The sequence below is a fragment of the Streptomyces sp. NPDC056486 genome, assembly GCF_042795295.1.
Taxonomy (GTDB): domain Bacteria; phylum Actinomycetota; class Actinomycetes; order Streptomycetales; family Streptomycetaceae; genus Streptomyces.
This window is the reverse complement of record NZ_JBHTSF010000003.1, coordinates 61107-116729: the sequence shown is the minus strand read 5'-3', so window position 1 is coordinate 116729 and position 55623 is coordinate 61107. Positions and strand designations below refer to the sequence as shown.

Here is a 55623-nt window from a genome sequence, read left to right as displayed (position 1 = left end):
CCATCTGCTCCGGGTCGGTGGAGACGAGCAGGTCGTGGGCGCCCAGACGGCGTGCGTCGTCGGCCTTGTCCGGCGACCGGCTGATGACCGAGGTGTCGGCGCCGAGCGCCACGGCGATCTTGACGGCGAGGTGCCCCAGACCGCCAAGGCCTGCCACGGCGACACGGGTGCCCGGGCCCACGCCGAGGGCGTGCAGCGGTTCCCAGACGGTGATCCCGGCGCAGAGCAGGGGAGCGGCGGCGGCCGGGTCCAGACCGGGGGGAAGGGGGTAGGCGAACCGCGATCGGACGACGTACTCGCGGGAGTAGCCGCCCTGGGTGGTCGACCCGTCGTGGCGGTCGACGCCGCCATAGGTCAGCGTCGGGAACGCGTGGCAGAAGTTTTCCTGACCGGCCCGGCACATGGCGCACGTTCCGCACGAATCGACGATGTTGCCCACCGCCACCGCGTCGCCGACGGAGAAGCCGGCCACCTCGGACCCCGTCTCGGTCACCACGCCCGTGAACTCGTGCCCAGGCACGAGGGGCTGGCCTTCGTCGTGGGCCTGGACGGCGTGCAGATCCGTGTGGCAGACGCCGCAGAAGTCCACACGGACCGCCACGTCGTCGGGGCGCAGGTCGCGCCGCTTCAGCGGCGTCCGCCGCAGCGTCGCCGACGGGCCGTCGGCCTGCCAGCTCACAGTGGTCCTCATGGCGTTCTCCTCAGACAGACTGTTCGGTCTATTTGAAGCGTAGGGGGCTGCGGCCCGCCAGGCAAACCAACTGTTCTGTTTGGTAGCCTGACGGACATGGCCGACCAGCCCCTGACCGCACGCGGCGCCGCGACCTATCAGCGCATCCTCGATGTGGCGACCCAGGAATTCGCCGAGCACGGGATCGCCGGAGCGCGCGTCGAGCGGATCGTCGCCGCCGCGCGCACCAACAAGGCGCAGCTCTACTCCTATTTCGGGAACAAGGAAGGGCTCTTCGACGCCATCTTCTTCGGTTCGCTGGAGCGGATCGTGAACGTCGTCCCGATCGACGCCACGGACCTCGCGGACTGGGCGGTCCGTCTCTACGACGAGTACCTCCGCCGCCCCGACCTCATCCGCCTCGCCACCTGGGCGCGCCTGGAGCGACGCCCGACGGGCCACCTGGTCGACGACCCCGACCGCCTCGACGACCGCAAGCTGCACGCCATCGCCGAGGCGCAGGCCGCGGGCCTGGTGCGCCAGGGGGACCCGTTCGACGTGATGGCCATGGTCATCGCCATGTCCATGGCATGGTCACCGGTCAGCAATGTCTACGCCGCGACCGCACAAGAGCCCGCGGAGCTGCACGAGCAGCGTCGCGCCCTGCTCCACGAGAGCGTCCGGCGCGTTGTGGCGAGCGACTAGGCGAGTACCAGGTGTGCTGAGTCCCTCGGTGCCGAGTCCTACCGCCTCGCTCACACCAAGGCCCTGGATGTGTGCAGGGCGCGGGGTGTCGTATCGTGGCCGAGTTCCTGCGCCGGAGGCTTCGGCGGCAGTGTGCAGACTTCTTGTTCCTTCTGCGGCAATCTCGAGGTGACTTCGCATCCCCCAGGCCCTGTAGCCGTCCGCATTCCCCCACGTTCTGAGTCGTCGAACGTGCCCGGGGGCGGACGTCGCACTGGCCTGAGTTGCGTCACCCACCCCCGCACTTCCCTGTCATTTCCCGGGTGCAGCTCTGCCGACTGCCCCGGGTTTCGTGTTTTCCGGCCCCGGCGCGGCTGACGGCGAGCTCCCCGATTCCTGAACCAGGAGTCCCACCGTGGCTTCCCCCGCGCTCGACAACGAGCCGAAGCACACCGCCGAATCCCCGGCGCCCGCCGCCTCCGGCACGTCGGCAAAGATGACCCGGGCTTCCAGGATCGCCCTCCTGGTTGTCCTGGTCGCCGAGCTCATGGACGTCCTCGACCAGTCGGTCGTCCTCACCGCCATCCCCACCCTCCAGGAGTCACTCGGTGCCGGACCGGCCGCAGTGCAGTGGCTGACCGCCGGCTACGCGCTGACCCTTGCCCTCGGCCTGATCACCGGCGGCAGGCTCGGCGACACCTACGGGCGGCGCAAGGTCTTCCTCATCGGCACCGCCGTCTTCACCCTCGCCTCGCTGCTGTGCGGCATCGCGACCGGACCGGGCATGCTGATCGCCGCCCGCGTCCTCCAGGGCGGCGGAGCCGCCGTGATGATCCCGCAGGTCTTGGCGACCCTCCACGTCACCTTCGAGGGCAAGCACCGCAGCAGGGCCTTCGGCCTGTACGGGGCCGTCCTGTCGATCGGCTCCGTACTGGGCCCGGTCCTGGGCGGTGTACTCACCGAGGCCGACCTGTTCGGCCTCGGCTGGCGGCCGATCTTCCTGATCAACGTGCCCGTCGGCCTCGCCGTGATCGTTCTCGGCCGGAGATTCATCACCGAGTCGACTGCTCAGAAGGCCGACCGCCTCGACGTCACCGGCATGCTGCTGTCCGCGTCGGCCGTGGTGCTGATCGTGTTCCCGCTCACCGAGGGCCACGCCCATCGCTGGCCGCTGTGGTGCTGCGCCATGCTCGCCGCCGGCCTCCTGGTGCTCGCCGTCTTCCTGCGCCATCAGCAGCGCAGGAAGGACGACTCCCCGCTCGTGGTGCTGTCCCTCCTCAAGGGCAAGGCGTTCTCCGGCGGCCTGTCCGCGCAGCTGATGCTTGGCCTGCTGTCCGGCATGTTCTTCATGACCTGGACGCTCTACCTCCAGCGCGGCCTGGGCATGAGCCCGCTCCAGGCGGCCGTGGCCTTCGTGCTGATCGCTCTGGGGGAGACGGCCGGAGCGTTGATCGCAATGAAGACCGCCGGGCGCTTCGGGCGCCGCGTGCCACAGGCCGGGGCCCTGTTCGCCGTCGCCTCGATGGCGGTGTACGGGTTCCAGGTCAGCAGCCGGCAGGCCGATCTGACACTCCTGGCGATGACGGTCCCCCTGCTGCTGCTCGGTGTCGGCTTCGGCACGATCGGCGGGCCGCTCGCCGACATGTCGCTCGCCAAGGTTCCGCACGAGAACGCCGGTTCGGCCTCGGGCCTGTTCAACACCTCGGTCCATCTGGGCATCGCCTTCGGCACCGCGCTGACCGCTCTGGTGTTCTTCTCCACCACCGGCGGCTCACCCGATGGCGCGGTCAACCGTGACGCGTTCACCGGCGTGCTCTGGTGGGTCGGCGGCGCCTTCGCCGTGATGTGGGCCCTGATGTTCTTCCTGCCCAAGCGCACGAACAGCCTCGCCGACTGAGCCGGCCCCGGCTCGCCGGGCACGCTCAGGGTTCCCGCACCAGATGCACTGCCGCGCTGGCCCAGTCACCCGGCGGCAGCTCGGGCCGGAAGCCGTACTCGCAGAGCACCGTCGCGGAATGCACCACGCCCGTGCGGGCGTCACGGTAGCGGGCGGAAGGGTCGAGGCCGGCCAGGCGCAGCGGCGGGCGCGCGGTGCCATGGCGCGGGGTTCGCTGCCAGACGAGGAGCAGGGCCTCGCTGCCGTCCGCCGCCGCGTACTGCACCGCGGCGGGGCCGTCGTCGACCGGGCCGCGCGGCCGGTGCATCGTCCCGTGCTGCACGAGATGGCGCACGCGCTTGTACTCGGCCACCAGGGCGCCCCCTTCGGCCAGTTCCTCGTCGGTCCAGCGGGTGAGATCGCCGCCGAGCCCGAGCACCCCGGCCATCGCGACATGGAAGCGGAAGCGCAGCGGCACCGACCTGGCCGTGAGCTGATTGGGGACGTCGGTCACCCACGCGGCCATGGTCCGGGACGGATAGACCTGGCCGTAGCCGTGCTGGATGAGGACGCGGTCCGCCGCGTCGGTGTTGTCCGACGTCCATGCCTGGTCGGTGCGGGACAGCATGCCCAGGTCGACCCGGCCGCCACCGCCGCTGCACGCCTCGATCCGCAGACCGGGATGGTCGGCGCGCAGCCGGTCGATGACGTCGTAGAGGTGATGCACGTACGCCGTCCCCACGCGGTTGGCGCCGTCCGCGTGATCCGGCCACCCGGCCTCGCTGAGCGCGCGGTTCATGTCCCACTTGAGGAAGTCGATGCCATGGTCGCCCACCAGGCGGGTCAGCCAGTCGTACGCCCAGTCCGCGACGTCACGGCGGGCGAAGTTGAGTACCAGCTGATTGCGCAGCTCGGTGCGGTCACGGTGCGGGAAGTGCAGGACCCAGTCGGGGTGTTGGCGGTAGAGATCGCTGTCGGGGTTGACCATCTCGGGCTCCACCCACAGCCCGAAGCGCATCCCGAGCCGATGCACCTCGCGCACCAGCGGGGTGAGCCCTTTGGGGAAGCGGTCCGGGGACGGAATCCAGTCGCCGAGCCCCGCGTTCTCGCCGCGGCGCGCGCCGAACCAGCCGTCGTCCATGACGTAGAGCTCGGCGCCGAGCGTCGCCGCCCGCGCCGCCAGGTCCATCTGACCGGCCTCGTCGACGTCGAACCCGGTGGCCTCCCACGAGTTGTAGAGCACCGGTCGTGTCTCGTCGGGGTGGGGCAGCACATGGGCCAGGACGTACGCGTGCCAGGCGCGGCTCGTCGCGCCGAATCCGCCGTCCGCGTAGAGACCGGCGTGCTGTGGAGTGGTGAACTCCGCTCCGGGGTCCAGGGGTTGTGCCATGCCGTCGTAGCCCGCGCCGCCGGTGAATCCCGCACGGCCGTCGGGGGCGCGCTGCACGGTGACGCGCCAGCTGCCGCTCCAGGCCAGGGCCGCGCTCCACACCTGGCCGTGGTCCTCGGTCGCACCACCCGCGTCGAGCATGACCCAGGGGTTCGCGTGATGGCTGGTGATGCCCCTGCGGCTGGTGAACACCGTCTCGCCGAACGGCACGCGGTCGCGCTGCAGTTGGGTCTCGGCGGACCACTGGCCCGTGACATGGCTGAGCCGGTAGTCGTCCCTGGCCGGAAGCGTCCACGCGGCGGAGTCGGCGCGCAGCAGCGTCACGGGCTCCTCGCCCGTGTTGCGCAGCACGGACCAGCGTTCGATGACGTCGCTGTCGTCGTGGACGCGGTAGTGGAGGGTGATCTCCAGGGGGTAGTGGCGGTCGCGGAACTCCAGGGCCAGTTCGGTGGATCCCGGCGCCGGCTCATGGACGCGGTGGCCTGACGCCTCCCATTCGAAGGCGCGCGTGCCGTCGGCGAAGCGCACCTGGAGGGAGGGGGTTCCGTACCGTGCCCCGCCGTCGACGGGCAGTTCCTCGCCGACCGGTGGTCGCCCCTCGAAACTGCTGGGGGGCGGCGCCGGGGGAGTGGCGAGCTCCTGTGCCTGAGCCAGGGTCAGTCGTGGTCCCCACGCGAGATGGCAGGGCGCTCCTGTCTCGTCGATCCGGAGCGCGTACGACGTCTGTGGGGTGCAGAGCAGCCAGACCCCGGTCTCAGGGGCGAAGGAGATCACAGGCATGGATCCTCACGTTCAGGTAGCGCCTCGAGAACATGCGGCAGCCAACACCTCCTTCGATCAGCTGTCAACACCCCGCTGCTTGCACCTATTTGAAAGACGTAGGTCCTCTGCAGGGAACTCTTGAAAGGTGCTTGCTTCTTTCATTGACAGAGGAAAAGAACCCCCCTACGTTTCGGCCATGCGATCGACGACCCCTCGGATCGACGTGGTTCCGGCACCCACTCCTGCCGCTTCCCTGGTCTTCACCACTGTTCTGTCCCACGGCCCGCTCACGCGGATCGAGATCTCCCGGCGGACCGCGCTCTCCTCGGCGGCGGTCACCAAAGCGGTGAGGCCGTTGATGGCGGCCGGCTATCTCGTCGAGGGAGTGGACGAGGAGGCGCGCCCCTCTCTCGGGCGGCCCGCCACCCTCGTGCGGGTCGACGGTGGCCGGGCGCTTTTCATCGGCGTCAAGGTGACCGGCGACGAGATCATCGCGGTCCTGGCCGACCTGTGCTGCCGCATCCGCGTCGCCCGCCACCTCCCGGTCGCCGACCGCGACCCCGGCGCCGTGCTCGCCTCGATCTCCGGTCTCGTGCAGGAACTCCTCACGGAGGCTGAGGGGTTCGGCGTGGAGGTGCGCGGGCTCGGGATCGCCGTCTCCGGTGACGTGGACCGCGCCGCCGGGGTGGTCCGCTACTCGCCCTTCCTGGACTGGCGGGACGTGCCCCTCGCCGAACTGGCCTCCACCGTCACCGGGTTGCCCGTCACCGTCGACAACGACGTCCGCGCGCTGACCGTCGCCGAGCAGTGGTTCGGTGCCGGGGCGGGAATCTCCGACTTCGCCCTGGTGACCGTCGGCGCGGGCATCGGCTGCGGGCTCGTGGTGCACGGCAAGGTGGTCTCCGGCGCGCACGGCGTCGCCGGTGAGATCGGACATCTGCCGATCGATCCGCTGGGCCCGCCCTGCCACTGCGGCAACACCGGCTGTGTCGAGGCGATCGCCGGTGACGCCGCCATCATCCGCCGCGTCCGCGAGGTGACCGGCACCTCGGTCACCGACTCCGCCGGAGCCCTGGACCTGGCGCACCGGGGCGACCCCGGCGCGCGTGAGGCCTACGCACGGGCAGGGGAGGCGATCGGCCGCGCCATCGGTGCCGTCGTCAACCTCCTCGGGCCGCAGCGAGTGATCATCTCCGGCGAAGGGCTCGCGGCGTACGACCTGTTCGCCGAGCAGATCCGCGACGCGTTCACCGCGTCCGCCTTCGGTACCGCCGCGCAGTGCGACGTGATGACACGTCCCCTGCCCTTCGATGAGTGGGCGCGCGGGGCCGCGGCCACCGCGATCCAGTCCTTCATCGGCATAGACACGTACTAGGAGTAGTCGCGATGACGCAGCAGAGCCGCAGACCTTTCCCTTCCCGTGAGCCGAGCCGCCGCACCGTGGTCCGCGGGTCACTCGGGGTCGGCGCCGCCGCACTGGCCGCGCCGCTCCTGACCGCCTGCGGCGGCGGACCGGCCGCCGACCCGAAGACGGTGACCTTCGGATCCAACGGGGCCGACGCCACGCCCAAGAAGGCCTACGCGGCCCTGACCGGCGCCTTCACCGAGGACAGTGGCCTCAAGGTCAAGACGAACACCGTCGACCACGACACGTTCCAGAAGAGTATCTCCACCTACCTCCAGGGCACGCCGGACGACGTCTTCACCTGGTTCGCGGGCTATCGCATGCAGTACTTCGCCAAGAAGAAGCTGGCCCGTCCCATCGACGACGTGTGGGAGAAAATAGGCTCCGGATTCAGCGACGCGGCCAAGCAGCTGTCCAAGGGCGAGGACGGCAAGTACTACTTCGTCCCGCTGTACAACTACCCGTGGGCCGTCTTCTACCGCAAAAGCGTTTTCAAGGAAAAGGGATACGAAGTCCCGCGCACCTGGAGCGAGTTCACCGCGCTCGCCAAGCGGATGAAGAAGGACGGGCTCTCGCCGATCGCGTCCGGTTACGGCGGCGGCGACAGCTGGTCCATCCTCGGAGCCTTCGACTATCTGAACCTGCGTGCCAACGGCTACGACTTCCACATGGATCTGATGCGGGGCGAGGTCGCCTGGACCGACCGCCGCACCACCAAGACCCTCGACCTGTGGCGCGAGCTGAGCGGCTACTACCAGCAGGGTGCGGGCGGCCGGTCCTGGCAGGACGCCGCCCAGTCGCTGCTCGACAAGAAGTCGGGCATGGCGGTCATCGGGCTCTTCCTCGGCCAGCAGATCACCGACGAGAAACTCCGCGCCGACATCGACTTCTTCGCCTTCCCGGAGATCGACCCGTCCCACGGCCAGGAGACCGTCGAGGCCCCCACCGACGGCTTCATGCTCAGCCGCAAGCCGAAGAACCAGAAGGGCGCCACCAAGCTGCTCGAGTACCTCGGCAGCGCCGACGCCGAGAACCTCTACATGGGCGTCGACCCGAGCAACGTAGCCGTCAACTCGGGTGCGGACACCGGTAAGTACAACGCCCTGCAGAAGAAGTCCGCCGACCTCATCGCATCGGCCAAGCACATCACCCAGTTCGGCGACCGCGACAGCGACCCGGGCTTCATCTCCACCGTCGTACTGCCCGGATTCACCGAATGGCTCGGCCACCCGGACGACGGTGCGGCCCTCCTGAAGAAGATCGAGTCCCAGCGTTCGCGCTTCTTCACGGCCTGATACGGCCCGCCGCATACGGCCCGCCACGTCCTGATACGGCCTGATCAGGTCCGGGAAGGTTCACCATGTCATCCGTGCGCTCCGCGCCCCCGGCGTCCCAGGCGCCCCCGTCCAAGCGTGCCCGGCCCCGGCGGCTCGGCCCCGGTGACCGCATCTTCCTCACCGTCATCGTCGGCATCCCGCTGCTCGCCCTGCTGGTCTTCGTCTGGCTCCCGGCGCTCGCCTCCGTAGGCCTGTCCTTCACCAGCTGGGACGGCATCGCACTGTCCGACATCCGCTGGATCGGGCTCGACAACTACCAGGAGATCTTCACCAACTACCCGCCGTTCTGGCCGGCCGTCCAGCACAACGTCGTCTGGCTGCTGTTCACGGCGCTGCTTCCCACCCCGTTCGGCATCTTCCTCGCCTACCAGCTCGACCGGAAGATCCGTTTCACGCGGATCTACCAGACCGCGATCTTCCTGCCGATGGTGCTCTCGCTCGCTGTCGTCGGCTTCATCTGGGAGATCATCTACAACCCCGACAACGGACTGCTCAACGGCATCCTGAGCGGCGCGGGCTCCGGTCAGCCCATCGACTGGCTCGGCGACCCCGACCTCAACCTCTGGGCCGTGCTCGTCGCATCGGCCTGGCGGCACACCGGCTACATCATGATCCTCTACCTGGCCGGGCTGAAAGGCTTCGATCCCGCGCTGAAGGAAGCCGCCGCACTCGACGGGGCCAACGGACGCCAGACGTTCCTGCGCGTTGTCTTTCCCGCACTCAAGCCGGTCAACATCATCATCCTCGTCGTGACCGTCATGGAGTCCCTGCGGGCCTTCGACATCGTGTACGTCCTCGGCGGCGGCACCGGCAGCAAACCCGGCATGGAGCTCCTCTCGCTCCTGATCACGGACAACATCATCGGCGAGTCCAGCCACATCGGATACGGCTCCGCGCTCGCGGTCGTCCTCCTCGTCGTCTCACTGCTCGCCATCTGCGCCTTCCTCGTACAGACCTTCCGCAAGGAGGACAAGTGACCGCGACCGTCACCCCGCCGGCCGCCGGCTCACGCACCCGTCGCGCGCTGCCGTCGGGCGACGGCCCGCCGCGCCCCAAGCGGCAGACCGGCAGGCACCTCCTCCTCGGCGGGATCGCCCTCCTGTGGCTCGTCCCGCTGCTGTGGGCGGTGTACACATCCCTGCGGCCGTACGAGGACACCGCGAAGCACGGCTATCTTTCCTGGCCGCACGGCATCAGCCTGGAGAACTTCTCCAACGCCTGGAGCCAGTCCGGGATGCCGCACTTCTTCTGGAACTCCGTCCTCATCACCATCCCGGCGGTGCTGGGCACCCTGCTCTTCTCGGCCGCCGTCGCCTTCTTCGTCTCGCGCTTCGACTTCCGCTGGAACATCGCGCTGCTGATGTTCTTCACCGCGGGCAATCTGCTGCCCGCGCAGGTGCTCATCACTCCGCTGTACCGGCTCTACCTCCAGGTCGGTCTTCCCGGCTGGATGAGTGACTCGTTCCTGCTCTACGACTCCGTCTGGGGCATCATCGCGATCCACATCGCCTACCAGTGCGGTTTCTGCACCTTCGTCCTCAGCAACTACATGAAGACGATCCCCAAGGAGATCACCGAGGCGTCCTTGGTGGACGGCGCGCCCGTGTGGCGGCAGTTCTTCCAGATCGTGCTTCCGCTGTGCAGGCCCGCGTTCGCGGCGCTCGCCACCCTCGAATCGATCTGGATCTACAACGACTTCTTCTGGTCGCTCGCCCTGATCGACACCGGCGACAAGCGGCCGATCACCTCCGCCCTCGCCAACCTCCAGGGCCAGTACTTCACCAACCCCAACCTCATCGCGGCCGGTGCACTGCTGACCGCGATCCCCACGCTGCTCGTGTACTTCGCGCTCCAGCGCCAGTTCATCAGCGGATTGACCATCGGTTCCGGCAAGGGCTGACCCTTCGCCCCCGACTTCCCAGGAGGTGCGGCCCATGCGGTCGTCCCTGTACTCCTCCGTGCTCGTCCTGGCCCTCGCCGCCGGTCTGACGACGGCCGTCCCCGCCGCTGCCACCCCCGTGGCCGTGACCGGGGCGACGCCCGCCGCGGACCTGGCCCAGAAGCCCTACATGGGCTGGACCAGCTGGAGCATGCAGTCCTCGAAGTACCCCGGGCTCAACCCCGACGGCGACTACAGCTACCTGACCGAGAAGAACGTCCTCAAGCAGACCGACGCCATGGCGTCCAAGCTCAAGAAGTTCGGCTACGAGTACGTCAACATCGACGCGGGCTGGTGGCGTGACATGGCGTGGAAGCCGGAGTTCGACGCCTACGCCCGCCAGGCACCGGACGCGGGCCGCTTCCCGCGCGGGATGAAGCCGGTCGCCGACGACATTCACGCCAAGGGCCTCAAGGCGGGCATCTATCTGCCGGTGGGCCTGGAGAAGGAGGCCTACGGCGAGGGCAAGGTGCCCATCTGGAACGCGGAGGGCTGCACCACCGCCGACATCGTGTACGAGGACCTGCGCACCACCAACGGCTGGGACAGCGCCTACAAACTCGACTTCTCACGCCCCTGCGCGCAGAAGTACATCGACTCGCAGGCCCAGCTCTTCGCCGACTGGGGCTATGACTTCCTCAAGCTGGACGGCGTCGGCCCCGGATCCTCCAAGAGCGGCGACAACTACAACAACGTCGCGGACGTGGCCGCCTGGAAGAAGGCGATCGCCAGGGCCGGGCGCCCGATCCACCTCGAAATCTCCTGGTCGCTCGACATCAACCACGTGGCCGACTGGAAGAGGTACTCCAACGGCTGGCGCATCGACACGGACGTCGAGTGCTACTGCAACACCCTGGTGTCGTGGGAGAACTCCGTCGACGACCGCTGGGACGACGCACCCGGCTGGACCCGGCACGCCGGTCCCGGCGGCTGGAACGACCTCGACTCCCTGAACGTGGGCAACGGCGAGATGGACGGCCTGACCAAGGCCGAACGGCAGAGCTACGCGACCCTGTGGGCCATCGCCAAGTCGCCCCTCTACACCGGCGACGACCTCACCCGCCTCGACGACTACGGCGTATCCCTCCTGACCAACCGCGAGGTCATCGCCCTCAACCAGGGCAGCGCCCCTCCCGCGAGGCCCGTCACGGCCTCCGGCGACCGGCAGGTCTGGAGCGCGAAGAACGCCGACGGCAGCCACACCGTCGCCCTGTTCAACCTCGGTGACTCGCCCGCCGCCGTCACCGCCGACTTCTCCACTCTGGGTTTCTCGGGCCGGGGCAAGGTCCGTGACCTGTGGAACCACGAGGACCTCGGTACCTACAAGGACAAGGTGACGCAGACGCTCCCCGCGCACGGCTCACGCCTGTTCACCGTCACCCCGCGCGGCCCCGAGCAGCAGACGACGGCGTACGAGGCCGAATCCAAGGCCAACACCCTCAGCGGCAACGCGGCGGTCGGCGACTGCGCCGCGTGCTCGGGCGGAAGCAAGGTCGGCAATCTCTACCAGGGCGGAAAGCTCCGGTTCAACGACATCGTGGTGCGCAAATCCGGCCGTTACGTCATCGACGTCGCGTACGTCAGCGGCGACCCGCGCACGGTCCAGGTATCCGCCAACGGCAACGGCTCCACCGCCCTGAAGTTCCCCTCCACCGGGGACTGGGGGACCGCCGAGACGATCGGCGTGCCGGTGACCCTCAAGGCAGGCACCAACACGGTCACCTTCGACAGCGGCGAGGGGTACGCCCCGGACGTCGACCGGATCGACGTACCGAAGCGGTCCTGACGACACCCGGCCCCACTCACCCCGCACGCACCGTCCCTCCGGAATGGAGTGCCTCGTGGACGACGACCAGCACACCGAATCGCCCCGCCACAGACCGAGCCGCCGCGACATCCTGTCCGTGGCCGCCGCCGCGGGAGCCTTCACCGCACTCGGCGGCCTGCCCGCCTTCGCTGCCTCCGCACCCGTGACCCGGCAGGCGGAATCGCCCCTGCTCGCCGGGTCGGAGACGACCCGATTCTGGTACCGGGCACCCGCGTCCGACCGGGCGATGATCGAGCAGGGCCTGCCCGTGGGCAACGGGCGCCTGGGCGCGCTCACCGGCAACGACCCCGCCCGCGAACTGCTCCTCATCACCGACGCCACCATGTGGACCGGCGGCCGCAACGCCACCCTCGACGCGGACGGCCAATTCCCTTACGCCCGGGACAACTTCGGCTCCTTCACTCTCCTGGGGCGACTGGCCGTCGACATCCCCGACCACGACCTCTCGGCGGTCTCCGACTACCGCCGTGACCTCGACATCAGCCAGGGGCTCGTCACCTCCTCGTACGTCCGCTCAGGAGTGACGTACCAGCGCCGGATCTTCGCAAGCCACCCCGACGACGCCATCGTCCTGCACTTCTCCCAGAAGGGTGGCGGCCGCTACACGGGAACGGTGACCCTCGCGGGCACCCACGACGAGACCACCACCGCGCACGGCCCACGTGCCGCCTCGTTCGGTGCCGCCTTCCCGGACGGCGGGCTGCGCTACGGCGCGGCGGTGACGGCGTACAGCACCACCGGCACCGTGGCTGCCGACGGCTCGCGGATCTCCTTCGCCGGATGCAAGGAGCTCACGGTCGTGGTCAGCGGCGGCACGAACTACGTGCCCGACGCGGCCGCCGGCTATCGCGACCCCACGCTCGACCCACAGCGTCTTGCGAGGACCAAGGTCCTCGCGGCGGCCCGTCATCCCGCCACGACACTCCTGCACTCCCATGTCGCCGACCACCGGCGCCTGTTCGAGCGGATGGACGTCTCGCTCGGCACCTCGTCCCGCGAACAGCGCGGCCTCGACACCTGGGAACGCGTACAGGCGCGCGCCCGGGACACCGAGGCTGACCCCGAACTGGAGGCGTCCTACCTCCAGTTCGGCCGGTACCTCATGATCGCCGGATCCCGCGACAGTCTGCCGCTCAACCTCCAGGGTCTGTGGCTGGACGGTAACGACCCGGACTGGATGGGGGATTACCACACGGACATCAACATCCAGATGAACTACTGGATGGCCGACCGCGCCGCGCTCTCCACCTGTTTCGACGCGTACGCCGACTACTGCCTGGCGCAGCTTCCCTCCTGGTCCGAACTCACCCGGACCCTGTTCAACGACCCGCGCAACCGATACCGCAACTCCAGCGGGAAGATCGCGGGCTGGGCCGTGGCCTTCTCCACCAACATCCACGGCGGGAACGGCTGGTGGTGGCACCCCGCCGGCAACGCCTGGCTGGCCAACTCCCTCTTCGAGCACTACGAATTCACCCAGGACGAGGCTTACCTCGCCAGGATCCACCCGCTGCTCAAGGGGGCCTGCGAGTTCTGGGAGGCGCGGCTGATCACCGTTACCGTCACCGACGAGGTGACCGGGAAGTCCCGCGAGGTCCTTGTCGACGACAGCGACTGGTCTCCCGAGCACGGCCCTCAGGACGCCAAGGGCATCACGTACGCACAGGAAGTGGTCTGGGCGCTCTTCGAGAACTACCGCACCGCCTGTTCCGTCCTCGGCAGGGACACCGCCCACAGCAAGACCGTCGGCTCGCTCCAGTCCCGCCTCTACCTCCCCCGAGTGAGCCCGAAGACAGGCTGGTTGGAGGAGTGGATGTCACCCGAGAACCTCGGTGAGACCACGCACCGGCACCTCTCCCCGCTGATCCAGCTCTTCCCCGGCGACCGGATCCGCCCCGACAGCTCGACGCCCAAAGCCCTGGTCGACGGAGCGACCGCGCTGCTCACCGCGCGCGGCATGGAGAGCTTCGGCTGGGCCAACGCCTGGCGGAGCCTGTGCTGGGCCCGCCTGAAGGACGCTGACAAGGCGTACCAACTGGTCGTGAACAACCTGCTGCCGTCCATCGACGGCAGCAACGGCACCGCGATGAACCTCTTCGACATCTACGAGGTCGAGAAGGGCCGCGGCATCTTCCAGATCGAGTCCAACTTCGGCACCGCGGCCGCGATGCTCGAGATGCTGGTCTATTCACGCCCGGGGCACGTCGAGTTGCTCCCTGCCCTGCCCGAGGCCTGGGCGCGCTCGGGATCGGTCACCGGCGTCGGCGTACGCGGCGGCTTCGTCGTCGACCTGCGCTGGCGCGCGGGGAAGGTCACCGAGGCGCGGCTGCGCAGTGTCGGCGGACGCAGCACCACGGTGTCGTACGGGGGAGTGACCCGGAAGGTCGCCCTCAAGCCGGGCGGCTCCATCACGCTGCGTGGAGTGGGCGGTTGAGGCCCCGGATGTGGTTCACGCGTCGCCGCCGCGCGGTCGGCGTCGTCTGCGGGCTCGTCCTCGCGCTGTACTTACCGGCGACAGCGGCGACAGCAGTGTCGGCGGGGAAGTCGTCCGGGCATCAGGTCGTCACGTGGGGAGCGAGCGCCGACAGGCTCGGTCAGGCAGTGTCCGACCGCAGCTACCGCCTCGTCGTCCGCACCAGCGCCGGCGGCGCCCATCCGCGCTTCCGGCTGTCCAACGCGTTCGGCGACCGGCCGGTGACCTTCGGGAGCGTCTATGCCGGAGCGCGCGATGAGGGCGCGAGGCTCGTGCCCGGCAGCAACCGACGCGTCACCTTTGGGGGTGCGCGGTCCGTCACAGTGGCGCCGGGCGACAGCGTGACCAGCGACCCGCTGCCCGGACGCCTTGCGGCACAGAGCGATCTGGTCGTCAGCCTCTACGTGGCCGAGGCCGTGGGCCAGGCGACGGGACACGGCATGGCCATGCAGACGTCGTACGCGGCAGGCGGTGACCACGCCCGTGAGGAGGGCGAGGCCAATTGGAGCGAGCGGATCGGCTCGTGGTTCTACCTCGACGCGGTGAGCGTGGAGAGCGGGGCGGACACGGGCGCCGTGGCCGCGCTCGGCGACTCCATCACCGATGGCTGGCAGTCCACCACCGACACGAACCGCCGCTGGCCGGACTACTTGTCCCGGCGGCTTCAGGGGGAGTCCGCCCTCGACATCAAGGGCGTCGCCAACGAGGGCATCTCCGGCAACAAGGTGCTTGCCGACGGCGCGGGGCAGAGCGCCCTGGCCCGTCTTGAGCGAGACGTTCTCTCCCACCCGGGCGTGCGCACGGTGTTCTTGTTCGAGGGCATCAACGACATCAAGGCGCACACCGGCGTCACCGCGGACCAGCTCATCGCCGGATATCGCCAGATCATCGACCGGGCGCACGCGGCAGGCAGGTGCGTCGTGGGCGGGACGGTGCTGCCTTTCAAGGGGTGGTCGGAGTTCGACGCGGCCGGTGAGGCGGTACGCCAGGAGGTCAACGCCTTCATCAGGAACAGCGGCGAGCTGGACGCCGTCACCGACTTCGACAAGGTGCTCCGCAGCCCGTACGACCAGGAACGGCTGCTGCCGGTCTTCGACGGCGGGGACCACCTCCACCCCAACGACAAGGGCATGCGGGCGATGGCCGACGCGGTCGACCTGGAGGATCTGCGATGTGAGCGGTAGACACTGAACGGCGAGTCGGCTTCCTTGCTGAAACAGCAAGGAAGCTTGCCGCTTCTCCAGGGTCTGGCGCACGGTGTCGGCATGACTGACATGACTGACATGACTGACGTGGCTGAGACGAACGAGCAGGACTTCACAGAGCTGGATGTGCTGGTGGTCGGGGGTGGGGCGGCCGGCCTGTCCGCAGCGTTGACGCTGTCCCGGGCCAGGCGTTCCGTGCTGGTGGTCGACTCCGGCGAACCGCGCAACGCTCCCGCCGACGGAGTGCACGGATTCTTGTCCCGGGAAGGCTTGGCGCCGGGCGAACTGCTGCGGATCGGCCGGGAGGAGGTCGCCGGGTACGGCGGGCGGATCGTGTCGGACCGGGTCACGGATGTCCGGCGGGTCGGTGAGCGATTCGTCGTACACACCGAGGGCGGCCGGAGCCACGGCGCGCGACGCCTCCTTGTGACCACGGGCCTCGTCGACGAGCTTCCCGACGTCCCCGGCGTACGTGAGCGGTGGGGCCGTGACGTCCTGCACTGCCCGTACTGCCATGGCTGGGAGGTGCGGGACGAGCCGATCGGTGTACTCGCTACCGGTCCGATGGCCGTGCACCAGGCGCTGCTGTTCCGTCAGTGGTCGCCGGAGGTGACCCTGTTCCTGCACACCGCGGGCGAGCTCACCGATGAGCAGTGGGAGCAACTGAGCGCCCGCGGCATCGCGGTGGTCGACGGGGAGGTGGCCGGCCTCGATGTGGAGGCGGACCGGCTCTCCGGCGTACGGCTGGCCTCGGGCAGCCACATTCCGGTACGGGCCCTCGTCGTGGCGCCGCGGTTCGAGGCGCGCGGCGCGATGCTGGCCGGACTCGGTCTGACGAGCGTCGACCACCCGATGGGCGTGGGCAGTTACGTGGAGTCGGACGCGACCGGGTTCACCGGCACCCCGGGGGTGTGGGCAGCGGGCAACGTCACCGACCTGGTGGCCGGAGTCGTCGTGTCCGCAGCCGCCGGAATGACCGCCGCGGCCGCGATCAATGCCGACCTCGTGGCCGCCGACACCGCGGCGGCGGTGGCGGCCCGGCGCGCCCTGACGGCATTCAGCCCCGCAGCGGAGGCCGCCAATTCCCGAAAGATTCTGGGAGAACGGCGACACGGCATCGAATCCGTCCTGGCCGGTGAGGAAGCGCGCCGTCGCGCAGTCAGGGGGGCATGAGAGGGCGGGTGGCCTGTCGAGCCGCTGAGGGCCGTGACATCGGCGCGTTCACCGTGCCCGTGTAGCCTTCAGCGGCGCGCTCTGTCCCTGGGTGCCCGTGTTGTCTCTCACCGCTGCGCCGAGGACCTGCCCCATGCCTCAGACGAACCTGCCCGAAGAGCTGCGTCCGGAACTGCCCGAGTCGTTGCAGGACATAGTCAAGAGTCACCAACTGCACTCCGCCCTAGAGTGGTTGGAGACCAATCCGCCCCACGTGATCGCCGACGAGCTCGGCCGGATGGACGCGGTCGACGCGGGCATGGCCTTCAGGCTCCTCGACAAGGACCGGGCGCTGACCGTCTTCGAGGAGCTGGAGCCGGTCGACCAGCAGCAGATCCTTGAGGGACTGCGCGATCGCACGTTCCTGGAGCTCGTCGAGGGCATGGACCCCGACGACCGGGCGAGGATGCTGCGAGAAGCACCCGCCAAGGTCGCCGAGCGGGTGCTCGGCGGACTGAGCGCGCACGAACGGGGGATGACCTCCGCACTGCTCGACTACCCGGAGGGCTCTGTCGGCCGCTATATGACCCCCGAAGTCGTGGCGCTCGATCAGGACCTCACCGTCAAGCAGGCGTTGGAGGTCGTACGGGAAAAGGGCGGTCAGGCCGAGACGGTCTACACGCTGCCCGTCGTGGACGACGGGCAGCGCCTCACCGGCATCGCGGAGCTGCGCGAGCTGGTGCTCAGCCCGCCGGAGCGGATGGTCTCCGCGCTGATCGCCACCGAGCCCGTGTCCGTGTACGCCACCGACTCGGCCGAGCGGGCCGCCCGGCTGATGCGCGAGACCAACGACCTGAACCTGCCGGTCGTCGACAGCGAGAACCGGCTCGTCGGGCTGCTCACCATCGACGACGCGCTCGAAGTCATCGAGGCCGCGGACACCGAGGACGTGGCGCGGCAGTCGGGAGCCGCGCCCTGGGCCGGGCACTACATGGCCGCGACGGTGTGGCAACTCGCGCGCTACCGGGCGCTGTGGCTGAGCCTGCTGCTCGTCGCGGCGACACTGACCGTCAGCGTGACGCAGTCCTTCGAGGGCACCTTGGAGAAGGCCGCGCAGCTCGCCATGTTCATCCCGATGCTCATCGGCGCGGGCGGCAACGCCGGGGCCCAGGCCGCGACCGCTTGTGTACGCGCCCTGGCCGTCGGCGAAGTGCGGGGATCGGACCTGCTGAAGGTCATATGGCGCGAATGCCGCGTCGGTCTGGTCCTCGGCTCGCTGCTCGCGATCCTCGGCGTGGTCGTGGGCGCGGTGTTCGTCAGCGCGAAGATCGCCCTGGTGGTCGGGATCACCCTGGTGGTCATCTGCGGCTGGGCGGCGACCATCGGCGGCACGATGCCGTTGCTGGCCAAGCGGTTGCGGATCGACCCGGCTGTGGTGTCGGCGCCGATGGTCACCACGCTCGTCGACGCGACCGGCCTGGTCATCTACTTCATGACGGCGAAGGCCGTGCTGGGGATCTGATTCGGCGCAAGGATGAGAGCAGGAACACCGAGGAGGAGAAGGCCATGCCGAAGGTGCGCGTACACAATGTCACCGTTTCGCTGGACGGCTTCGCCGCCGGACCCCACCAGCGCCTGGAGGAACCCTTCGGGGAGGGCATCGAGGGGCTGCACGACTGGATGGTCGCCGCGATGCGCGACCGCGCCGAGGGCAAGGCAGGCATCGACGTCGATCAGATCGTGCGGAGCGAGGAGAACATCGGCGCCACCATAATGGGCCGCAACATGTTCGGGCCGCAGCGCGGTCCGTGGCAGGACGAATCGTGGAGGGGCTGGTGGGGAGAGAACCCGCCCTACCACCATGACGTGTTCGTGCACACCCACCACGTGCGGCCCTCCCTCACGATGGAGGGTGGGACCACCTTCCACTTCACCGCCGAACCCGTCGATACGGTCCTTGCGCGGGCCTTCGAGGCGGCGGCGGGCCGGGACGTACGCATCGGCGGCGGCTCGGCCACGGTGCAGCAGTATCTGCGAGCAGGGCTGATCGACGAACTGCACCTGGTCGTCGTGCCGCTCCTCGTCGGCAGGGGCGAGCGGCTGCTCGACAACGTGGCCGACGGGATCGACGGCTATCGGGTGACGGAACTGGTCAGTTCCGCGACGGCCACCCACGCTCACCTGGTCCGGCGCTGATCCGCCGCTGATCAGGCCGGGCAACGCGGGCAAGCAGCGGGGGCAGTTGCGGCGCTGTGACCGAAATTACCGGATTCCGTTACGCGCTCTCCGGGTGATCGCAATGTCGGGTGCATACGTTTATGTTCCTCATTGTGGGACTCGTCGCACGACCACGATGGGGACCGCGTACTGACCGACATCAAAGGGGATCTCTGCCGTTATGCGTAACACCCGCCGCCGCAGCCTTCTGCGCACCGCCGCCGTCTCCGCTCTCGCCGGATCCGTTCTGTTGATTCCCGCCACCGCCGCGCTCGCCGACGGGTCGGGCCCGGAGCCTCAGCCGGCGCAGGCCGCGGCCGAGCCTGCCGTGGCGCCCACGCTCACGGCGAAGGCGTCCGTCCCCCACGTCCGCGCGTGGCAGGAGTTGCGCATCACGGGCAAGGCGACCGGGCTCAAGGCCGGGAGCAAGGTGACCCTGCAGCAGAAGCAGCACGGGGCGTGGAAGTCCCTGCCCGCCAGTACGGTCACCAACAAGTCCGGGGCCTACAACCTGCGCGCCAAGCTCGGCCTCAAGGGCAAGAACGAGCTGCGCGTCGCCAGCGGCGCCACCGTGTCGCCGGTCGTCACGGTGACCGTGAGCTGACGCGCGGCGGATCCGTCGGGCGCGCGCCTGAACGCGAGACGTCAGGCCTTCAGGCCTCGGGGGCGCGCACGACGAGCAGGTAGTAGTCCATGTGGTCGCGGCAGAAGGAACGGTAGGGGGCCATGAGCGGATCGGTGTGGGCCAGGGCCTCCTTGCCGAACCGCTCCTCGATCTCGCCGCGCCGGTCCTCGTAGAGCACACACATGAGCTCGCCGCACAGCGCCGCGTTCGAGGTCATGTCCCGCACGGACTCGACACGGAAGCCGGTCTGTTGGAGTTCGCCGACGAGTGTGGCTAAGGGCCTGAGCGGGGGACACGTCCACATCCGCGTGTAGGCCGCCACTTCCTCGGCGGCGGGGCTGCCGCGCAAGGCGAACTCCGTGAACAGGAACCGTCCGCCGGGGCGCAGCACCCGCAGGGCTTCACGGAGCCCTGCGGGCCGGTCGGAGAGGTGGGGGACGCAGTCGATGGACCACGCGGCGTCGAACGCCGCGTCCGCGTAGTCCAGTTGCATCGCGTTGCCGTGCGCGAAATCCACCCGCTCGGCGAGGCCCGGGTCTGCCGGGCTCCGGGCGCTGAGACGGTCCTGGCACCGGGCGAGCTGGCTCTTGCTGACATTGATTCCGGTGACGCGGGCACCGGTGCGCTCGGCCAGGCGGACGGCGGGGCCGCCGGTGCCGCAGCCGATGTCGAGAAGGTGCTCGTGGGGTGCCAGGCCGATGGTGTCGACCAGGAAGTCGGTCTGCCGGTCCTGGGCGAGATCGGCAAGCGCGGTCAGCGTGGTGACGGGCGGGCGCTCGCCGTGCGGCGCGTACATCCCGATGTGGACGGCGCTCGACCCGAGCGTCAGAGCGAGCATGTCGCCGAACTGGTCGTACATCGCCCCGACTTCTTCGGGGGTGGGAGCGGTCATGGTGCGTCCCTGCGCCAGGAGCCGTGCTCGCGGGAGCCGTGCTCGTGAGGGCGTGCGCGTAGACGGTGAAGCCGAGTACGCGGTACGCGCCGGACGCTGGGACGCTAGCACCGGGCGGGCTCGCGGTGGAGCCCGGAAAGCGCCAAGCAGCTCCGCGGCTCAGCTGCCCGGCGCCCGGTGACGGTCACTCGTGCTCTGCGCGCGCCGGTGGCTCGGCGGACCCCTCGGCTCCGGCGTGCGCGTCGACCTGCCGCCCCACCTCACGCGCCTCGTCGGTCAGCATCTGCAGCCTGGCCTCGGCCTGATCCGCGCGGGCCTGGAGGCGGGCGGTGTCGTCGGCGATGACCTGGCAGGCCAGATCCATCGCGGCGTCCACGTCCTCGGGAGAACCGCGCTCCGCAAGCTCCTCCAGCGCGCTCTTGACCGCGGGGATGCCGCCGCGGTGGTGGATGTCGTTCCAGAACTCATAGTCCATCCGGGCAGTTTGCCGGATCGGAGCCATGCTGTGCGAACTGCCCCGATGGCGGAACCGGCGCCCGGTGCGCTAGGCCCGCAGGCTCGTCAGAACCTCGCGGCAGGCGGACGCCGCGCGGTTGGTGGCCTCGGAGCAGAGGCGGCAGTGCTCGTGGTGCGACGCGTGCTGGGCGCACAGCTCGTGGCTGTTTTCGCAGGCCATCACGCACGCCTGCAACTGTGCGGCAAGGAGCGCGTGATCGGCGTCGGTGCCGCGGGTCAGGACCCGCCGCGTGGCCGAGGCCACGTCGGCACAGTTCAGATCGCGGTTGATGGAGGCCCGCAGTTCGTCGGCCTCCTTCTCGGCGAGCATGCCGACCGCACAGGCGGTCGCGGCCTGTTCGCACGCGGAGAGGGCGTCGGCGGCGTCGGCGAGGGTCTGGTTGTCGAGGTGGTCGGCACGAGAGGCAAGGCTGTCGAACAACTCGCGTGTCTGGAGCATCGCGTCTCCAACGGAGTAGTGAGGGGCCCCGGTCCCGGGGGTTCCCGGCCCTGAGGATTCCCGGTCTCCCGACGCTAGTCCTGTCTTTGCCGCCGGTTAAGGGCCCGCGATACGCCAATCCCGCAGCGCACGGCCGTCCGCCGGTTCTTCCTTGTGGGCTGGACCTCCCGGGTCTCCTCATGTGGTGCGCGTCACACGATCCGTGCGTGTTGCCGGGAACTCTTCCGGCCCTCCAGCCGACTCCTGCACCGGTCGCCACGACCGATCGATCCGCATCACCTTCATCCAGGAGAGCAGCTCATGTCCGCCGAACCCACACTCCTCGCCCCGGACGACGGGCAGGAGACCCAGGAGGCGCCGCCCTCCGCAGGACGGTCCGGATGGGCGTCGCTGCGTCCGCTCGTGCTGCGCCTGCACTTCTACGCCGGGGTGCTCATCGCACCCTTCCTGCTCGTCGCCGCCACCACGGGACTCCTGTACGCCTGCTCGTACCAGGCCGAGAAGATCGTGTACTCCCACGAACTGCGTGTGCCCGTCGGCGAGAACAAGACCGAGCTGTCGATCTCGCAGCAGGTGGCCGCCGCTCGCAAGGCACACCCCGAGGGCGCGGTCAGCGCGGTGCGGCCATCGCCGGAGGACGGCGCGACGACCCGCGTACTTCTGTCCGGAACGCCGGGCGTGGACGCCGACCACACCCTCGCCGTGTTCGTGAACCCGTACAACGGCGAAGTACGCGGCGCCCTCGAGCAGTACGGCTCCACCGGCGCACTGCCGCTGCGCACCTGGATCGACGAACTCCACCGCGATCTGCACCTGGGGGAGACCGGCAGGCTCTACAGCGAACTCGCGGCCAGCTGGCTGTGGGTGATCGCGGGCGGCGGCCTGGTGCTGTGGTTCGGCCGTCGGCGCTCCCGGCGCAAGCTGCGCGGGGCGACCGGCCGGCGGCGCACGCTCTCGCTGCACGGCTCGGTGGGTGTGTGGGCCGCTGCCGGACTGATCTTCCTGTCGGCAACGGGTCTTACCTGGTCGACGTACGCGGGAGCGAGCGTCGGCGACCTGCGCGAGGCCGTCGGGCAGACGACACCGGAGCTGACGGCGACCGTCGCGGGTGGCGGAGAGCACGCGGGTCACGGCGGGTCGGGCTCGGGCGGCGCAGCCGGAGGCGAGGGTGTCGGGCTCGACGCCGTCCTGAAGGCCGCCCGTGGCGAGGGACTCTCCAACCCGGTGGAGGTCGTGCCGCCCGCCGACGCGTCATCGGCGTACATCGTCCGGCAGATTCAGCGCAGCTGGCCCGAGAAGCAGGACTCCGTCGCTGTCGACCCGTCGACCGGCGAGGTCACCGAAATGCTGCGGTTCGCCGACTACCCGGTGCTCGCCAAGCTGACCCGCTGGGGCATCGACGCACACACCGGCTCGCTGTTCGGGCTCGTCAATCAGATCGCCCTCGCCGTTCTCACCCTCGGGCTGATCCTGATGATCGTTTGGGGGTACCGCATGTGGTGGCAGCGCGGGCGCGGCAGCTCCTTCGGGCGTCCGCTGCCGCGCGGGGCGTGGCAGAACGTGCCGGCGTACGTCCTGGTCCCGTTGATGGCGGCGATCGCCGTGCTCGGCTACTTCGTGCCGCTGCTAGGTATCCCGCTGGCGGCCTTCCTCGTCGCGGACATCGTGCTGGGTGAGGTCGCCTATCGGCGTGGCGGGCGCAACTACGCCTGAGGCCCGCTCAGTCGTGGGTGGCCGCGCCGCTGAGGTGGTGGTCGGCGAGGTTCAGGACCTCGTCGACCACGCGGCGCAGGTGTCCGTCGGGCGGGCCGTAGATCATGCGGCGCCCCTCCTTGCGTACGGAAACGAGCCCGGCGAGGCGGAGTTTGGCCAGGTGCTGACTGACCGCGGGGCGGGCGGCGCCGCATGCGGCCGTCAGGGTCGTGACGTCGGCTTCGCCCTTGGCGAGGGTGTGAAGGAGGGCGAGGCGGGTGCGGTCGGCGAGGAGGCCGAGGACCTCGGCCGCGTGGGTGAAGTGCTCGGCGCCCGGATCTTGCGGGTGCGCACCGTGCGCAGGTGATAGGTGCATGCGTGCGCTCATACGCACATAATGGATGCGGGCGCCTCGCGGTGTCCACTCTCCCGTCCCGCGTCGGAAGGCCGTACTCGTGAGTGAGCAGCACGGACACCCGCACCCTTCGCATGAGCACCATCGGAACGATGGCCCGGATCACGACCACGACCACCGTCACGAGCACGAGCAGGAGCACGGTCATGGGTCCGGTGGCGGAGGGCGCTCGGCCCGGTGGCGGCACAAGGCCGGGCACGTGCTGAAGCCGCACTCGCACGAGACCGCGGACAAGGTCGACCCGGCCCTGGAGTCGTCGGCGCGCGGGATGCGCGCGCTGTGGATCTCGCTGGCCGTCCTCGGCGTGACGGCCGGGGCCCAGGCGGTGATCGTGGTGCTCACCGGCTCGGTCGCGCTGCTCGGCGACACCGTGCACAACGCGGCGGACGCGCTGACCGCGATCCCCCTCGGTATCGCCTTCGTCCTGGGCCGACGGGCCGCGACGCGCCGCTTCACCTACGGCTACGGCCGCGCCGAGGACCTCGCGGGCATCGTCATCCTCCTGACGATCGCCGCGTCGGCGGCCTTCGCGGCCTGGGCGGCGGTCGACCGGCTGCTCAACCCCCGCACCCTGGAGCACCTTTGGGTGGTGGCGGCCGCCGCCGTCATCGGATTCATCGGCAACGAATGGGTCGCCCGCTACCGCATCCGCGTCGGCCGCGAGATCGGCTCGGCCGCCCTGGTCGCCGACGGGCTGCACGCCCGCACGGACGGATTCACCTCTCTCGCCGTCCTGCTGAGCGCGGGCGGCGCGGCCCTGGGCTGGCGGCTCGCCGACCCGATCGTGGGCCTGCTGATCACCGCGGCGATCCTGCTCGTCCTGCGGGACGCGGCACGGGAGGTCTTCCGCCGGGTGATGGACGCCGTCGATCCCGCCCTGGTCGACAGGGCAGAGGAGGCGCTCCTGACGGTCCCCGGCGTACGAGGCGTCGGCGAGCTGCGCCTTCGCTGGATCGGGCACCGGCTGCGCGCCGAGGTGGCGGTCGTCGTGGACGGGGAGCTGTCCGTACGGGAGGCGCACGAGGTCGCGGTCGGCGCGGAGCACGCTCTGCTGCACGCGGTGCCGAAGCTGACCGCCGCACTGGTGCACGCCGACCCGGCGACCGTGCCCGGCGCCCAGGACCCGCACAAGATCCTTGCGCACCACGCCGTGTGAACGGCAAGGCCGAGCATCGGCACCGGATCGGCAGCGGCTAATATCTGCGGCCATGGCGTCAGGTCTGCGGGACACGGTGTACGGAGAGCGGCGTACCGCCGCGCGCTGCACCGTGTTCGGGGTCAGCCTGGCCACGCTGCTCGCCGTCCTGTGCGTGTGCTTCGGCTCCTCGGCACATCACGACGACCCGAGCCCCCGTGCCGCCGTCTCCACCTCCGCGCCCATGGCCGGATCCGGTGGCCCGGCATCCGTCGGAGAGGCCTCTCTCGGCCACAGCTGTCCCCCCGGCGACCGGTGCGCGTCCGTCACACACGCCGCGGCGATCGCGCTCCCGGCGCCCGAGCCTTCGGTGCCGACGACGCTGGGGGAGGCGGGACTGCCCGCGGCCCCGGCCACCGCACTTCCCGTACCGCGAGAGCCTGTTCACCGGTACGCCCCGGATCTCCACGTCCTTCAGGTGCAGAGGACCTAGGCCGGACCTCCGCACGGCCGAACCCGTCCGGACACGTTGCTGTTCACGGATGCGGTCACGGTCGTGCGCCAGTGCCGATCACCTCACACACCATCACCGTCACCACCGCCGTGCCCCGGGCGCGGCGGGGACAAGGACATCCCCGGACATGGGCACCTCCAAGAGCACCTCCAAGACAGGCAAGAAGGCCGCGACCACCACCGCACGCAAGGCCCGCATCCAGGAGCAGCGCCGCGCCGAGCAGGCGCGTGACCGGCGCAACCGCGTCATCGCCATCACCGCGGGCGTGGCCGTACTGGCCGGGGTCGCCGGATTCGGCTCGTACGTCCTGCTCGACGCGTCAAAGGAGAAGGACAAGAAGGAGGCCGTCGCGCAGGCCCCCGTCAAGGGCGAGAAGACGTGGGACGCGAAGAAGCTGGGGCGCAACCACGTCACGAAGAAGGTCGACTACCCGATGACGCCGGCGGCGGGCGGTGATCACAGCCAGGCGTGGGCCAACTGCCAGGGCGATGTGTACGACAAGCCGCTGGGCGAGGAGAACGCCGTCCACTCGCTGGAGCACGGCGCCGTCTGGATCACGTACAACGACAAGGCGGCGAGCGGCGACATAAAGACGCTGAGCCAGAAGGTCAGCACGACGCCCTACACGCTGATGAGTCCGGTCAAGGAGCAGAAGGGCGCCCTCACGCTCACCGCGTGGGGCAGCCAGCTCACCGTGGACAAGGCATCGGACCCCCGGGTCGAGCAGTTCCTCGGCAAGTACGTCCAGGGCGAGCAGACTCCCGAACCCGGTGCGGCCTGCACGGGCGGGGTCGGACCGGCATGAGGGTGAACGCGTGAGCGGGAGCGGCCGGACGGTGAGTCGTTGACCTTCCGGCCGCTCCCGCCGGGTGCCATCGAAGGTCGTTACGCCTAGTCTCTGTGGTGTGCTGAGCATCGTTGACGATCTGGCCGGGTTCGGACCGCTGCGGATGTGCGCCCATGCGCCGTCGGCCGACGACCCGGATGACCTGACCGGTCTGCGCGTACTTCTCGTCGCGGACGTCCTGGCCCGCGTCGTCGAGCTGCGCGGCAGGACCGTCCTCATGGGGTGGACCTGCCCGGCGGCGGCTTCGGCCGACGCCGCCGGTATCCGTCCGGCCGACGCCCACGGCACCCCCGACGAGATCACCGAGGCTCTCGGCGGCCCGCCGGCCGTGCACCTCACCAGCCATACGTACGAAGGCGCGGGCGGTCTGTCCCTGCACATCGGCGAGGCCGCCGCCACGGGAGGCGCGGACAGCGGCGCGGATCGAGACGCGGACCGGGACGCGCTCGCCCTGCGGCTGTTCCTGCTCGGTCACCCGCACCACGAACCCGTCGACGTCACGGGGCAAGCTGTCGGCGCCGCCGCCGAGAAGCTGGCCAACTGGCGTAAAGCCGTGGCTGCTTGGGCCGATGAGCCGTCCAAGGCGATGCCCGCCGACCTCGTGCGAAGGGCCCTTGCCGCCCTGGAGAACGGTCTCGACACTCCGGCGGTGCTGCGGCTCCTCGACGACCTGGAGGCGGCCGCCGACGTGCCGGGCGGCGCCAAGTTCGAGACGTTCGCCCACCTCGACCGCGTACTCGGTCTCGAAGTCGTTCGCGATATCGGCCGCTCGCATTCCGCCGAGGTGTACCGGTGAGCCGCTGATGGAGCGTGACCGTGCGGAGCGCGTCGCACGCGTGCTCAAGGCGATCGCGGACCCCACCCGCCTGCAACTGCTCCACCTGATCCAGACCGCTCCCGACGGTGAGGCGTGTGTGGGCGACCTGACCGACCGGCTCGGGCTGCGGCAGCCGACGGTCAGCCATCATCTGAAGACGATGACCGAGGCGGGTCTGCTCGCCCGCGAGCGGCGCGGCACGTGGGTCTGGTACTCGGTGGATCGAGAAGGCATGGAGGCGGTGCGGGAGATCTTGCGGGCGCCCGCACGGGCGGTTCCTTGACGCCTCGCCCCGTCAAGCTCCGTTGTGAAATTCATCAACTGACCCGTGCAGCGCGGGAGTTCGATGCGTGCGACTGACATTCATATAGTGATGATCGTCTATATAGACGCTCAGCTATGCTTCGGCGCCGGGACATCTCCCGTACACCCCTGGTTCATATAGCCGAAGTTCGATCCAAGGTGTCTGAAGGGAGCTCCGCTCCACGCGGACCTCCTCGGCTGCCGGCCCAAGCCACCGGCCCGACACCAGGGATCGTGAGACATGAACGCGACCAGTGGTTCACGAAGGTTCGCCGGGGGAGCGGCACTGGCCTGCGCCGCGGCTCTCACGCTGAGCGCCTGCGGGGGCGGTGACGCGGGTGAGGACTCCGGGTCCGGTGACGGCAAGCAACTCTCGGGCACGGTCAAGGTGGACGGATCCAGCACCGTCGCCCCGCTGACCACGGCCGCGGCGGAGATTTTCGCCGAGAAGCAGCCCAAGGTCCGGGTCACGGTGGGTACGTCGGGCACCGGCGGTGGCTTCGAGAAGTTCTGCAACGGCGAGACCGACATCTCCGATGCCTCCCGTCCGATCAAGGACGAGGAGAAGGCCGCCTGTGAGAAGAAGAGCATCACGTACAAGGACTTCCAGATCGCCAATGACGCGCTGACGGTGGTGGTGAACAAGGACGCCGACTGGGTGGACTGTCTGACCGTCGCGCAGTTGAAGAAGATCTGGGAACCCAAGTCCAAGGTGAACAACTGGAACCAGATCGACCCGAAATTCCCCGGCCAGCCACTGAAACTGTTCGGCGCGGGCACCGACTCCGGCACCTTCGACTACTTCACCGAGGCGATCAACGGTGAGGAGGGCGCATCGCGCACCGACTACTCGCCGACCGAGGACGACAACGTCACCGTGCAGGGCGTCGCGGGCTCCAAGGGCGGTCTCGGCTACTTCGGATTCTCCTACTTCGAGGAGAACACCGACAAACTCAAGGCCCTGAAGATCGACGGCGGAAAGGGTTGCGTGGCGCCCGGCGTCAAGACCGCGCAGAACGGCGAGTACGCGCCCCTGTCCCGGCCGCTCCTCATCTACCCCAACGCCAAGTCCCTCGCCCGGCCCGAGGTGTTGTCCTTCGTCGAGTACTACGTCGAGAACAACGAATCCATCGCCAAGGACGCGAAGTTCATCCCTCTCAACCAGAAGCAGGAGGAGCAGCTCAAGGGCGACCTCGACAAGCTGAAGGCGTCGGCGAAGTGAGCTCCCCGCCTCGTCCGCCCGCTGTGGGTCCCCCTGGGCGACAGTCCCTGCGCAGGACCCGTCCGCGCTACGGCGAACGGGCCATCCAGGTACTGCTGTTGCTCGCCGCCCTGGTGTCCGTCGCCACGACCGCCGGGATCGTGATCTCGCTGATCCCGCCCACCGCCGAGTTCTTCGGCCGGGTGGACGTCGGCGAGTTCCTCGGCGGCACCGAGTGGACCGCGCTGTTCACCAAACCCAAGTACGGTGTCCTGCCGCTGCTCACTGCCACCCTCCTGATCACCGCGATCGCACTCCTGGTGGCGATTCCGGTCGGACTCGGCGCGGCGATCTACTTGAGCGAGTACGCCAGTTCGCGCGTACGCAAGGTACTCAAGCCCGCCCTTGAGGTGCTCGCCGGTGTGCCGACCGTCGTCTACGGCTTCTTCGCCCTCAGCTTCGTCACCCCGCTGCTTCAGGACCACTGGCCGTTCGGAGAGGGGCCCGACTTCAACAACGCCCTGTCCGCCGGGCTCGTCATGGGCGTCATGATCATCCCGACCATCGCCTCGCTCTCGGAGGACGCCATGGCCGCTGTGCCGGACTCCCTGCGCGACGGCGCCTACGCGCTCGGCTCCGGCAAACGCATCGTGTCCGTGCGCGTCGTGGTGCCCGCGGCCCTTTCGGGCATCGTCGCCGCCTGCGTCCTCGGCATCTCCCGGGCGATCGGCGAGACGATGATCGTCGCGATCGCGTCCGGCAACCGGGCCACGCTCAGCTTCAACCCGCTGGACGCGATGCAGACCATGACCGGGTTCATCGCCCAGGCAGGCTCTGGAGACATTCCGGTCCAGTCCTTCGAGTACAAGACCATCTTCGCCGTCGGAGCCCTGCTGTTCGTCATCACCTTCGTGATGAACATGATCAGCATCCGCCTGGTGCGCAAGTACCGGGAGGTGTACGAATGACCGGCATCCGTGTCACCGAACCACCCGTGCACGCGGCACCCCGGAAGCTGGCGGGACCGCGCTTCAGGCCGGGCGAAACCGCCTTCCGCACCCTGCTGTTGTGCTGCCTGGGCGTGGGGATCATCTTTCTCGGCGTGCTGCTCACCTACGTCCTGGTCGAGGCATGGCCACGCCTGGAGCCGCGGCTGTGGAACAACTTCCCCTCCATCCGCCGCCCCGAGCGCGCGGGCGCCCAGTCCGCGATCTTCGGCACCATCTGGGTGGTCGCCTTCACCGCGCTCTTCTGTCTGCCGACCGGCGTCATGGCCGCCATCTACCTGGAGGAGTACGCAGATCCGAACCGCTGGTACAACCGCCTCATCGAGCTGAACATCCAGAACCTGGCCGCCGTGCCCTCGATCATCTACGGCATCCTGGGCCTCGGCCTGCTCGCCCGCCAACTGGCCCTCGGCACCACGGTCCTTACGGCCGCACTCACGCTGTCCCTGCTCGTCCTGCCGGTCGTCATCATCGCGTCCCGGGAGGCGATCCGGGCCGTGCCCCAGTCGATCCGGCAGGCTTCCTTGGCCCTGGGCGCGACCCAGTGGCAGACCGTCCGCCGCCAGGTGCTTCCCGCGGCCGTGCCCGGCATCGCGACGGGGGCGATCCTCGCCCTCTCCCGCGCCATCGGGGAGGCCGCACCGCTGCTGCTGCTCGGCGCGGTGACGTACGTGGCCTTCAACCCGGAGGGCCTGCAGAGCGCCTACACCGTCCTGCCCATCCAGATCTACGGCTGGATCAGCCAGTCCCGCGAGGAGTTCCACCACCTGGCAGCCGCCGCGATCGTCATCCTGCTCGCCATCCTCCTCCTCATGAACGCGGCCGCGATCTGGCTGCGCAACCGCTTCAGCAAGCGCTGGTGACCTGATGAACCATGAGCCTGTCCCCACCGATGCCCCCGCTTCTGCCTCCACCTCTGCCTCCGCCCCGCATCGGCAAGAACCGGTGCCCGACCTCGCCAAGCACCATGCGCCCGAGGGCCGCTCCCTGGCCCTCGCCATCGGCGACCGCCGCCGAGGAAGGCCGACGCCCTCCCTCGACGATCCGGTCTTCCACATCTCCGACCTGGACATCTGGTACGCCGACCACCAGGCAGTGCGCGACGTGACGCTGACCATCGGCCGCCGCCAGATCACCGCGATGATCGGCCCGTCCGGCTGCGGCAAGTCCACCGTCATCCGCTGCCTGAACCGGATGAACGACCTCATCCCCGGGGCCCGCGTGACCGGAAAGGTCGTCTACTACGGGGAGAACCTGTACGACGCCGAAGTCGACCCCATCGAGGTCCGCCGCCGTATCGGCATGGTCTTCCAGAAGCCCAACCCGTTCCCCAAGTCGATCTACGACAACATCGCGTACGGCCCGCGTGTGAACGGCATGAAGGGCAACCTCGACGACCTCGTGGAGGAGGCGCTGACCGGCGCCGCGCTCTGGGAAGAGGTCAAGGACAAGCTCAAGGCCAGCGCCCTCGCGCTGTCCGGCGGGCAGCAGCAGAGGCTGTGCATCGCGCGGGCGATCGCGGTGCGGCCCGAGGTGATCCTGATGGACGAACCCTGCTCGGCACTGGACCCGATCGCCACCGCGCGCATCGAGGACCTGATGGCGGAGCTCGCCTCCGAGTTCACCATCGTCATCGTCACGCACAACATGCAGCAGGCGGGGCGGATCTCCGACTACACCGCCTTCTTCACCGCGGACGTGGACGACAAGGGCGTACGCCACGGGCGCCTTGTCGAGTACGACACCACCGAGAAGATCTTCGAGAACCCGGCCGACCCGCGCACCGAGGACTACATCACCGGCCGCTTCGGATAATTTCGGATAAGGGGGTGGCCCGATGCCGCAGCCCGGAGCGCGACGGCAACCGAGCCGTCTGTCCACCGCACCCGCGCTGCTGCTCGCCGAGGCCGACGAGGTGGCCGCCGCGGAGGTGGCCGCCGCGCTCACCGCCGAAGGCATCAAGGTCACCGAATGCCGCGACGGCGCCGAGGTCCTGCTCCGCGCCGGCCTCGAACGGCCGTCCATGGTGCTGCTCGGCGCCCCGCTGTCCCTCGTCGACGCGGCCACGGTCACCGAACTCCTCAGCCGCCTCTGCCCGTCGACCGTCGTGGTCGGGGTCGGCCCGCAGGTCGCCGACGAGGCGGTGGCCGCGCTGAAAGCCGGAGCGGTCGCCGTCGTCGCGCGCCCCTACCGCCTCGCCGAGATCCTTCCGCTGCTGTGGCGATCGCCCGCGTCGGGCGTGGGGCTCGCCGAGCAACTCACCGTGGGCGACATCGATCTCGACCCGGGCGGCATGCACGTCCACGTACGCGGACGCCAACTGCATCTGCCGCTCAGGGAGTTCCAGGTGCTCTCCTACCTGATGCAGCACGCCAATCAGGTCGTGGGCCGCCGGCAGATCCTGCGCGAACTGTGGGGCGACGAACTCACCGACACCAACACGCTCACCGTCCACATCAAGCGACTGCGCGAGAAGCTCGGCTCGGTGCCCGGCAGTTGCTGCACGATCGACACGGTACGGGGGCTCGGGTACCGCCTGGAGTGCCCGAGCAGGAGCGGTACGGCCCGGCGGGTCTGACTTGGCGTTTCATTTCGGCGTTCCAGGCGGCGTGCGTTCCCCCTGGTCGAAGCCTGTTCTTGTGTTCCCGCGTTCCAACCTGGCCGGTTGCTGTGGTGGTTGGGACGGATCACTCCGCAAGCTCGGAGTGTCCAGGCCCGCCCACCGGTTCGTTCGGGGCCGGTCCGGAACGTGCAAGCTGAAAGCCAAGCAAGGAGATGTCTATGAAGTCGTGGCGTACTCGTATCGGTGTCGGTCTCGCCGTCGGTGCGGCGGCGGTCACCATCCCGCTGACCAGCACCACCGCCTTCGCCGCCGATCCCCCCGGTGCGGGCTGGGTTCCTGTCGGTGCCGAGGCCTACCCCTCGAAGGCGGCGTGCGAAGCGTCAGAGCTTCCGATGGCTCACGACGCCGGGTACAACGAGGTGTGGTGCGACGACAGCAAGACCATCATGCCCATCTACTACCGCTGACGTCGCGGAGAGAAGGTCCGCTGCCCCTGGCATGTCGCGCCAGGGGCAGCATCCTGCCTCCAGGACGGGCGGCCCGTGCCCCAGCTGTTGATCACGGCCGCCGTGAAGCACTCACCACGTGCAGTCGGCTTGAAGATCGTGGATGCTGTCGGCGAGTTCGGCAGGCTGGACCGGCCAATTCGTCGCGTACCAGTGGGCGATGCGCCAGGCGAGGCGTCGCGGCCAGAGCGGAGTGGAGGGGAGTTGATCGACCGGCACCCACGTGGGAGTACCGCCGTAGTTGTCGAGTTCCTCCTGGGCGCCGAGCTCGCCTGTGGCATCCAGGAGAAGATAGTGCTCGCGGCGACCGTCCTTCCAGACACGAGCCACCTCCCCGACCACATGCCCCGTCAGCCCGCTCTCCTCCCGCAGTTCGCGAACGGCCGCAGCGTGCAAGGTCTCGCCGTCCTCGACTCCGCCGCCTGGAATCTCGTAGAACGGCTGTCCGTGTTCCTCGAAGCCGATGAGCAGCATCTGTCCATCACGAATCACGATCGCACCGGCCCGAACCCTCACCGGCTCGAATGCCGTCGGATCGTCCCAGGCAGCTGTTCGCTGTGCCGGAACGCCTGTGACCCAGTCCCGCAGCACGGTTTCGGCGGTGCCGACGGGGCGGATGCGCGCGTGCAGTGCCTCGGCCAGCGAGAGCGCGCGCCAACCGCTGTCCGGCCTCTCGCCATGCCGAGGCAGGCAATAAGTCCCATCCTCATCGGGGTGCTCGGCCACGACCAGGCCGGTAGCGCCAAACTCCACGTTCGCCAAGAGGGGTTCGTCGTTCATCCGGGCAGACTAGACGCCCGTCTTGGCGAGTGCTGAGCCGTCCGCCGTGGGCCAGGGGCCGACGGATGCCCAGTAGCCACGAAGCTCGGATGACCCACAATGGCGAAATGACCCGTCCGAGAATCCGTGTCGCCGCATACGTGATCCGGCATCGCGCTGTCCCCGAGGTTCTGGTCTTCGACCACGTCGGTATGCCGGAGGCCGGCACCCAAGTCCCTGCGGGAGGAGTCAGGCCGGGCGAAACGATGGAGGACGCGGTCCTTCGAGAGGTCGCAGAGGAGACCGGTCTGCTGACGGCCACCGTGGTCCGGCAACTCACTGTGGAGGACAAACCGCAGCCGGAAACGGGGCAGCCGCGACGCACCACTTTCTTGTACCTCCGGGTACCGGCGGACACCCCCGATGCGTGGGAGCACCACGTCCACGGAGACGGAGGGGATGCCGGTCTCACCTTCGCCTGCCGATTTCTCCCGCTTCCCTTGCGGCACACACTGGCTGACGAGCAAGACGCGTGGATGAGCCGGATCGACCCGCGCTGGACCACCGAGGCCACAGAAAGCTGATCTTGATCAGCGCGTGCTGCCGCCGGGCAGCAGCCAACTGCAAGGAGGACAGGCGCTCATGCGCACCCTGTACGTCGTCAAGCGGTCTCCATCGCCCGGGCGCTACGGACCCAGATCCTGGACGGTGCCGAGGTGGAACTGTTCTCCTCGGATCTGCGGCGTACCGTGCGCACGGCCGAGGAAGTGGCCGCACGGTTCGGAGTGCAGCCGATCCTGAATCGCAGACTGCGGGAGAAGTCCTAGGGAGAGGCGGGTGGAAAGCCGCAGGAGTGGCCCGACCGGCGCTGTGTCCCGCCGCCGGCTGTCGGCGAACGGATGGAGCACGACGAGGGCGTGGAGTGTGCTGAGACCAAGTCGGCCTGGGTGCGGCGCATTTACGCCGCCATTGACGAGATCCTCCGGGGCTCGTGCGAGCACCAGATCGTCGTGACGCACGGTGGCTCGTTGACGTTCGTCGTGGCGTCCTGGATCAAGATGCCGATGGCTTCGGCCGGCTATGCCAGCTTCCGAGCTCCTTCAGGCAGCATCACCACGCGGCCGGGCATCCGCAGGTTCTTCGGCATCAGTCCTCAGCACCGGCTTGCTGCGTGCCGAGCGCCTGTCCGAGCCGCAGATTCCATCGCCCGGAGCGTCCGCTGATGTGGGTAGCCGTCAGCGGTGGGACGTCGAGCCGCCAGAAGGCCGCGGAGGGTGCTTTGAGGACCGTGACCACGACGGCCCTGACGATCTCCGGCTCCACCACGGCGAGGGTTCTGCCCACGACCTCAGAAGCCGCGTCCAGCCATATGGTGACGCGCTCACAAAGGGCCAGTACCGATTCGCCGCCGGGAGGTGCAACGGCCGGGGCAGACAGCCAGCGGCTCACCGCCTCCGGCTCCCAGGTGCTGACCTCTTCGAGTGTTCTGCCCCGCCAGTGCCCCATGTCCAGGGCGCCCAACTCGGCTTGGTCCAGGGCCGCGAGACCGAGGGACGACGCCGTTTCCCGGCAGCGCACAGTGGGTGAGACCACCACCCGGTCAGCAGCGGGAAGCGTGCCGGCGGCAGCTTCGGCGCGTGCGACGCCTCTCGTGTCGAGCGGGCTGCCGTCATCGAACCGGGCCTCCCGCAGGGATCGGCTCGTCGCCGGCGAGATCAAGGTGACGCGACTGGTCACGCCTTTGCTCCTGTTCTTCGTGCAGGGGGAGTGCGCACGAGGTGCCAGGTTCCCATTTTCGCCCCTCACCGATCGACGCAGCAGCACAGGACCGGGACGCGTTGCACGAGGTTGTTCCCGAAACCTCCTCGGTTCCAGGGTTGTTCGAGGGGCTGGGTACGGCCGTCGGCGTCGGTTGCCCGGACGGTCAGGGTGTGGCTGCCGGCAGTTGCGGTCCAGGTGGTGTGCCAGGCCTGCCATCCCCAGCGGTGCGGCCCGCGGGGAGCGACCTCGGCGTCGATCCAGGTGTGGCCGTCGTCGGCGCTGACCTCGACCCGTGTCACCGGCCCGTACCCGGACCAGGCGCGCCCCTCAAGGTCCACGGGTCCCGGGCGCACGACCCGCACGCGTGACATGAAGTCCGGGAAGCCGGGCGGGATCAGCAGGGCGCGCGGGGCGATCAGGGTGACGGGCTCGCCGGGGTCGTCGGGGGACTGCCGGAACCGGTACGCCACGGCCTGCTGGAAGCCGGTGAACGGGGTGCCGGTCAGTTCGACGGAGCGCAGCCATTTGACGTGCGCCATGCCGTACCAGCCGGGGACCACGAGCCGCAGCGGGCAGCCGTGCTGGGGCGGCAGGGGGCCGCCGTTCATCGCGTACGCGAGCAGCACGTCCGCGTCCACGGGCAGTGGCAGGCTGCGCCGGTAGTCCTGCTCGACGCCGCGCTCGACTCCGTGGTCCGCGCCCGTGAACACGGCCTCGACCGCGCCGTCCTCGACCCCCGCCTCCGCGAGCACCGTCCGCAGAGGTACGCCCGTCCAGTCGGCGGTACCCACCGCCTCCACCAGCCAGGGCTGGCTGACCGGGCGCGGGCTCAGGCGCGCGCGACCGTTGCCCGCGCACTCCATCGTGACCCGGTGAGTGACGGCCGGCAGCGCCCGCAATGCGTCGAGCCCCAGTTCCAGGGGGGTACGGACCTGCCCGCCGACGGAGAGCCGCCACGCGCCCGCGTCGACCGCGGGGATGTCGTAGTGGACCAGTACATAGTGGAGGCCGAGCGGTGTGACGTCGTAGCGCAGGGCCTCGAGCGGCAGCCCATGATTGCGTGCCGCGAGCGCCAGTTCTTCCTCGCCGATGCCCTCACCGGGAGCGGCGACGCGTCCCGGTGTGCTCACCTCACCGAGGGATGTCCGCTTCATGCCTCCATGGTGAGCCCGTACGGGTCGGTCCCGCACGGGCGACCGGCTCTTTCCGGCCTTCAGACTCCGGAAGTTGTTGGTGGGGAGGTTGAGACGAACGGGATTGCTGCGCGTACGTGACGGCACACGGAAACCCAGCCGGCGGTGGCGTACACCGCAGGGGACAGGAGCCGCACGTGTCGCGCAAGAAGACCCTCAGCCGTAAGAAGAAGGTCGCCCTCATGGTGGGCGCCGCCGCGCTGGTGGCGGGAACCGCGGTGGTGATGACCGGTACGAGCCAGGCCTCGGTGGCATGTGACGGGCTGGCCACCGCGCTCAGCAACAACGAGGAGTTCATCGCAGGTCAGCGAGCGAAACCCGATGCGCAGTCCGCGGCGCGGATCGCCAACCGGGAAGCGGTGATCGAGGAGATCAAGCGGAAGCAGACGGCGTCGGGCTGCGACGCGGATGCCGGGGAGGGCGCTGGAGCCGGTGAAGGAGCAGGTGCGGATGAGGGCCAGGGCGCCGGTGGGGATGCTGCTCAGCCGCCCGCGGAGGAGCCGGGCGGCGATGCCACGGCCACGGCCCCGCCCGGGGACGGCGGAGACGCAGGGGCGGAGGGTGAGGTCGTCTGCGCCGGTTCCACCGTCACGCTGTCCGGCGAGGGCGGTGCGCCGGCCGCGTCCAGCAATGAGTTCCCCGTCGGTACGCAGCTGAAGGTGACGAACCTGGACAACTCCAAGTCCACCACGGTGGAGGTCACTTCGACGTCGGGCAGCTGTGCGCTGCTCAACAACGCGGCGTTCGAGGAAGTGCGTGAGGCCGGGAAGTTCCTGATCCGCAAGGCGCGGATCGAGCGCGTTGGATAGGTGAAATTGGAGGGGAGGGAGAGAGGCACCTAGTCCCCCTCTCCCTCCCCTCCCCGAAGCCCGCTTCCGCTCAGGGCACTGGGTGGGACAGTTCGATGTCGAGCGCTTCGGTGCCGGGGCCCGTGACGCGCAACGGGGTGGCGAGGGGCGGGTAGCCGCTGGCGATGACGGAGTACTCACCGGAGTCCAGGTCCGTGAAGGCGTACACGCCGTCCGCGTCGGTGGTGGCCGTCGCGGCGACGTTGCCGGCCGCATCGACGAGCGTGACGCGGGCGTCAGACAGCAAGCGCTGGTCGGCTCCGGAGCGCACCGCGCCCCGGAGCAGGGTGCCTGCGACGAGGGCGATCTCCACCCGGCCGGGTCCGCCGTCGCCGACCGTGACGGGCGCGGCGGCAGGCCGGTGCCCCTCCGCGTTCACGGCGACGGTGAACTCACCGGCGGGCAGATCCCCGAAGGTGAACTCTCCGTCCCGGCCGGTCTGTCCGGTGGCGAGCACCTCGCCGCGCACATCGGTCACGATCACCGTGGCGGCGGCGACCGGCAGTCCGTCGGTGTCGCTGATGCCCCCGCTCAGACCTCGGGTGCCTGCGAGCAGGATGTCGTACGCGAGCGGCTCGTCGCCGACGGTGACGGTGGCCGCCTGCGGCTGATGCCCCTCGGCGGCGGCGATCAGTACGTAGGTGCCGGCGTCGGGAGCGGTGAGCTCGTAGCCGCCGTCGGAACCGGCCACGGCACGGCTCAGTTGACGCCCCGTCAGGGAGATCAGGGTGACCGTGGAGGAGCGGGTGGCGCCGGTGGAGCTGTGGATGTGTCCGTGGAGGACGGGGCCGGTCCGTACGGGCGCTTCCTGGGCCTGGGCCGGGTGCGTCTCGTGGGTCTCTGCCGCGGCAGAGGCCGGGGGCGTTGCCTGGGCGGAGGCCGGAGTCGGCCGGGCCGGTTGCGGGCGGCGGAAGCCGATCAGGGTGGCCGTGGCGATCAGGGCCACCAGCATGCCGATCGCGCCGATGGTCATGCAGACGTGGACGGCGTCGGTGAAGCTCGCGCCGATCGCGCCGAGCGCGGGTCCAGTCGCCTCGGGGGAGAGTCCCAGATGGCCCGCCGCGCCCACGCCGCCCTGTGCGAGGGCCTCGCTCACCTGCTGCTGTTCGGCGACGGGCAGTCCGGAGTCCGCGAGGTGCCCGGGCAGGGCGGAGGTGAGCCGGCTGGTGAGGACGGCTCCGAGAACGGCGGGACCAAGGGCGCCGCCGAGCTGGCGCAGGGTGTTGTTGCCCGCGCCCGCCATGCCCGCCAGGTGGTGCGGGACGCTGCCGACGGCGACCGCGCTGATCGGCGTCATCACGAAGCCCATGCCGAGGCCGAACAGGGCGAGCGGTCCTGCCATCGCGCCGAACCCGGAGTCGGTCTCCAGGCCGGTCAGCCACAGCATGGCGCCGCCGGTGCCGAGCAGGCCGACGCACAGGAGCACACCGGGGGCGATCTTGCCCATGAGACGGCCGACGATCGGGCCCGCGATGATGGAGACGCCGTTGAAGACCAGCATCCGCCAGGCGATGTCGAGGACGGAGAGCTGCTGGACGCTGCCGAAGAAGAGGCTGAGGGTGAAGACGGAGCCGATCATCCCGAACATGACGATCGCGTTGACGACGCCTGCGCCGGTGAAGGGGCGCACCGCGAACAGTTTCAGGGAGAGCATCGGCGAGGGGGAGCGCAGTTCGGCGATGACGAAGGCGATCAGGCCGAGCGCGGCGGCGGCGAACGCGACGACGACGTTGGTCTGGCCCCAGCCGTCGGCTCCGCCGCCCTCGATCACACCGTAGATCAGGCCGACGATGAAGATGATCGCGGCGATCTGGCCGGGGACGTCGATGGCGCGGCCGTGCGCGGAGCGGGAGTCCTCCAGCATCCGCACGGCCACCAGGCCGGTGACGGCGGTGATGACGGCGGCCGGCAGGAAGATCCAGCGCCAGGTGGTGTGCTCCAGGATGACGCCGCTGATCAGCGGGCCCAGAGCCATGCCGATGCTCAGGGACGCGGCCCAGGCGGCGATGGCCTTGGCGCGGGCCCGGAAGTCCGGGTAGGCGTGGCTGATCAGGGCGAGCGTGGAGGAGGCGAGGGCCGCGGCACCCGCGCCGGCGATGGCCTGGCCGGCCCAGACCTGCTCGACGCTGTGCGCGGTCAGGGAGGTCACGGAACCGGCGGCGAACAGGAGCATGCCCGCGAGGTAGGCCTTCTTGCGGCCGTAGAGGTCGCCGATCAGGCCGAAGGTGAGGATCAGCGCGGCCATCGGCAGGATGAACGCGTCGGAGACCCATTGCAGGTCGGACGTGGAGGCGCCGAGCCCCTGCTGGATACGCGACAGGGACACCGAGACGCTGCCGATGGGCACGTAGGCGGCGAACATCCCGAGACACGCAAGCACGGTGGTCAGTGCCGGGCGCGCGACGGCGCGGTGGTGGGGGGTGGATATCGCGGACATGGTGAGACGGCCCTCCTGATCGAACGCGCCGATCAAGTTATCAGTTGCCTGTCAAAGTCCCAAATGGCTGAGATCGGAGGATGTAGGGGGGCGGGTTCCCCGGCCGCGAAAGGCTGTCAGCCGACCTGGGGCGGGTCGGGCCACATGCGGGCCACGGGGGAGTCGGGGCCGTCGAGGGCGACGGCGATGCGGCGCATGCCGAGCGTCAGGCGGGCCAGCTCCTCCGGCCCGCCGACCACGTCGGAGAGCTGTTCCACGACCGCCTCGACGAGCCGTCGCCCCTTGACCATGCCGAGCAGTCCGGCCTCGGTCGGCTCGACAAGCACCACCCGTTTGTGCACGGCGTGCGGATGCCGCTCGATCCACCCGATCCGCTCCAGATGCCCCAGCGCCGTCGTCACGCTCTGCGGCGTGATGTTCTGCATCCGGGCCAGGTCCGCGCCGGACAGCGGCCCGTACTGGTCGAGCGTCATCACGAGCCCGAGCTGCGTCATCGTGACGTCCAGGGAGCGCAGCCGCTCGTTCAGGGCGCGATGCACGGAGTTGTTCGCCCGCCACATCGAGTGGCTGAACGTCTGGTTCCACGGCGTGTCGGAGGCGGTCCCCTCCGGGCGACGGCTCGGCATCTTCAACTCCCTGCGGGCAAACGGCCCTCATCTTAGCGGCAGCCGCTGCGGGAAGACGCTCGTCAGAGGCTCTTGCCGGGATTGAGGATCCCCTGCGGGTCGAAGGCCTCCTTCAGCCGCCGCTGCAACGCGTGGGCCGCAGGTCCTAGTTCGTCAGCCACCCACTGTCGTTTCAGGACACCCACCCCGTGCTCGCCGGTGAGCGTGCCGCCGAGGCGCAGGGCCAGCGCGAAGATCTCTCCGGCCGCTTCCCAGGCGGCGTCAGGGAGCCCTGGCAGCGCAGGGTCCACGACGATGATCGGATGCAGGTTGCCGTCCGCCGCGTGCGCGATGGTGAAGACGGGCACGTCGTGGCGTACGGAGATGGCGCGGATCTCGGTGACGGCCTCCGCAAGGCGGGAGCGGGGCACCGCGATGTCCTCGATCAGTGGACGGCCGAGGCGTTCCAGCGCGGGCAGGGCGAGCCGACGGGCGGCGAGCAGCGCCTCGGCCTCGACCGGGTCCGTCGTCGTTTCGACCGTCGTGGCCAGCGGGGAGAGGAGCCGGGCGACCGCTTCCGCCTCGGCCGCCGCGCCCGCTCCGTCGCACTGCACGAGCAGCAGGGCCGCGCCGCGCGCCCGCAGTGCGGGGTCGATGGCGTGCAGTACCGGCCCGTCGACGAGCTCCGCGAGGGCGGGTTCGACTCCGGCCCGCCCGATCGCGTACGAGGCCTCGGCAGCGGCTTCGAAGGAGGAGAAGTACGCGGCGAGCGTGGCCGTCGCCACCGGCACGGGCCGCAGCCGCAGTGTCGCCGACGTGATCACGGCGAGGGTGCCCTCGGAGCCGGTGAGCAGGGCCGTGAGGTCGTATCCGGTGACGCCCTTGACCGTACGGCGGCCGGTGCGCACGACCGTGCCGTCCGCGAGCACCACCTCGAGGCCGAGCACGCTGTCCCGCGTCACGCCGTACTTCGCGCAGCGCAGTCCCCCGGCGTTGGTCGCGATGTTCCCGCCGATCGTGGACAGGGCCGCGCTCGCCGGATCGGGCGCGTAGCGCAGCCCGTGCGCGGCGGCCGCCGTGTCCAACTCCGCTGTGATCACGCCGGGTTCGACGACCGCGAGCTGGTCGTCCGGCGACAGTTCGAGGATGCGGTTCATCCCGGCCAGGTCCAGGACGAGTGCGCCCTCGCCCGCCGTCGCCCCTCCCGAGAGGCCGGTGCCCGCGCCCCGCGGGACGACCGGCACACGCAGGGCGTGCGCGTGCCGCAGGGTGACGGTCACGTCCTCGGTCCGCCGGGCGTGCACGACTGCCAGGGGGATGCCGTCGGGCCGTGTGCCGGAGCGGTCGGTGGCGTACGCGGCGAGCGTGGACGGGTCGGTGGTGAGCCGGTCGGGGGCCAGATCGCGGGCGAGGAGGCCGAGGAGGTGGGCGGATGTGGTGGTCGCGGGTGCTGCCGGTGCTGTCACAGGTCCTGTGCCTTCGTGTCGTTCAACGTCTTCGTTCCGATCGCGAGCAGGGAGATGTCCTCCTGGGGTGCGTGCACGGGCGCGCACTGGATGTCGCGGAAATGCCGTTCCAGCGGGTTGCCCCGGGCCAGGCCCGGATTGCCGAGCAGGCGTACGGCCAGCTCCACGGCCCGTACGCCGTGCCGGTCGGCCAGCACGCGCGCACCGAGGGCCTGCTCCGGGGTGTAGGAGGAGTCGCCCGCGTCGACCCGGGCGGCACCGTCGAACACCAGCTGTTCGGCCGTGGCGAGCAGCACCTCGATCTCCCCGGCCGTCCGCCGGAAGCGTTCCGTACGGGCCACCGGATGGCCGAGGTTGGCGGGCACGCGAGTGTGCGCGAAGGTGTGGAAGAAGGTCTGCGCGGCCCGTGCGACACCCAGGTAGAGCGCGGCCAGCGGCAGATGGAGGGCCGCGCCCGCCCGGTTGTCCTGCTCGGAGGCGGGACCGTGCGGGCCCAGGCCGACGACATGCTCGTACGGGATCTCCACCTCGCGGAACTCCACATCGTGGCTGCCGCTCGCGCGCAGCCCCAGCTGGTCCCACCGGTCGGTGATCTCGATGCCGGGGGAGCCGCCCGGGACCAGGAACGTGCCCACGCGAGGCTCCGGCTCCTCAGTGGTGGCCCATACGAGGAACCAGTCGAGCCCGTCGGCGCCGGTCACGAACCGCTTGCGGCCACTGACCGACCAGCCGTCGGCGGTGCGCCGGGCACGCGTCGCGGGCAGACCGCCCCGCGCGGGCGAGCCGAGATCAGGCTCCACGCGCGCGTGGTTGATGAGAACCGGCCGTTCCCCGGATTCCTTGAGCACCCGCGCGTACACGTCGTCGGGCCACTGCGGCCGCACGGCCTGCCGGGCGTGCGTGTTGAGTGTCATCGCCGTGATCAGGGCGACGGACGGGTCTCCCCGCCCGAGCGTGTGCAGGATGCGGGCGGTCTCGGCGACGCCGGCGCCCCGGCCGCCGTACCGCTCGCCGACGGTGGCGGTGAGCAGTCCGGCCTCATGGACGGCGTGGAGCGAATCGGCGGGGAAGGACGCCGACTGGTCGTAGCCGGGGGCGAGTTCGGCGAGGCGCGCCGTCACATGCACGTTCACAGTGCCTTCTTGAGGTCGGAGTTCAGCTTGCGGGACCAGAAGGACTTGACGTCCAAGTGCGACTTCAACGCGCCGAGTCGGGTGAAGGCATCGGCCACCTTCTGCTGCGAGGCGATCGAGTCGTCGCCGACCGGCCCGGACCGCGTCGGCTGCTGCGTCTGCGCGTCGCGGAATTCCTTCTCCGCCTGGGCGACGGGCTGGTGGGTGGTCTTGGCGATCACCTTGGCGAACTCGTCCTGGTGCCCCTTGCGGACGTAGGCGTACGCGCGGCTGATCCGGGCGATCAGATCGGCCGTGGCGGCCCGCTGGGCGGGACTTTCGAGCACGCTTTCACGCGCCGACCAGAGGAAGTTGCCCGACAGGATGTCCTTGCCCGAGCCGACCGTGACGGCGCCCTGCTGGCGGGCGGTGATGATCGATGTGCCGTACGAGGCGAAGGCGTCGATGCCGCCGCCGTTCAGGGCCGCAAGGCCGTCGTTGGGCAGCAGCGGCTTGGCGTCGATGTCGGACCACTTCAGGCCCGCCTGCTTCAGCAGCTCGTACAGGAAGTAGTGGGCGGTGGTGTTCTGGACGTACCCGACCTTCTTGCCCTTCAGGTCCGCGATGTCGCTCACCTTGGAGCCCTTGGGGACGACGACCTCCTGATTGAGTGTCGCGGCGCGCTGTACGGCGACGACCTCGAAGTTGGGCTTGCCGTCGGCGGCCGCGAAGACCGGCGGGATCTCACTGGAGGACGCGACGTCGAGGGCCCCGGCCCGGATGGCCTGGAGCTGCTGGTCACCGCCCTGGAAGAGACTCCAGTTGACCTTGTACGGAGTGTCGTCGAGGTGGGCGAACTTCAGGATCGCCTCTTCGTTCTTCCAGCCGGTGGCGCCGACCCTCAGGGTCACGGAGGACAGGTCGGATGCGGACCCGGCCTTCGCCTCGGTCCCGCAGGCCGCCGCGAACGGCAGCAGGAGGGCGAGGGCGGCGGCGGACGCGCGCAGGGTGTGACGGGACACGGAATCTCCATGAGAGCTGAGAGCGGGTCAGGCGGCCTGGGAGGTCGCGGCGCGGTGCGCGAGCTCCTGGCGGACCAGCGGGAGGATGTAGCGGGAGTAGTCGATCGCGTCGTTGAGCGGGTCGTAGCCGCGGATCGACAGCAGGTCGCAGCCGATGTCGACGTAGTCGAGCAGCGCCTTGGCGACCGTCTCGGGGGAGCCGACGAGCGCGGTGGAGGCGCCTGCGGCATTCGTGGCGACCGCCGGGGCCGTCCACAGGCAGCGATCCTGGACCTCGCCCCGCTCTGCGATGTCGAGAAGGCGCTGCGAGCCGACGTTGGCCGGACGTCCCGTCGTCCGGTAGTGGCGCAACAGCTCGGTACTCGCTGCCTGCTCCTTGAGCACGCCGAGCGTGCGGTGCGCCTTCTCCCAGGCCAGTTCGTCGGTGGGCGCGATGATCGGACGGAACGACACCCAGATCCGCGGGCGGGGACGTCCGGCGGCGTCGGCGACCGCGTTGACGGCGGCGATCTGCTCGGCGGTCTCCTTCAGCGGCTCGCCCCACAGCCCGAAGATGTCGCCCTGCTGCCCGCCCACCCGGTACGCGTCCTGGGATGAGCCGCCCACCGAGATCGGGACGAGCCCGTTGACCGGCCGTACGTCGGAGTGGAAACCCTCGAACGTGTAGTGCTTGCCCTCGTGCGAGACCGGCCCGTCCGCCGTCCACACCTTGCGCAGGATCTGGATGTACTCGTCCGAACGCTCGTACCGCTCGGCCTTGTTGAGGTAGTCGCCCTCCCGGTGCTGCTCCTCGTCACTGCCGCCGGAGATGATGTGCACGGACAGGCGCCCGTTGCTGATCCGGTCAAGGGTCGCGAAGGCGCGAGCCGCATGGGTCGGGAAGATGACGCCGGGGCGGTGTGCGAGGACCGGCCGGATGCGCTCGGTGTGCGTGGCGACGAACTGTGCCAGCTGAAGGGCGTCCGGGGACGCCGAGTGGTAGGCGACCAGGGTGTGGTCGAAGCCGCCGTCGTCCAGGGCGCGGGCATAGCGGCGTACATAGTCGGGGTCGAAGCCGGTGCGTGCGCTCGCGGCGGGACCGGACGCCCCGGAATCGGTGTGGACAGCGCTGATGAACTCGACAGGCATCGTGAACTCCTTGCTTCAAAGGGCCGCTTGAGGGCTTCGAAAGGTCACTTGAGGACGGAGGTGTCGGCGGACTTCGCCACGTCCACGTTCGGGGTGAGGACACCGATGCCGTGCATCAGATCGGCCACGCCCTGCACGGTCCCGTTCACGTCGGAGGTGACCGGCAGAACCTTGCTGTACGCGGCGGAGGCGAGCGTCTTCGCCACCGAGGCGTCGGCGCCGTTCCGCTCGACGATGGCGTCGGCGTACGCGTCCTGGTGTGTGCTCGTCCAGGTCAGGGCCTTGGACAGGCGTCCAAGGAAGTCCCTGAGCGCGGTCTTCTTCGCCGGGTCCGCCAGAGTCTTGTCCGAGGCACCGATGAAGCCGTAGCCGCTGACGCGCCCGTCGGCGCCGTCGACGAGGAGCTTTCCGCCCTGTGCCAGGCCGACGGACTGGTAGACGCCGAAGGTCGCCCAGGCCTTGATCTTCCCGGAGGCGAAAGCGGCCTGCGCGTCGCTCGGCAGGAGGTACTGGACCTTCACGTCGGAGTACTTGAGCCCGTTCTGCCGGAGCACGTTGGCCAGCAGGTACTCGGAGATGCTGCCCTTCGCCGAGGACACCACGACCTTCTGACCCTTGAGATCCTTGACGCTGCTGATGCCCGATCCCTTGGGGACGACGATCCCGACGTGCCGTCCGTCGCTCCTGAGCGCGGCGACGTTCTTGAACTTCACCCCGCCGCTGAGCGCCTGGAGCGCGGGCAGATCGGCGGAGTACGCGGTGTCGGCGGCGCCCGCCTGAACGGCCTGGTAGAGCGGGGCCGCGCCCTCGAACTCCGCCCACTTCACCTTGTAGTCGGCGCCCTTGAGTGCTCCGGATGCGGCCACGATGGTCTGGAGGGTCTTGGCCTGGTCGCCGATGGTCAGGGTGACCTCGTCGTCGCCGCCGGCCGCATCGGCGGAGGAGTCGGCGCCGCAGGCTGTGAGCGCGAGCAGGGCGGAGATGCTCAGCGCGGCGGCGGCGAGTCGGCGTATCACGAGGGGATCCCTTCGGGGGTACGGGTGCGGGCGTCAGCCGGAGTGTCGGTGTGGGTGACACCGAGCCAGCCCAGGAGGCGGGCGCGGAGGGTGACGAACTCGGGGGCGGTGAGATCCCGGGGGCGGGGCAGGGTGACGGTGAGATCGTGGGCGATGCGCCCCTCGTCCATCACGAGCACACGGTCGGCGAGCAGCAGCGCCTCCTCCACGTCATGTGTGACCAGGAGGATCGCGCAGCCGTGCCGCTGCCACAGCTCGGCGACCAGCTGCTGCACCTTGCCCCGCGTCAGCGCGTCAAGGGCGCCGAACGGCTCGTCCAGGAGCAGGAGTTCGGGCTCGCGGACGAGGGCGCGGGCGAGCGAGACGCGTTGGGCCTGACCTCCGGAGAGGGTCTTCGGCCAGACGGCCGCCCGCTCCGCGATGCCGACCTCGTCCAGTGACCGCTCGGCGAGCGCGCGGTCGGGCCGTCCGGGAAGGCCGAGGACGACGTTGCGCCACACCTTCAGCCAGGGGAGCAGCCGCGGCGACTGGAAGGCGGCGCTGCGCCGGGCCGGCACGGTGACCTCGCCGCCGATCTCCTCGTCGAGCCCGGCGAGGATGCGCAGCAGCGTCGACTTGCCGCAGCCGCTGTGCCCGAGGAGGGCCACGAACTCGCCATCGCGGATGTCGAGGTCGAGTTCGTGCAGGACGGTGTGGCCGTCGAAGGCCCGTGAAAGCCCGCGGATCTCCACGCTGTTGAGTACGGAGGTGGTCATCGTCAGGCCTCACCGTCGAAGTTGGCCCGCCAGGTCAGCAGGCGGCGCGAGAGGATGCGTACGGCGAAGTCACAGGCGAGACCGAGCAGCGCGTACACGGCGAGGCAGAGCACGATGATGTCCGTGCGGAAGTACTGCTGGGCGTTGCTCATCAGATAGCCGAGACCGGCGTCGGCATTGACCTGCTCGGCGAAGACGAGCGCCAGCCAGGCGGTGGAGAGTGCGTACCGCAGACCCACCAGTGCTCCAGGCAGCGCGCTCGGCAGGATGACGTAGCGGATCAGGCCCAGCCTGCCGAGCCCCATCATCCGTGCGGCCTCGACGAGTTGGGAGTCGGTCGAGCGGATGCCGCCGTAGATGTTGAAGTACAGCGGATAGGTCACGCCGAGCGCGACAAGGGCGATCTTCGGGGTCTCCTCGATGCCGAACCAGACGATGAACAGGGGGATGAGACCCACCCAGGGGATCGCCCGGAACATGCCCATCGAGGAGTCGATGACGTCCTCGCCGAGCCGGAAGAGGCCGGCAAGGAGGGACAGGCTCAGCGCGATCACCGCACCGATCAGGAAGCCGGTGGCGGCCCTGCGTCCCGACGCTGCGATGGCGCCGGGGAGTTCGCCGTTCTTCGTCAGTTCGACGGCCTGGTCAAGGACATCCATGGGTGAGGCGAGCACGGACTCGGGGAGTACGCCGGTGGCCGATGTCAGAAACCAGAGGAGTACAAGACCCACGGGCCCTGCGGTACGGCGTACCGGGCGGGGGACGGTGAGCCGGCGGGCCGTGCGCGCGGTGCCGCGGATGGTGACGCGCGGTGCGGGCTCGTCCTTCGGGAGCGTGGAGAGCTTGGAGAGTGCGCTGTCGGTCTTGGGTGTGGGGTCGTCTTCGTCCGGCGGCGCTGTGGCCGTCGGACCGAGCGGTTTCGTCGTCATGATGGGGGAATTCCTCTCGCGTCGCCTCAGGACGGCAGGGGGCCGGTCACGGCGGGGCGTGCGGGATCGGCGGACCAGGCGGACCAGGAACCGGGGAAGAGTGTCGCGTCGAAACCGGCCAGGGCCAGGGCGGCGATCTGATGGGCGGCGGTGACGCCGGAGCCGCAGTAGACGCCGACGCGGTCGGCCTCGGCGGCACCCCTGCTCTCGAACCTCTTGCGCAGCACCTCGGCGGGCAGGAAGGTCCCGTCGGCCGCGAGGTTCTCCCCGGTCGGCGCGGAGACCGCGCCCGGGATGTGGCCCGCACGCGGGTCCACCGGCTCCACTTCACCCCGGTACCGCTCGGCTGCGCGGGCATCCAACAGGAGCCCCGTCGCGGCGAGTTCGGCGGCACCGTCCGCATCGGTGACCGGAAGGCCGCCCGGACGCAGAACGATGTCACCCGGCGCCTGATCGGCGGGCGCGCCGGTCTCCAGGGGCTGCCCGGCCGAGCGCCAGGCGCCCAACGCCCCGTCCAGGAGCGTCACGTCGGACACCCCGGCGTAGCGCAGCAGCCACCACGCCCGAGCCGCGGCCGTGTTCCCCGAGTCGTCGTACACCACGACAGGACGCCCGGCCCGCACGCCCCACCTCCGCGCCGCGACCTGCAGATCCGCGAGGTCCGGCAGCGGATGGCGGCCACCGGCCGGGCTCGGCGGCGCTGCCAGTTCGGTGTCCAGATCCACGTACACCGCACCGGGAACGTGCCCGGCCGCATGGTGGACGCGGCCGTGCGGATCGCCGAGCGCCCAGCGCACGTCGAGCAGCACCGGCGGGGCGTCGGAGCGCAGCAGGGTATCGAGCTCGGCGACCGTCGTCGTCACACGGGCGGTCATCCGAGGCCCTCGGCGATCAGGGGCAGTTCGGGGGAGAGCCGCAGCCGCTCCAGGAAGAGGAGGACTGTGGCGGCGGCGGTGCGGTGCTGCGCGTCGTTCAGTACGTCGTGGCGGCCGCCGTTGAAGGTGACGGTCCGCACCCCGGAAAATCCCGCGTACGCGTCGAGCGCCTGGTCTAGGGGGCTGATGGTGTCGTCCGCGCCGTGCAGTGCAAGGACCGGGACGTGGACGAGATCGAGGCGGAGCTCCGGGAGGTCCACGGCTGCGCCGATGGCTCCGCGGTGGAAGTCAGGGTCGTTCGTGAGACGGCCCTGGTGGGTGGTGCAGGCCGTCCGTGCCTCGAGTTCGGCGTCCCAACTCCCGGAGATCCAAGGCGCGGTAGGCAGACCGATGAGGATCAGGGCGTCGATCCCGGGCGTCTGCTCGGCGGCGAGGTGGGCCGCGTACCGAGCGCCGGTGTCCGAGCCGACGAGCACCTTCGGCCCGGGAAGCGACTCGTCGGCGAGGAGTTTGGCGGCCTCTTCGAGGACCGACGGGTCAGCTGACGGGTCACCGAGGGCGCGTACGGCGTAGGCGTCGGAGGCGAGCCGACGGCCGAATCGCTCGTAGACGCCGCCGTGCTCACCTCGCCCGGCCAGCACGATCAGCGTGCCGCGCGCGGCAAGGTCGTCGGGTTCGTTCCAGGAGTAAAGAGAAGCGGGCATGAGGGGGCAACTCCCTTGAGAGGCAGGGGAAAAGAGCAGGGGAAAGAGCAGCGGAACAGGGCAGGGCGACAGGGGCAGATGGCGACGGGGGGCACGGCTCAGAACCCGCTGTCACGTGTCAGCCGGGACTGCACACGACTCGGGCGGGACAGCACGCGACTCGGGTGGGACTGCGCGCGATTCTGGAGGGACGTGACCCGGGAAGGACGCGAGGAGGGAGGCTCAGCGGGCCGGACGCGTCAGTGGCCGTCGGCGGAGCGCTTCAGGAGATCGCGGAGTGCTTCAGGAGGTCAGCGACAGCGCGCGCTGCTCGCCACGCCGAAGTCGATGACTCGGCGCTGCGTCAGGAAGGCAGCGGAAGCGGTCGTGTGAAGCATGGCCTCATCATGACCGGCCGCGGCCGACCGCGTCCAACGACGATTCCGCATCGAAACCGATAAGCAATCGCGATCGGTTCCGGAAACGGGCTACGGTCACCGCATGCCCCAACCTGTCCTCGACATCGTGGCCCTGCGCAGCCTGACCGCGATAGCCGACTGCGGCGGCTTCCACCGCGCGGCCGGCCTCCTCGCCCTCAGCCAGTCCGCGGTCAGTCAGCACGTGCGCAGGCTGGAGAAGACGCTCGGCCGCCCGGTCGTCGAACGTGAGGGGCGTGGCATGCGGTTCACGCCCGAGGGGCGGCTGCTAGTGGAGCAGGCCCGCCGTATCCTCGCCGTCCACGACCAGGCGGTGCGAGCCCTGTTTGAGACGGACGGGGACACGGTCACCATCGGTTCCACCGAGCATGCCGCCGACCAGTTCCTGCCCCGGCTCACCGCCGCCGTCCAGGAGGTGCGCCCCGGCTGCCGGGTGCGCTTCCGTATCGACCGCTCGGCGCGCCTGGTCGAGGCCGTGGAGCGCGGCAGCGTGGACGTGGCGGTGTATGTCACCGAAGCCGCCGCCACCGAGGGCACTCCGGTCGGCGGGCTGCCGCTCACCTGGCACGCGACACCCGGCTGGGTGCCGCCCACCGCGCCCGCTCCAGTTCCCCTCGTCGCCATCGAGGACCCCTGCGCGATCCGGCGCCGGGCCATCGCGACCCTCGCCGCGCACGGCGTCGCGGCCTCGGTGGTCGGCGACGCCGGCTATCTGGCGGGCGTCCTTGACATCGCCCGTACCGGCCAGGGCGTGGCCCTGCTCGCCGCGGTCGGACCCGCCCCCGACGGCCTCACCCCGTACGACGGGCTGCCCCCGGTCACCCCGATCCCCATGAGCGCGCTGGCCCGCCCCGGAGCGGACCCGGCCACGGTCACGGCCGCCTTCGACGCCGTACGGGACCTTCTGCGCTGACACGGGGCGGGACTCGCCACACTGTTGGCCTCCCTCAGTCGTCGGCCAGCTCTCCGAGCAGTTTCCATGTCCGGCGTCGGTCCGCCTCGCTGCCGAGGTCCGTCGACGTGAACACCACCTCGGTCGCTCCGGCTTCTCGATACCGGCGTACCTCGGCGGCGACAGCCTCCTCGTCGCCGATGGCGGCCAGGTCGGCGGCCCGGGTGGCGCCGGAGAGCTCGATGACGCGCTGGTAGGAGGGGAACTGCTCATAGAACGCGAGAGCTTCGGTCGCCGTCTGCCGTACCGTCTCGGCGTCGGAGGTGACGACGCCGGGCACGAAGGCCACGATCCGGGGCGCGGGCCGGCCCGCCGCCTCGGCCGCGGCGGTGACGGCCGGGACGATGTGCTCGGCGAGCGCACGCGGACCGGCCAGCAACGGCAGGATGCCGTCCGCGAGTTCACCCGAGACACGCAGTGCCTGCGGACCCATGGCGGCCACCAGGAGCGGCACCTGCGGCTCGGCGCCAGGTACCTGTGCCGGCAGGGGCGTGGTGGCGGTGAGCAGCTCGCCGTGGAAGTCGGAGCTGCCTGTCTCGAGCAGTTGGCGCAAGGCGGTGAGGAATTCACGGAGCAGGCGGATGGGGCGCTCGTGCGGGATGCCGAAGGCCGTTTCGGTCAGCAGCTTCGTGCCGAGCGCGAGGCCCAGGTGGTAGCGGCCGCCGGTCGCGGCCTGGGCCGTCTGGGCCTGGCTGGAGACGAGGAGGGGGTGACGGCCGAAGACCGGGATCGCCGAGGTGCCGACGTGCAGCCCCGGCACCTCGCGGCCGACGATCGCGGCGAGCGTGGGGGAGTCGTACCCGAAGGTCTGGCCGAACCACGCGGAGCGCAGTCCGGCCTCGTGAGCCTCCCGCGCGAGTTGCACCGTACTGTCGACTCGGTCCTGAAGTGAAAGCGCTACTCCGATGGTCATACTCACCGCAACCATCAGTCGCGCGACCGTCATTCCGGCCCGTATATGACAAGTTCATGGCGGCTGTGTAACGGCTGCCGCTGCTGCACCCAGCGTTCTCGTCCAGGGAGCGGGACACCTTTTGATGAAGAGCCGTGGCTGCTGTAGAAATGGGCCCCATGATTCACGAACTGCTGGTGCGACGCCTGGTCATCGACCTGTGCCGGTGCCCCCTTTCGTGTTGTTCGTGCAGCTGATTTCGCTCTCCTGATCGCGCGTTCCTGACGCGCCCCGCCGTCCGGTGATGGTCCCGGCGGCGCCCCTTCCTCCCGCACTTCGGTGCGCTCCCCGAGTTGCCCGGGTCCCGCCCGGCCGCAACTGCTCATCTTCCGGCGCCCATGGAGGCCCCGCCCTCATGTCCACGACCCCCTCCCCACCACAGGCCGCTCCACCACAGGCCGACCTCACCCCTCTGCCCGACGTAGCGCCGGTGCGGCGACGTCCCCGCGGCACGGCGCGCCTGCGTCACGTCGCCCTGCCGTTCGGCTCCCTTCTCCTGTTCCTCCTCCTGTGGCAGCTGCTTGCGGTGAGCGGAACGTGGAGCGAGACGCTGGTCCCGCCCCCGGCCAAGGTGTGGAGCGCGTTCATCGAGGTGTCCACGACGCACGACGGAGTACGTGGCTACAACGGCACCACACTCATCGAGCACCTGGGCATCAGCCTGCGACGCATCGCGCTCGGGGCCGGTCTCGGTATCGCCCTCGGGGTGGTCTTCGGTCTGCTCATGGGCACCGTCGGCTGGGTCCGGTCGCTGTTCGAGCCCTGGATCACCTTCCTGCGGACGCTGCCTCCGCTGGCGTACTTCTCACTGCTCATCATCTGGCTGGGCATCAATGAGGAACCCAAGATCACTCTGCTGGCCGTTGCCGCCTTCCCGCCGGTGGCGGTGTCCACGACGACCGCGGTGACCGCCGTGTCGCAGAGCCTGATCGAGGCGGCTCGTGCCCTGGGCGGTTCTCGGTGGGATGTCGTCAAGGATGTCGTCGTGCCGTCCGCCCTGCCTCAGACGCTGACCGGTATCCGGCTGGCAGTGGGCGTGGCCTACTCCTCCCTCGTCGCCGCCGAGTTGGTCAACGGGCTGCCCGGAATCGGCGGCATGGTCAAGGACGCCGCCAACTACAACAACACCCCCGTGGTGCTCGTCGGCATCATCGCCATCGGCGTCTCCGGACTGCTCATCGACGGTCTGCTGCTTCGGCTGGAGCGCGCTGTCGTGCCCTGGCGCGGGCACGTCTAGGCCCTTGTCTCTGCCTTTTCCCTCCGGAACAGAATTCCTTCCTGCAAGACCTGAACAGAAACGGCCCGCCATGTCTCGCTCCACTCCTGAAGGCACTTCTCGACACCCGTCCCGACGCCTGCTGCTCGCAGGCGCCCTGGCCGCGGTGTCCGCGGTCGCCACCGGCTGCTCATCGGGCAGCGAGGCGTCCGCGTCCGGCGGGTCCAAGCGGCTGCGCATCGGCTACTTCGCCTTTCCCAGCGGCGACCTGCTCGTGAAGAACAAAAAGCTGCTGGAGAAGGCGCTGCCGGACTACAAGATCACCTGGATCAAGTTCGACTCCGGGGCCAACGTCAACCAGGCCTTCCTTGGCAAGTCCCTCGACATCGCCGCGCTGGGTTCCAGCCCGTTCGCCCGCGGGCTCTCCGGGAGTTCACCGATCCCGTACAAGGTTGCCTTCATTCTCGATGTCGCGGGCGAGAACGAGGCACTGGTGGCCCGCAAGGGCGCCGGGATATCCGACGTCGCCGGTCTCAAGGGAAAGACGATCGCCACCCCCTTCGCCTCGACGTCGCACTACAGCTTGCTGGCGGCGCTGGAGACGGCCGGTCTCAAGGCGTCCGACGTCAAGCTGGTCGACCTGCAGCCGCAGGCGATCATCGCCGCCTGGGAGCGCGGGGACATCGACGCGGCCTACGTCTGGCTGCCGACGCTGGACGAGCTGCGCAAGTCCGGCACCCAGCTCACCAGCAGCAAGAAGATCGGCGCGGCGGGCAAGCCGACTCTGGACCTGGCCGTCGTGTCCGACGAGTTGATCGACAGGGACCCGAAGGCGATCGACACCTGGCGGAAGGTGGAGGCCCAGGCCCTGAGCCTGCTCAAGTCCGACCCCGACGGCTCGGTCAAGGCCATCGCCGCCGAGCTCAGCATCAGTGTGGCGGACGCCAAGGCCCAGCTCGCGCAGGGAGTGTTCCTCACTCCGGACAAGGTCGCCTCCGCCGACTGGCTGGGCACCGAAGGCAACCCGGGCAAGCTGCATACCTACGTCACCGACACCGGCCAGTTCCTGGCCGACCAGAAGCAGATCGACGCCGCGCCGTCCGCGGACGCCGTCCGCAAGGCCTTCTATCTGAAGGGACTGCCCGATGTCCTCAAGTGAGACCGTGAGCAAGGGAGTTGAGGCATCGGACACCGAGCGTGCCGGGTCGGTACGTCTCGACCGCATCACCCACCAGTACGGCCGGGGCAGCGAGACCGTCACCGCCGTGGGGCCGGTCGACCTGACCGTCCCCGCGGGTGAGTTCCTGGTGCTCGTCGGTGCGTCCGGCTGCGGCAAGAGCACACTGCTGCGGCTGATCGCCGGGTTCGAGCAGCCCACCCACGGCTCGGTGCGCGTCTCCGGCGCCGCACCGCGGCCGGGTGAGGCAGCCGGTGTGGTGTTCCAGTCGCCGCGGCTGTTTCCGTGGCGGACGGTGCAGGGCAACATCGACCTGGCGCTGCGGTATGCGGGGGTCGACCGTGCCCAATGGCCCGACAGGCGGGCGGAGTTGCTGGAGCGCGTCGGTCTCGAAGGGATGGGGAAGCGACGCATCTGGGAGATATCCGGCGGTCAGCAGCAGCGCGTCGCCATCGCCCGCGCCCTCGCGGCCGAGAACCCACTGCTCCTGCTCGACGAACCGTTCGCCGCCCTGGACGCGCTGACCCGTGAGCGGCTTCAGGAGGACGTACGGGAGGTGACCGCCCAGACCGGACGGACCACGGTGTTCGTCACCCACTCCGCGGACGAGGCGGTGTTCCTCGGCTCCCGCATCGTGGTGCTGAGCAAGAGCCCCGGGACCGTAGCCCTGGATCTGCCGATCAACCTGCCGAGGGGCGCAGTCGACGCCGACGAGCTGCGCGAGTCCGCTGAGTTCACCGACCTACGTACCCAGGTCGCCCACGCGGTCAAGTCTGCGGCGGCGGCCTGACGCGGGGCGGAGGTGGCTGAGAGTCACCTTTCCTGCTGGTTCGTTCTGCAGGAGCGGGAGCGGAGGTGGCCACGCCGGGCTTGGGCCCCAACCCGCTGCGGGTCAGCTGTCGAGCGCGGTGAGTGCGTGCGTGAACTGGTCGTCGGTGACGGGCTCGAGCCAGGTGGTGCCGTCGCCGTTGCCGTCACCGACGACCATGGCGATGTGTGCCATGAGCGCGGTGTCGGTGGCGCCGTGCCAGTGCTCTTCGCCGGCCGGGCACTTCACGGTCTCGCCCGCGCTGACGCGCACCACTTCGCCGTCGCGGGTGCCGACCATGCCGACGCCGTCAGTGACGTAGAGGGTCTGGCCGCTGGCGTGGGAGTGCCAGTTGGTGCGGGCGCCGGGGGTGAAGCGGACCAGAGCGGCGGCGAGACGGGCGGGCTCCGCCGGTGCCTCGATCATGTTGAGGTAGACGTCTCCGGTGAACCGTTCGGCCGGGGCCTTGGCCGTCGGGGTGGAAGTGATGTGTTCCATGGTGCGGTTCCTTGCTGTGTTCGGGGAGGGACGGAGAGGTGGCGGGAGGGGCGAGTTCAGGCGGCGCCGCGTTCGTCGGCGATCTTCTTGAGTTGGTTGATCGCGGTCATCGCGTTGGGCCAGCCCGCGTAGAAGGCGAGGTGGGTGATCGCCTCGGACAGTTCCTCCACGCTGAGCCCGTTGTCCAGGGCGACGCCGAGGTGGTAGCCCAGTTGCTCGCCGCGGTACAGCGCGGCCAGCGCACTCACCGTGACCAGGCTGCGGTCACGCGGGGACAGGCCGGGGCGCTCCCAGACGTCGCCGAACAGGACGTTGTCGGTGACCTCGACGAGCTTGGGAGCGATCGTCTTCAGTTCTTCGGGGGCGGACTGCTTGGGCATGGTGTCTCTCCTTGTTGCATACGGGGTGTTCCGGCGGAATCCGGTCTCTGGCCGGCCGACGGGTGTCAGTGCTGCGACGGGGCCGGGGTGGCGGCGTCGTCCCGCGCACCGGCCGGGGCGGGGGGCTGGCGCAGCAAGCCCGCAGACGCGGCAGTCCCCCCGAACCCCCGGGCGCTGTGAGGGCGCCGGGTGATGGTGTCGGTG

At 69.8% G+C, this 55623-nt stretch carries 54 protein-coding genes and 1 pseudogene (1 of these 55 cut by a window edge); 32 read left to right on the top strand and 23 right to left on the bottom strand.

The genetic code is table 11. From position 1 onward, the window contains the following. A protein-coding gene (locus ACFQ7F_RS02970) for an NAD(P)-dependent alcohol dehydrogenase (protein WP_383265119.1) crosses the window boundary here: on the bottom strand, positions 1-691 show its 5' portion. The gene continues 347 nt to the left of window position 1, outside the view; the window shows 691 of its 1038 coding nt (coding positions 1-691); it begins with the start codon at positions 689-691; the stop codon falls past the left edge of the window. A 96-nt stretch (positions 692-787) separates the two neighbouring features. Between ACFQ7F_RS02970 and ACFQ7F_RS02965 the strand changes: the two genes are divergently transcribed. Together ACFQ7F_RS02965 and ACFQ7F_RS02960 are read left to right on the top strand one after the other, a co-directional pair. After that, positions 788-1375, top strand: a complete 588-nt coding sequence (locus tag ACFQ7F_RS02965) for a TetR family transcriptional regulator (RefSeq protein ID WP_383265116.1) — start codon at positions 788-790, stop codon at positions 1373-1375. A gap of 394 nt (positions 1376-1769) precedes the next feature. Then, positions 1770-3251, top strand: a complete 1482-nt coding sequence (locus ACFQ7F_RS02960; protein ID WP_383265113.1) for an MFS transporter — start codon at positions 1770-1772, stop codon at positions 3249-3251. Between the two features lie 25 nt (positions 3252-3276). Here ACFQ7F_RS02960 and ACFQ7F_RS02955 read toward each other — a convergent pair whose 3' ends face one another. Continuing rightward, positions 3277-5400 (bottom strand): alpha-galactosidase, encoded by a 2124-nt coding sequence (locus tag ACFQ7F_RS02955; RefSeq protein ID WP_383265110.1) that lies wholly within the window; start codon positions 5398-5400, stop codon positions 3277-3279. A gap of 178 nt (positions 5401-5578) precedes the next feature. Between ACFQ7F_RS02955 and ACFQ7F_RS02950 the strand changes: the two genes are divergently transcribed. From ACFQ7F_RS02950 to ACFQ7F_RS02900, 11 genes are all read left to right on the top strand, one after another. Beyond that, positions 5579-6757: an ROK family protein gene (locus tag ACFQ7F_RS02950; protein WP_383265108.1), complete on the top strand. Its 1179-nt coding sequence runs from the start codon at positions 5579-5581 to the stop codon at positions 6755-6757. An 11-nt stretch (positions 6758-6768) separates the two neighbouring features. Then, positions 6769-8082, top strand: a complete 1314-nt coding sequence (locus ACFQ7F_RS02945; RefSeq protein ID WP_383265105.1) for an ABC transporter substrate-binding protein — start codon at positions 6769-6771, stop codon at positions 8080-8082. A gap of 65 nt (positions 8083-8147) precedes the next feature. Continuing rightward, a complete protein-coding gene (locus ACFQ7F_RS02940) occupies positions 8148-9101 on the top strand; it encodes a carbohydrate ABC transporter permease (protein WP_383265103.1) in 954 nt (317 codons plus the stop codon). Further along, positions 9098-10024 (top strand): carbohydrate ABC transporter permease, encoded by a 927-nt coding sequence (locus ACFQ7F_RS02935; protein ID WP_383265101.1) that lies wholly within the window; start codon positions 9098-9100, stop codon positions 10022-10024. Before ACFQ7F_RS02940 ends, ACFQ7F_RS02935 begins: the two co-directional genes overlap by 4 nt. A 34-nt stretch (positions 10025-10058) precedes the next feature. Next, positions 10059-11849 (top strand): alpha-galactosidase D, encoded by a 1791-nt coding sequence (locus ACFQ7F_RS02930; protein ID WP_383265099.1) that lies wholly within the window; start codon positions 10059-10061, stop codon positions 11847-11849. 55 nt (positions 11850-11904) lie between these two features. Beyond that, positions 11905-14325, top strand: a complete 2421-nt coding sequence (locus ACFQ7F_RS02925; protein WP_383265097.1) for a glycoside hydrolase N-terminal domain-containing protein — start codon at positions 11905-11907, stop codon at positions 14323-14325. An 8-nt stretch (positions 14326-14333) separates the two neighbouring features. After that, on the top strand, positions 14334-15548 hold the full coding sequence (locus ACFQ7F_RS02920; RefSeq protein WP_383265095.1) for an SGNH/GDSL hydrolase family protein: 1215 nt from the start codon (positions 14334-14336) through the stop codon (positions 15546-15548). Between the two features lie 90 nt (positions 15549-15638). After that, positions 15639-16742, top strand: a complete 1104-nt coding sequence (locus ACFQ7F_RS02915) for an NAD(P)/FAD-dependent oxidoreductase (RefSeq protein WP_383265329.1) — start codon at positions 15639-15641, stop codon at positions 16740-16742. Between the two features lie 133 nt (positions 16743-16875). Continuing rightward, positions 16876-18243, top strand: a complete 1368-nt coding sequence (mgtE, locus tag ACFQ7F_RS02910) for a magnesium transporter (RefSeq protein ID WP_383265093.1) — start codon at positions 16876-16878, stop codon at positions 18241-18243. A 44-nt stretch (positions 18244-18287) separates the two neighbouring features. Then, on the top strand, positions 18288-18917 hold the full coding sequence (locus tag ACFQ7F_RS02905) for a dihydrofolate reductase family protein (RefSeq protein WP_383265091.1): 630 nt from the start codon (positions 18288-18290) through the stop codon (positions 18915-18917). A gap of 202 nt (positions 18918-19119) precedes the next feature. Beyond that, a complete protein-coding gene (locus ACFQ7F_RS02900) occupies positions 19120-19542 on the top strand; it encodes a hypothetical protein (protein ID WP_383265089.1) in 423 nt (140 codons plus the stop codon). Positions 19543-19591: 49 nt separating this feature from the next. Here ACFQ7F_RS02900 and ACFQ7F_RS02895 read toward each other — a convergent pair whose 3' ends face one another. The 3 genes from ACFQ7F_RS02895 to ACFQ7F_RS02885 form a co-directional block, all read right to left on the bottom strand. Next, on the bottom strand, positions 19592-20455 hold the full coding sequence (locus ACFQ7F_RS02895) for an SAM-dependent methyltransferase (protein ID WP_383265087.1): 864 nt from the start codon (positions 20453-20455) through the stop codon (positions 19592-19594). Between the two features lie 184 nt (positions 20456-20639). Next, complete coding sequence (locus ACFQ7F_RS02890; RefSeq protein WP_383265085.1) at positions 20640-20930, bottom strand: hypothetical protein; 291 nt, start codon at positions 20928-20930, stop codon at positions 20640-20642. 69 nt (positions 20931-20999) lie between these two features. Further along, a complete protein-coding gene (locus ACFQ7F_RS02885) occupies positions 21000-21410 on the bottom strand; it encodes a hypothetical protein (protein WP_383265083.1) in 411 nt (136 codons plus the stop codon). Between the two features lie 300 nt (positions 21411-21710). On the opposite strand from ACFQ7F_RS02885, the gene ACFQ7F_RS02880 reads away from it, so the two are divergent. Further along, positions 21711-23123 (top strand): PepSY-associated TM helix domain-containing protein, encoded by a 1413-nt coding sequence (locus ACFQ7F_RS02880; RefSeq protein WP_383265081.1) that lies wholly within the window; start codon positions 21711-21713, stop codon positions 23121-23123. Positions 23124-23130: 7 nt separating this feature from the next. Here ACFQ7F_RS02880 and ACFQ7F_RS02875 read toward each other — a convergent pair whose 3' ends face one another. Continuing rightward, positions 23131-23490 (bottom strand): ArsR/SmtB family transcription factor, encoded by a 360-nt coding sequence (locus ACFQ7F_RS02875; RefSeq protein WP_383265078.1) that lies wholly within the window; start codon positions 23488-23490, stop codon positions 23131-23133. A gap of 67 nt (positions 23491-23557) precedes the next feature. Between ACFQ7F_RS02875 and ACFQ7F_RS02870 the strand changes: the two genes are divergently transcribed. From ACFQ7F_RS02870 to ACFQ7F_RS02820, 11 genes are all read left to right on the top strand, one after another. Next, positions 23558-24673: a cation diffusion facilitator family transporter gene (locus tag ACFQ7F_RS02870; RefSeq protein ID WP_383265076.1), complete on the top strand. Its 1116-nt coding sequence runs from the start codon at positions 23558-23560 to the stop codon at positions 24671-24673. Positions 24674-24725: 52 nt separating this feature from the next. Further along, positions 24726-25145 (top strand): hypothetical protein, encoded by a 420-nt coding sequence (locus tag ACFQ7F_RS02865; protein WP_383265074.1) that lies wholly within the window; start codon positions 24726-24728, stop codon positions 25143-25145. Between the two features lie 148 nt (positions 25146-25293). Continuing rightward, positions 25294-25971, top strand: coding sequence for a DUF3105 domain-containing protein (locus ACFQ7F_RS02860; RefSeq protein WP_383265071.1), 678 nt, complete (start codon positions 25294-25296; stop codon positions 25969-25971). A gap of 100 nt (positions 25972-26071) precedes the next feature. Continuing rightward, positions 26072-26809, top strand: a complete 738-nt coding sequence (locus tag ACFQ7F_RS02855) for a hypothetical protein (protein WP_383265069.1) — start codon at positions 26072-26074, stop codon at positions 26807-26809. Positions 26810-26816: 7 nt separating this feature from the next. Continuing rightward, complete coding sequence (locus ACFQ7F_RS02850) at positions 26817-27113, top strand: ArsR/SmtB family transcription factor (RefSeq protein WP_383265066.1); 297 nt, start codon at positions 26817-26819, stop codon at positions 27111-27113. A gap of 261 nt (positions 27114-27374) precedes the next feature. Beyond that, complete coding sequence (locus ACFQ7F_RS02845) at positions 27375-28355, top strand: PstS family phosphate ABC transporter substrate-binding protein (RefSeq protein WP_383265064.1); 981 nt, start codon at positions 27375-27377, stop codon at positions 28353-28355. Continuing rightward, a complete protein-coding gene (pstC, locus tag ACFQ7F_RS02840; RefSeq protein WP_383265061.1) occupies positions 28352-29302 on the top strand; it encodes a phosphate ABC transporter permease subunit PstC in 951 nt (316 codons plus the stop codon). Before ACFQ7F_RS02845 ends, pstC begins: the two co-directional genes overlap by 4 nt. After that, positions 29299-30204, top strand: a complete 906-nt coding sequence (gene pstA / locus ACFQ7F_RS02835; protein WP_383265059.1) for a phosphate ABC transporter permease PstA — start codon at positions 29299-29301, stop codon at positions 30202-30204. The genes pstC and pstA overlap by 4 nt, the downstream gene beginning before the upstream one ends. A 4-nt stretch (positions 30205-30208) precedes the next feature. Continuing rightward, positions 30209-31156: a phosphate ABC transporter ATP-binding protein PstB gene (gene pstB / locus ACFQ7F_RS02830; RefSeq protein ID WP_383265056.1), complete on the top strand. Its 948-nt coding sequence runs from the start codon at positions 30209-30211 to the stop codon at positions 31154-31156. A 22-nt stretch (positions 31157-31178) separates the two neighbouring features. Next, complete coding sequence (locus ACFQ7F_RS02825) at positions 31179-31919, top strand: winged-helix domain-containing protein (protein ID WP_383265054.1); 741 nt, start codon at positions 31179-31181, stop codon at positions 31917-31919. Between the two features lie 203 nt (positions 31920-32122). Continuing rightward, entirely contained in the window at positions 32123-32371 is a 249-nt protein-coding gene (locus ACFQ7F_RS02820) for a hypothetical protein (RefSeq protein ID WP_383265052.1), read from the top strand. Between the two features lie 111 nt (positions 32372-32482). Here ACFQ7F_RS02820 and ACFQ7F_RS02815 read toward each other — a convergent pair whose 3' ends face one another. Further along, positions 32483-33190: an NUDIX domain-containing protein gene (locus tag ACFQ7F_RS02815; RefSeq protein WP_383265050.1), complete on the bottom strand. Its 708-nt coding sequence runs from the start codon at positions 33188-33190 to the stop codon at positions 32483-32485. Between the two features lie 107 nt (positions 33191-33297). Here ACFQ7F_RS02815 and ACFQ7F_RS02810 point away from each other — a divergent pair, with 107 nt between their 5' ends. Both ACFQ7F_RS02810 and ACFQ7F_RS02805 read left to right on the top strand, forming a co-directional pair. Next, positions 33298-33753, top strand: coding sequence for an NUDIX domain-containing protein (locus ACFQ7F_RS02810; protein ID WP_383265047.1), 456 nt, complete (start codon positions 33298-33300; stop codon positions 33751-33753). An 84-nt stretch (positions 33754-33837) separates the two neighbouring features. Then, positions 33838-34392, top strand: a pseudogene (locus ACFQ7F_RS02805) (histidine phosphatase family protein); the annotation flags it as partial. On the opposite strand, the gene ACFQ7F_RS02800 reads toward ACFQ7F_RS02805, so the two are convergent. Both ACFQ7F_RS02800 and ACFQ7F_RS02795 read right to left on the bottom strand, forming a co-directional pair. After that, complete coding sequence (locus ACFQ7F_RS02800) at positions 34316-34906, bottom strand: histidine phosphatase family protein (protein ID WP_383265045.1); 591 nt, start codon at positions 34904-34906, stop codon at positions 34316-34318. The pseudogene ACFQ7F_RS02805 and the gene ACFQ7F_RS02800 sit on opposite strands and share 77 nt — an antisense overlap. Before the next feature lie 65 nt (positions 34907-34971). Beyond that, on the bottom strand, positions 34972-36084 hold the full coding sequence (locus tag ACFQ7F_RS02795; RefSeq protein WP_383265042.1) for a sulfite oxidase: 1113 nt from the start codon (positions 36082-36084) through the stop codon (positions 34972-34974). A 176-nt stretch (positions 36085-36260) separates the two neighbouring features. Here ACFQ7F_RS02795 and ACFQ7F_RS02790 point away from each other — a divergent pair, with 176 nt between their 5' ends. Then, complete coding sequence (locus ACFQ7F_RS02790; RefSeq protein ID WP_383265040.1) at positions 36261-36932, top strand: hypothetical protein; 672 nt, start codon at positions 36261-36263, stop codon at positions 36930-36932. A gap of 70 nt (positions 36933-37002) precedes the next feature. Here ACFQ7F_RS02790 and ACFQ7F_RS02785 read toward each other — a convergent pair whose 3' ends face one another. The 11 genes from ACFQ7F_RS02785 to ACFQ7F_RS02735 all read right to left on the bottom strand — a co-directional run bounded on the left by ACFQ7F_RS02785 (position 37003) and on the right by ACFQ7F_RS02735 (position 49020). Continuing rightward, positions 37003-39408, bottom strand: a complete 2406-nt coding sequence (locus ACFQ7F_RS02785; RefSeq protein WP_383265038.1) for an MFS transporter — start codon at positions 39406-39408, stop codon at positions 37003-37005. Between the two features lie 116 nt (positions 39409-39524). Further along, positions 39525-40034 carry a MarR family winged helix-turn-helix transcriptional regulator gene (locus tag ACFQ7F_RS02780; RefSeq protein ID WP_383265036.1) on the bottom strand — a complete coding sequence of 170 codons (510 nt, stop codon included), beginning with the start codon at positions 40032-40034 and terminating at the stop codon, positions 39525-39527. 62 nt (positions 40035-40096) lie between these two features. Beyond that, positions 40097-41479 carry an FAD-binding oxidoreductase gene (locus ACFQ7F_RS02775; RefSeq protein WP_383265033.1) on the bottom strand — a complete coding sequence of 461 codons (1383 nt, stop codon included), beginning with the start codon at positions 41477-41479 and terminating at the stop codon, positions 40097-40099. Continuing rightward, on the bottom strand, positions 41476-42612 hold the full coding sequence (locus tag ACFQ7F_RS02770; RefSeq protein ID WP_383265030.1) for an acyl-CoA dehydrogenase family protein: 1137 nt from the start codon (positions 42610-42612) through the stop codon (positions 41476-41478). The genes ACFQ7F_RS02775 and ACFQ7F_RS02770 overlap by 4 nt, the downstream gene beginning before the upstream one ends. After that, positions 42609-43613, bottom strand: a complete 1005-nt coding sequence (locus ACFQ7F_RS02765) for an ABC transporter substrate-binding protein (protein WP_383265027.1) — start codon at positions 43611-43613, stop codon at positions 42609-42611. Before ACFQ7F_RS02765 ends, ACFQ7F_RS02770 begins: the two co-directional genes overlap by 4 nt. A 27-nt stretch (positions 43614-43640) precedes the next feature. Beyond that, the gene (locus tag ACFQ7F_RS02760) at positions 43641-44741 is read right to left on the bottom strand and encodes an LLM class flavin-dependent oxidoreductase (RefSeq protein ID WP_383265025.1); all 1101 of its coding nucleotides are present in this window, start codon (positions 44739-44741) and stop codon (positions 43641-43643) included. 44 nt (positions 44742-44785) lie between these two features. Next, positions 44786-45757, bottom strand: coding sequence for an ABC transporter substrate-binding protein (locus ACFQ7F_RS02755; RefSeq protein WP_383265022.1), 972 nt, complete (start codon positions 45755-45757; stop codon positions 44786-44788). Further along, positions 45754-46512, bottom strand: coding sequence for an ABC transporter ATP-binding protein (locus tag ACFQ7F_RS02750; protein ID WP_383265019.1), 759 nt, complete (start codon positions 46510-46512; stop codon positions 45754-45756). The genes ACFQ7F_RS02755 and ACFQ7F_RS02750 overlap by 4 nt, the downstream gene beginning before the upstream one ends. 2 nt (positions 46513-46514) lie before the next feature. Then, positions 46515-47441 (bottom strand): ABC transporter permease, encoded by a 927-nt coding sequence (locus tag ACFQ7F_RS02745; protein WP_383265017.1) that lies wholly within the window; start codon positions 47439-47441, stop codon positions 46515-46517. A gap of 26 nt (positions 47442-47467) precedes the next feature. After that, positions 47468-48316, bottom strand: coding sequence for a sulfurtransferase (locus ACFQ7F_RS02740; RefSeq protein ID WP_383265014.1), 849 nt, complete (start codon positions 48314-48316; stop codon positions 47468-47470). After that, the gene (locus ACFQ7F_RS02735) at positions 48313-49020 is read right to left on the bottom strand and encodes an alpha/beta hydrolase (RefSeq protein WP_383265011.1); all 708 of its coding nucleotides are present in this window, start codon (positions 49018-49020) and stop codon (positions 48313-48315) included. The genes ACFQ7F_RS02740 and ACFQ7F_RS02735 overlap by 4 nt, the downstream gene beginning before the upstream one ends. A 480-nt stretch (positions 49021-49500) precedes the next feature. On the opposite strand from ACFQ7F_RS02735, the gene ACFQ7F_RS02730 reads away from it, so the two are divergent. Beyond that, positions 49501-50349, top strand: coding sequence for a LysR family transcriptional regulator (locus ACFQ7F_RS02730; RefSeq protein ID WP_383265008.1), 849 nt, complete (start codon positions 49501-49503; stop codon positions 50347-50349). Between the two features lie 34 nt (positions 50350-50383). On the opposite strand, the gene ACFQ7F_RS02725 is transcribed toward ACFQ7F_RS02730, so the two are convergent. Next, positions 50384-51301: an LLM class F420-dependent oxidoreductase gene (locus tag ACFQ7F_RS02725; protein WP_383265005.1), complete on the bottom strand. Its 918-nt coding sequence runs from the start codon at positions 51299-51301 to the stop codon at positions 50384-50386. A 394-nt stretch (positions 51302-51695) separates the two neighbouring features. Here ACFQ7F_RS02725 and ACFQ7F_RS02720 point away from each other — a divergent pair, with 394 nt between their 5' ends. From ACFQ7F_RS02720 to ACFQ7F_RS02710, 3 genes are all read left to right on the top strand, one after another. Further along, positions 51696-52577 carry an ABC transporter permease gene (locus ACFQ7F_RS02720; RefSeq protein ID WP_383265003.1) on the top strand — a complete coding sequence of 294 codons (882 nt, stop codon included), beginning with the start codon at positions 51696-51698 and terminating at the stop codon, positions 52575-52577. 70 nt (positions 52578-52647) lie between these two features. Further along, positions 52648-53715 (top strand): ABC transporter substrate-binding protein, encoded by a 1068-nt coding sequence (locus ACFQ7F_RS02715; RefSeq protein ID WP_383265001.1) that lies wholly within the window; start codon positions 52648-52650, stop codon positions 53713-53715. Next, the gene (locus tag ACFQ7F_RS02710) at positions 53702-54523 is read left to right on the top strand and encodes an ABC transporter ATP-binding protein (RefSeq protein ID WP_383264999.1); all 822 of its coding nucleotides are present in this window, start codon (positions 53702-53704) and stop codon (positions 54521-54523) included. The genes ACFQ7F_RS02715 and ACFQ7F_RS02710 overlap by 14 nt, the downstream gene beginning before the upstream one ends. Before the next feature lie 102 nt (positions 54524-54625). On the opposite strand, the gene ACFQ7F_RS02705 is transcribed toward ACFQ7F_RS02710, so the two are convergent. Then, a complete protein-coding gene (locus ACFQ7F_RS02705) occupies positions 54626-55039 on the bottom strand; it encodes a cupin domain-containing protein (RefSeq protein WP_383264996.1) in 414 nt (137 codons plus the stop codon). A gap of 56 nt (positions 55040-55095) precedes the next feature. Next, a complete protein-coding gene (locus ACFQ7F_RS02700) occupies positions 55096-55419 on the bottom strand; it encodes a carboxymuconolactone decarboxylase family protein (protein WP_383264994.1) in 324 nt (107 codons plus the stop codon). Between the last annotated feature and the right edge of the window lie 204 nt (positions 55420-55623).

Coding starts and splice junctions, on each gene's coding strand:
- ACFQ7F_RS02965 (WP_383265116.1), top strand. CDS start 788: ATGGCCGACCAGCCCCTGACCGCACGCGGCGCCGCGACCTATCAGCGC.
- ACFQ7F_RS02955 (WP_383265110.1), bottom strand. CDS start 5,400: ATGCCTGTGATCTCCTTCGCCCCTGAGACCGGGGTCTGGCTGCTCTGC.
- ACFQ7F_RS02950 (WP_383265108.1), top strand. CDS start 5,579: ATGCGATCGACGACCCCTCGGATCGACGTGGTTCCGGCACCCACTCCT.
- ACFQ7F_RS02945 (WP_383265105.1), top strand. CDS start 6,769: ATGACGCAGCAGAGCCGCAGACCTTTCCCTTCCCGTGAGCCGAGCCGC.
- ACFQ7F_RS02940 (WP_383265103.1), top strand. CDS start 8,148: ATGTCATCCGTGCGCTCCGCGCCCCCGGCGTCCCAGGCGCCCCCGTCC.
- ACFQ7F_RS02930 (WP_383265099.1), top strand. CDS start 10,059: ATGCGGTCGTCCCTGTACTCCTCCGTGCTCGTCCTGGCCCTCGCCGCC.
- ACFQ7F_RS02920 (WP_383265095.1), top strand. CDS start 14,334: ATGTGGTTCACGCGTCGCCGCCGCGCGGTCGGCGTCGTCTGCGGGCTC.
- ACFQ7F_RS02915 (WP_383265329.1), top strand. CDS start 15,639: ATGACTGACATGACTGACGTGGCTGAGACGAACGAGCAGGACTTCACA.
- mgtE (WP_383265093.1), top strand. CDS start 16,876: ATGCCTCAGACGAACCTGCCCGAAGAGCTGCGTCCGGAACTGCCCGAG.
- ACFQ7F_RS02905 (WP_383265091.1), top strand. CDS start 18,288: ATGCCGAAGGTGCGCGTACACAATGTCACCGTTTCGCTGGACGGCTTC.
- ACFQ7F_RS02900 (WP_383265089.1), top strand. CDS start 19,120: ATGCGTAACACCCGCCGCCGCAGCCTTCTGCGCACCGCCGCCGTCTCC.
- ACFQ7F_RS02895 (WP_383265087.1), bottom strand. CDS start 20,455: ATGACCGCTCCCACCCCCGAAGAAGTCGGGGCGATGTACGACCAGTTC.
- ACFQ7F_RS02890 (WP_383265085.1), bottom strand. CDS start 20,930: ATGGACTATGAGTTCTGGAACGACATCCACCACCGCGGCGGCATCCCC.
- ACFQ7F_RS02885 (WP_383265083.1), bottom strand. CDS start 21,410: ATGCTCCAGACACGCGAGTTGTTCGACAGCCTTGCCTCTCGTGCCGAC.
- ACFQ7F_RS02880 (WP_383265081.1), top strand. CDS start 21,711: ATGTCCGCCGAACCCACACTCCTCGCCCCGGACGACGGGCAGGAGACC.
- ACFQ7F_RS02875 (WP_383265078.1), bottom strand. CDS start 23,490: ATGAGCGCACGCATGCACCTATCACCTGCGCACGGTGCGCACCCGCAA.
- ACFQ7F_RS02865 (WP_383265074.1), top strand. CDS start 24,726: ATGGCGTCAGGTCTGCGGGACACGGTGTACGGAGAGCGGCGTACCGCC.
- ACFQ7F_RS02860 (WP_383265071.1), top strand. CDS start 25,294: ATGGGCACCTCCAAGAGCACCTCCAAGACAGGCAAGAAGGCCGCGACC.
- ACFQ7F_RS02850 (WP_383265066.1), top strand. CDS start 26,817: ATGGAGCGTGACCGTGCGGAGCGCGTCGCACGCGTGCTCAAGGCGATC.
- ACFQ7F_RS02845 (WP_383265064.1), top strand. CDS start 27,375: ATGAACGCGACCAGTGGTTCACGAAGGTTCGCCGGGGGAGCGGCACTG.
- pstA (WP_383265059.1), top strand. CDS start 29,299: ATGACCGGCATCCGTGTCACCGAACCACCCGTGCACGCGGCACCCCGG.
- pstB (WP_383265056.1), top strand. CDS start 30,209: ATGAACCATGAGCCTGTCCCCACCGATGCCCCCGCTTCTGCCTCCACC.
- ACFQ7F_RS02825 (WP_383265054.1), top strand. CDS start 31,179: ATGCCGCAGCCCGGAGCGCGACGGCAACCGAGCCGTCTGTCCACCGCA.
- ACFQ7F_RS02820 (WP_383265052.1), top strand. CDS start 32,123: ATGAAGTCGTGGCGTACTCGTATCGGTGTCGGTCTCGCCGTCGGTGCG.
- ACFQ7F_RS02815 (WP_383265050.1), bottom strand. CDS start 33,190: ATGAACGACGAACCCCTCTTGGCGAACGTGGAGTTTGGCGCTACCGGC.
- ACFQ7F_RS02810 (WP_383265047.1), top strand. CDS start 33,298: ATGACCCGTCCGAGAATCCGTGTCGCCGCATACGTGATCCGGCATCGC.
- ACFQ7F_RS02795 (WP_383265042.1), bottom strand. CDS start 36,084: ATGAAGCGGACATCCCTCGGTGAGGTGAGCACACCGGGACGCGTCGCC.
- ACFQ7F_RS02785 (WP_383265038.1), bottom strand. CDS start 39,408: ATGTCCGCGATATCCACCCCCCACCACCGCGCCGTCGCGCGCCCGGCA.
- ACFQ7F_RS02780 (WP_383265036.1), bottom strand. CDS start 40,034: ATGCCGAGCCGTCGCCCGGAGGGGACCGCCTCCGACACGCCGTGGAAC.
- ACFQ7F_RS02760 (WP_383265025.1), bottom strand. CDS start 44,741: ATGCCTGTCGAGTTCATCAGCGCTGTCCACACCGATTCCGGGGCGTCC.
- ACFQ7F_RS02750 (WP_383265019.1), bottom strand. CDS start 46,512: ATGACCACCTCCGTACTCAACAGCGTGGAGATCCGCGGGCTTTCACGG.
- ACFQ7F_RS02745 (WP_383265017.1), bottom strand. CDS start 47,441: ATGACGACGAAACCGCTCGGTCCGACGGCCACAGCGCCGCCGGACGAA.
- ACFQ7F_RS02740 (WP_383265014.1), bottom strand. CDS start 48,316: ATGACCGCCCGTGTGACGACGACGGTCGCCGAGCTCGATACCCTGCTG.
- ACFQ7F_RS02735 (WP_383265011.1), bottom strand. CDS start 49,020: ATGCCCGCTTCTCTTTACTCCTGGAACGAACCCGACGACCTTGCCGCG.
- ACFQ7F_RS02730 (WP_383265008.1), top strand. CDS start 49,501: ATGCCCCAACCTGTCCTCGACATCGTGGCCCTGCGCAGCCTGACCGCG.
- ACFQ7F_RS02725 (WP_383265005.1), bottom strand. CDS start 51,301: ATGACCATCGGAGTAGCGCTTTCACTTCAGGACCGAGTCGACAGTACG.
- ACFQ7F_RS02720 (WP_383265003.1), top strand. CDS start 51,696: ATGTCCACGACCCCCTCCCCACCACAGGCCGCTCCACCACAGGCCGAC.
- ACFQ7F_RS02715 (WP_383265001.1), top strand. CDS start 52,648: ATGTCTCGCTCCACTCCTGAAGGCACTTCTCGACACCCGTCCCGACGC.
- ACFQ7F_RS02710 (WP_383264999.1), top strand. CDS start 53,702: ATGTCCTCAAGTGAGACCGTGAGCAAGGGAGTTGAGGCATCGGACACC.
- ACFQ7F_RS02705 (WP_383264996.1), bottom strand. CDS start 55,039: ATGGAACACATCACTTCCACCCCGACGGCCAAGGCCCCGGCCGAACGG.
- ACFQ7F_RS02700 (WP_383264994.1), bottom strand. CDS start 55,419: ATGCCCAAGCAGTCCGCCCCCGAAGAACTGAAGACGATCGCTCCCAAG.